Consider the following 57671-nt stretch of genomic DNA (forward strand, 5'->3'; position numbering starts at 1 on the left):
CATTGGGATTTTATTGGCTAGATGTACAGAAAGATCAATCTTTAGGTTTTTATTTCTCCTTAACTTTTCTAAGGCTACAAAATTTTCTAAATAGCTGATTTCTTGATCAAATGGAATGAGCTGTTCATTACATTCATATAGTTGGTATCGAAGTAAATCCGAAAACTTGGCTAAAGCAGTAGAAGCTTCACTAGGCGCTTTATGAATTAAAAAAAATATAGAATTGATAGTGTTGAATAAAAAATGAGGGTTGAACTGATGTTTTAAAAATTTAAGTTCTGTAGTTAATTTTTCGTGTTCTAATAACTGCTGCTTTTGTTGATTTATCAATGAGTTTTTAGCAAGTTTTATACATAATCCAAGTAATAATGTTCCAGAAGTAGCGGGTAAAATTTCTGAAGTAAGCGTATGAAAATAAGTCTCTCCTTTTTCTTCATTAAAAACGCAAAAGTAATCCAAAGGTTCTCCAATGATAAAGGCACTCAAAAAATAGCAGCCAAACATAATGCAACTTATGATTCCTATCCATATTAATAGTGATATAATATATGTTGTTAATTTTCCTTTGTAAAGGTATTTAGGTAATAATACATAAAGATTAAAATACGTGGCCAAAGTATGTACTACTACATAAAACAGAAATATGACATACCTCGGTGAGAAAAACATAGCTTTATAGGCTACGGATAAGCTTAGTTCAACCACACCCCAAGAAAAGAAGTAAAAACTCCAAAATACGAAATGGTAGATTTTATAAGTAAAAAACCAATTTGCCTTTATTTTTTCTAGAGGTAGCATGGTTTTAAGATATAAAAAAGGAATTAATTTATACGATTATTTTATCAAATACCACTTTTTTTTGATCAAATACAACTTCTAAGGTGTAACGGGTTGTTTTTTATATTTAGTTACCAATATATAAGCCAAGATAGCTTGGTTTAGTAGTTTGTCAAAAGCTTGCTTCCACTTATCAAAACTCTTTTGATAATAAGGTTAAATAAGGTTGTTTTACTATTCAATTAACATCTTACTACAATGAACTTAAGTAAAGCAAAAGATAAATCATCAACAGATAAAAAGGGTTATGTGGATATATCTAAGATTAGACTTTATCTTATGAAAGGTCTGTATATACTTACTTTTTTGACACTAGGTTATAGTTCTTGGTCCGAAATCCTATATCCGAGTGAACAATGGGGACCTTATGATGGAGTCACTTATAGTTTTTGGGCGTCTTATGCAGTGCTGATGGGAGTAGGTATAAAATATCCATTAAAAATGCTACCCTTATTGCTACTGCAACTATTCTACAAATCGGTTTTCTTTTTTGGAGTATATATTCCGTTATGGATATCGGGCAGTCTTCCAGAAACTTTTAAAGGTTTTTTAAAACCATTTGCTATAGGAATCCCGATAGATCTTTTAGTGATTCCCTGGATATATGTTTACAAGGCTTATTTCAAAAATCTATTCAAATTCAATTAGACGTGTCACTCCAGAATATCAATTTCATCAATCATATTATTAAAGTTTAAAGTTATGAATACAACTTATATCAATGAAACTAATACCATAAGGTCACAAAAAATGCTAAATATTAGTGCTAGAGTTTGGTTCACTATCGCAGTATTAGGACAATGGATTTTTGCATTTTATGTAACTACGTTTTACGGAACAGCGGCAATTGAAGGTAATTATCAGAAATGGAACGAAGTACTACCGCATGGTTATACAGAAGGAGCTACCATTAGTAATGTTGTAGTGGGTATTCATTTGCTGTTTGCTGTGATTATTATCATAGGTGGGCCACTACAATTTATTGATAAGATTAGAATGAGAGCACGGTCTTTTCATCGGTGGAATGGAAAAATATACCTTGTTACCACATTTATTGCTGGTTTTAGTGGAATTTATATGATCTTGTCCAAAGGTTCTGTTACAGGATGGATTGGTGATATAAGTGTAAGTTTTAATGGGATTCTAATGATGATTTTTGCTGTATTTGCATGGAGAACAGCTTTGCAAAAAAACTTTGTATCTCATAATCGTTGGGTATTACGTTTGTTTCTTGCTGTAAATGGAGTGTGGTTTTTTAGGATAGGGTTGATGTTGTGGTTATTTATCCATGGAAAACCAGTAGGGTTTGATCCAGAAACTTTTAGAGGACCGTTTATTACTTTTTTAGGATTTGGTCAGTATCTTATTCCATTAGGAATCCTTGAAGTATATTTGAAGGTAAAGGATAGAAAAATACCGTTGGAGCAGTGGAGTATGACCATGGTTCTATTTATTTCTATAATAGCTACAGGTATCGGTGTTTTTGCAGCCACGGTCGGTATGTGGTTGCCAAGATTATAATATATTAAGAGTTATATAAATCATGAGTGAAATCATATTGTAATGATTCATTTACTTTGGTAGAAGCAATTACTTTTCCTTTGGAGGAAGATTCAAAATCATAATCGGGAATGGGTAAATTCATTTGCTTACAGATAGTACTGTAGTATTCGGACTTTGCAGGATGATCTGGATAAGATGCATTGAAAATTTGATCCCATTGATCCATTTCAATTATTTTTTGGATAACACCAATACAATCTTCTCTATGGATTAGGTTTACAGGAGCTAATGGATTCTGAATGTTTTTTCTTTTAGATAGCATCGTTGCAGGATGTCTTCTACTATCAAACAAACCTGCGAAACGAAGTATGGTAGCCTTGAAACTAGGATGACTTGTTAGTAGTTTTTCGGTTTCAATAAGTTGTTTTCCAGCATTTTTTGTAGCATTAGGAATAGTATCTGATGTGATTTCTGGAAATCCCTCTTTATCTGTATATACAGAAGTAGAACTTATAAAGAGAACTTTTTCTACTCCTGATGTTATGATATAAGGAATTATATGTTCAATTTTAGTTACAAAATTGCTTTCTGGATTTCTTCTTAGTCCAGGAGGAACATTAATAATTAAGATTTTACTGTTTTCTAAAAATAATGCTTTCTGGTTTTCTGACTTAGTTTCTTTTAATTCAACAATGTAAGGGTCGATACCAGAGTTTTTTAAAATGTCTAATTTGTCGACAGAGGTCGTCGATCCTTTTATACTATATCCATTCGCAATAAGACGATTTGCCAACGGTAATCCTAACCATCCTGTACCTAGAATACTAATCTGCTTATTCATATAATATTTTATAATTCTACGGCTAAGTTAGTGCGGATACTACTAGAATCCATAGTTTTTTCTACATATTCTAATCTTATTGTCTTTTTAATTGTAATAGCATCGTTTAATACAAAAGGTTTAGGGATCATGTTTTCTGATCTTTTCGGTATGGAGAATAGCTCACTTTCTAACAAATCATACGAAGATTCATATAACACGATTTCAGGAACTGAGTCTTTATGAAATTCCATTCTAAGTTCTAATGGCTCATTATCTCTTAGATGATATGTTAATAATCGGTCATCTGTACGTTTTTTAAAGGAGTTATGAATCGTCCCATCTTTGTTTATAATATCTTTTGTGGTTACTCCATTGGCATATAAACTTTGAAACTCAAATGATTCACGCACGAAGAGATCCATCCTGTTTACATCTCGTTGAGGTCGAATACAAATGTCTAAGATTCGTTTTTCTCCTGCAATACTGTCAAAAGATGTTTCTATCTTAGAAGATTTGATATCTTTTAGAGGAGCCTGATTTACATAATTAAATGCACTACTATACTTGCTTTCGATGGTGTTTTTGTTCCAATCTTTAGCTAAGTTTTTGAGGCGATCAATGTAATTCTTGGTCCAAGAGTCGAGTGTATGATCATAAGAGGTCCAATATGCTTTCTGTTGATCCTCGTGTAAAACGTAAATAAGGCTATTTGGCTTTTGTCTTTCCTTTGTAAAGTCCGATTTACAATGTGCTATCCCAATACAAGCTAATGCTGCTAAAAAACTAATAGTTCCTAAAAGACTCTTTTTAGAATAAAACCCGATTACAGGGATGACCAGTGTACATAGAAAAACGGTTAAAATAGAGGAAGCAAAAGCTATTTTTAATCCCAATGCTACGGGAAAAGAAGCAATAAAAGGGGCAATTAAAAAAATAGACGGCAAACTTAATAGTAACATCAAACAAGGAAAAGGCCTCTTTTGGTTAATAAGTACAAACTGACAAACTAAACAAAAGAGCACAGGAATGATAAAGTAACTTGCGCCTTGAAGATAAATACTAGCTCCGGTACAAATAAGTATCCAGAAAAATAAAGGTGCAACCAGTAAACTGGGTAATTCTTCTACCTTATCAAATATGCTATACACTTTAAAGAAGGCTGCTGTCCCTAAGAATACAGTTGCGGCAATATAATAATATCCATTGTACGGAAAACCATGTAAAATATCGTTATATCCAGGATATATAATTAGCGCTACTTTCCAAAGTCCAAAACCTAAGACACCTGCCAATCCTGAAGATATTATAAATGCTAAAAACCCGCTACCCACTTCACTAAAAGAGATACGCTTTTTGGATCTTCCATAAATGATAAAACCAATAAACAAAATGATAGCAACGCCTAATAAAGGGTAGATCCAATCAAAAGGATACTTGATTACTTTGAATATAGGTGTGTTGAAATATAAAAAGTCTTGTTCCGAGGTAAAGTCGTTGATATTGGATTTAGAAAAGTAAGAGAGTAAGGGCATGAGATAACTGCCCTGATGTTGTAGGGTGTTAAGATCAAGGTTTTGCCAAGTGTCATTGGCAGTATGGTAGTCGAAATGGTCATCTATAAAAGCAAAATTGTATCCAGGAGTGTTTCCGTGTTTTCTAAAAACGGTAAGATCTGTATCGTTAGGAAGCGATTTATAAATACTATATGCTAATGAATTAGTAACGGGAAATTGAGGATCTGCTTTGATAAATTCATCAATCATTTTACCATTTTTGCTATTGGTTTCTAGAAGCATATATGAGTTTCCTCCACTTCCTCTAGCTTCAAAATTTAGAACCAAACCTGCATCTTTTGCCCATGGATGTTCCGATACAAATAAATCCGCCCCATTTAGTCCTAGTTCTTCTCCATCCGTAATGCAAATCACAATATCATTTACGGGTATTTGTTTTGTATGTAAAAATGCTCGGATTCCTTCTAAAATAGTGGCTACACCACTTCCAGCATCACTGGCGCCGTACGATGAATGTTGACTGCTGTCATAGTGTGTTAATAAAACCAATGATTTTCCTGAGTTCGAACCCTTGATTTTGGCTACTATGTTCTGAGGCTTACTCATGGTTCCTCTATCACCTATCGAAAAGCCCTCTTGGATTTGTGGGGATAAGCCTAATTTTTTTAACTCTTCAATAATATAGTTTTTTGCTTGATCATGTCCTGAACTTCCAACGTAATGAGGGTTTTGGGAAATGTTCTTTACGTGTTCTAAAGCTCTTAATGTAGAAAATTCTTGTTTTGATGTATCTAAACCCGAAATTGTCTGAGGCATACTACTGTAAAAGGTATACCAAATCGAGAAAAGTATGGATATAAATGTTAATACTGCAAGAATTTTTTTCATCAGTTGTTGCTTGTTTAGTTAGTTGAGTTGTAAATATTTGAAATTTAAATGTTTAAGAGTGTTTTTTTAAGGTTGTAATAATTGAAATCGCTATCATTTTTATCAAATTGATTCTTATCTTCTTCATTTCAGTACTATTTTTTCAAGATTATTCTTGTTTGGTGTTGTTTTTTATGAAAAAATCAATTTTTATTAGAAAATTCATGTTGATAAAGGTAATAAAATAAGATTTTAGAACCTTTAATGTTAAAATGATATTGAATAACTAATGTAAAATGACTATATTTAAGATTCACTAAATCACTATAATTATGGGAATTATAAGTTTTCAGGGCGCGAGAACCAAAGTTAAAAGACAAGACAATACTCCAATTAAGGTATCAGATTACATGACCAGAAATTTGATTACTTTTTCTCCTAAACAATCTGTTTTAGAGGTTATGGAAACCTTGGTAAAAAATAAAATTTCTGGAGGGCCAGTAGTTAATGAACGTAATGAATTGTTAGGTATTATTTCTGAAGGAGACTGTATCAAGCAATTAAATGAGAGTCGTTATTACAATATGCCTATAGATGATGCTCAAGTGGAGCGATTTATGGCTAAAAATGTTGAAACTATTGATGGGAACATTAGTATTTTTGACGCTGCAAATAAATTTTTAGAAACAAAAAGAAGACGATTTCCTATTATTGAAGATGGTAAATTAGTAGGGCAAATTAGTCAGAAAGATGTAATGAAAGCAGCTTTAAAAATGAATAGTCAACATTGGAGGGATTTATAATACTATTTGTTTTTAGGATTTAACGCTTTAACGAGATCAGTAATTATCAGTTTTTCTTCTTGGTTTCCGGAGATATATAAACTTTTGGAAGAATATCGATCAAAGTTGTGGTCGGATTCTTTCCAATTTCCGATACCTAATACTGTTATTTTTTCACCTATTTCGATGATGCCTTCTTTGTATCGAAGACTTTTGTTAAACCCTAAAAATCCGGTACTTTTTCTGCCATGTGTATGTAAATACTTTTCTAAAAACTCGGGAGCATCTTTCCATGTTCCTGAGGTAAATTCTGCATCTTGATTTAAATAGGTGGTTTTATGAGATTTTGGAATTTCGGCCATCACAATAGCTTTATCTCCATTACTTTCAATAATAAAGTTTTGAAATTTCTCTTCTTTAATTATAGTGCGCCAAGAACTGCTTTTTCCATTGCTTCTTTTTTCTTCTATTTGTATTTTATAATACACGCACTTTCTTTGGCTTAATGGTGATAAGAGAGCCTCATCAATTGGAAAAGCTTCTCCCTTAATTTTTATGTATTCACCTTCTTTACATAGTTGAATTCTTTTAAAAGCGTGCTCTTTTAATTTTCGGAGCATTTTATTTTTCTTACTGTATATCTGGGATATAACAATGACAACGATAAAGGCTATTAAAAAAATAAAAATGAAACCACTTTTTCCAATATCTAGCTGTAAAGAATGAAGAAAATACATATTAACTGTTCCTTTTTACTAATGCGTAATATTCGTTTTCTAATGGAAGATATCCTTGATCGTAAACAAAGTAATATACCGTTCCTGCTTTTGTAGTGTATATACTAGTGAAAAATTGAAAATCAAAACCTTTAGAAATTAGTCTTGATTTGGTAGTTTTTGTTTTTTCTTTTGGATTTAGTTCTTCCAGTATTCTATAGTTTTTTCTAAGACGATTATTGATATTTCTTACCAAGTTTTTACTGTCTTTATTGAGTTTATTGTTAAAAGCGTTTCTACAATAATCACTACAGAACTTTTTGTCTGCTCTACCAATAATTTTTTCACCACATTCCGGACAGTCTTTTTGCATGTTCTTTTGTTTACTTGGCAAGATACAATAATCAGATGTAATCGTTTGTACGTGTTTTTGTTATATGTAGAATTTCGCATAAAAAAAGCGGTTTATTATAATAGTAAACCGCTTTTTCAACACTATTAGTTGTTATATTATCGAATAATAATCTTCTTTGTAAATACTTCTTTTGAGTTAGAAGGTGTAACTTCTGAAAGATACATTCCTGCTGTTAGTTTAGAGATATCATATCTGTAGCTGTCAGAGGATAAAACATCATTTTGTATAAAATCTACTTTTCTTCCATTCAAATCATATATTTTGATAGACTCTATACTTCCAGGTTTATAGTTAAAAGTTACTATTTGCGAAGCTGGATTTGGGTATATACCAAATGATATGTCAGAAACATCAGTTACGCTTAATGTAGATCCAGAACAGTTAGGTATTGGATTAGATAAAATAGGTTGTAGATAATCCATTTTCCATTGTACCACAGTTGTCCAATCGTTATCTAAAATACCACCTGTATCTCCAGAATTGGGATTTAACGCCCAAAAAGTGAAATGTAATTTTTCTTCTTTGATATAATCAATGAATTTTTGGAACCAAATTTCATCTATTCCACCTTTAGTTTTAATTCCTAACTCTCCTACTAATAAAGGAGATGTTCCATTCGTATTAAGGAAGTTAAATTGTTCTTCCCAAATACCTGGCATATTATCCGGGAAATCAGGTGCAGAAAACCATTCTTGCTCAAAAACCGTTGGTCCATATTCATGTGGAGAATACATGAGTTTTGCTGGATTCGATAGTCTAACCGGAAAGTCTCTTGCTCCTTGTAAATTTCCTCCCCACCAATACGATGTTACTTCTCCATCTGGTTTTCTATATGCTTCGATCCCTTCTACCATTATTAGTACGTTAGGATTTACTTCTAAGATTGCATTTCCACACTTCTCAGCTGCTAAGCGCCAGTCAAATTCATCATTTGTTCCCCATCTGGCACCTTCTGGATTGTCAATTTTACCGTTAGGTTCATTATTAATATCCATTCCGATAACTGCGTCATAATCTTTGTAACGATCTGCTATGAATACCCAATCATCGATCCATTGTTGTTCAGGAACATTATCGGTATACCATAATTTTTCTACTAGGTATGCATCAGGATTTCGAGAATGACAGTCTAGAATTACCTTCATATCATTTTCTTGGCACCATTGAATAGCTCGATCTAGTAATTGTAGAGGAGTAGTATAACTCGCTTCTTCTTCATTCATGGGAGATACACCACTATAAGGATCAGTTCCGTATGAGTTTATGGTTATCGAAGCACCATCTCTTAGCATCATATTATGCCAAGGAATTCTGAAACAATTAAAACCTAGATCTTTGGCTTGCTGCAATACACTTTTGTGATCTCTAGACCAAATACCATGGAAACTGCTAAGTTGGGTTTCGAATCCAAACCAGTTAACACCTGCTAGGATTACTTCATTTCCATTAGAGTCTAATAATTTGTTCCCGCTTACGCTTAGCCAATTACCTTGACAATTTTCTTGGGAAATAGTGATTCCCGACGACAATACCATTGCCATCAAGAACATGATGTAGTTTTTTTTCATTTTAGTTAAGCTTAGTAATGATTTGTATGACTCCTAACGTTAAGGTATTACAGTTTAGTATTTAGGAAAATCTTTTTAGGTATTCTTCTGATTTTTACTTTAAATATTCGCTTTTCTTTATGTTTTGATATCCGTTTTTGCGATTAGTGTAATTTTCTATAGTAAGTTATTAGACAAATTCCCTAAAGTTATTCGTTTCGAATAAGGTAAAAACTTTAATAAATAATCAAATAGTATCAGTCAGCTGCTGTTTGAATTTAGCATGTGTTAAAAGAAGATATCTTGTGCTAATCTAAAAGTGTTGGCATGTGCATCAATGATGATTTTAATGTCTGGTGAATATCCACCTCCCATAGAGCACATTACTGGAATTTCTAGATCTTTACAGGTCTGTAACACAAATCGATCTCTTTCTTTGCAACCATCCAAAGTGCATCCAAGTTTGCCTAGTTTATCAGAAGCTAAAATGTCTACACCGCATAAATAGTAAATAAAATCAGGTTTTTGCGTTTCAATAAGTTTAGGGAGTGTTTCTTTAAGTGCTTTTAAATATTCACTATCTCCGGTATTGTTGGCTAACGGAATATCTAGATCGGATTGTTCCTTCTTAAATGGATAATTACTAGCTCCATGCATGGAAAAGGTAAAGACCTCTGGATCCTTCTCGAAGATTTCTGCAGTTCCATTACCTTGGTGGACGTCGAGATCAACAATTAGTATTTTCTCTGCTAACTTTTTACTGAGCAATTGTCTCGCACCAATTGCCTGATCATTTAACAAACAAAAAGCTTCTCCACGATCTGTATAAGCGTGATGTGTGCCACCAGCGATATTCATAGCGATACCATTTTGCAAGGCATATTCAGATGCTTTTAACGTGCCATCGGCAATAATAATTTCACGATCTACAAGCTCTTGAGATAAAGGAAAACCAATCTTTCGAACTGCTTTTCGATCTAAAGACAGGTTGGTTAATGCTGTATAATATTCTTTGGTATGTACTGCTAAAATGGGTGTAGAATCTGAAATTTCCGGCGTAAAGAAGTTCTCTTTATTACAAGTGCCTTCATGTAATAATTGCTTCGGTAGTAGCTCGTACTTAATCATCGGAAATCGATGTCCTTCTGGTAATGGATGTTTATAGATTGGATGATATGCTATTTTTAGCATTTGATCAATAAGAATGATAAGTTCGATAAAGAAAAAACGAATATACTATCTTTTTTGTAATCACTAGATTTAAGCTTAAGCATCTCGAAAAATTTTAACGTAATACCATATCTTTATCGGGACAAACTACTCAATCAATGAAAAACGATCCATATTCCGCATTGCGATATAAAGAATTTAGTATTTTTTTAGTTTTGCGTTTTTCTTTGGTCATGGCTTGGACCATGCAATTTATTGTTATTGAATGGCAAGTGTATAGTATTACAAAAGATCCTCTTTCTTTGGGTATCATAGGTCTTATGGAGGTGATTCCAGCAGTATCATTGGCTTTATTTGCCGGCCACATTGTAGATCAAAAAGAAAAAAGAAATTTACTTCGTATCTGTATTCTAGGTTTTTTGTGTATTAGTTTGGGATTGTTTTTTCTTACTAATCCTGAAATTATAAACTCTATGGAACAATCCACTGTATTATTTGGAATATACGTGTTGGTTTTCTGTGGTGGGATTGTTAGGGCTTTTTTAGGGCCAACTATTTTTTCTCTTTTGGCATTATTAGTACCAAAAAAAATATATCCAAATGCCGCAACTTGGAGTAGTTCAACTTGGCAAGTTGGCGCAGTATTGGGACCTGCACTAGCTGGTTTTATGATCAATCTAATTGGCGTAAATTGGTCTATGCTGGTTATTGTAGGTTGGGCCACTTTTGCTTTTATATGCTTGATGAGAATTCCTGTAAAACCAATAATGAACCCAAATATCGGAGAGCCAGTATTACAAAGTTTGAAAGAAGGAATTCGATTTGTTTTTAAGACGAAAGCTATATTAGGAGCACTTACATTAGATATGATCGCTGTTCTTTTTGGTGGTGCAGTAGCTTTATTACCTGTTTTTGCTCAGGATATTCTTAAGGTAGGTCCTCAGGGATTTGGGGTTTTAAGGGCAGCTCCAGCAGTAGGAGCATTTATTATTATGTTTACTACAGCGTATTTTCCAATTAATAAAAATGCAGGAAAGAAGTTGTTACTAGCTGTTTTTGGATTTGGAATCTGTATTATTGTCTTTGGACTTTCTTCGGTTTTTTGGATATCAGTGGTTGCGCTCTTTTTTAGTGGTATAACGGATGGCATATCAATGGTGATACGTCAAACAATATTGCAACTAAAAACACCAGACCATATGAGAGGAAGGGTCTCTTCAGTAAATTCAATATTTGTGGGGTCTTCTAATGAATTAGGAGCTTTTGAAAGCGGAATTACTGCAAAATATATGGGAACTGTAACTGCAGTTGTGTTTGGAGGTAGTATGACATTAATCACTGTGATTCTAACTTCTGTACTCTCTCCAGCGTTTAGAAAACTGGATCTTAGAAAGGATTTGGAAGAATAGTAAAGCCAATTTTAGTTTTCGGAAATCTTGGTAATATATTAAATTTTATTAGATAGGATGCTTTTTTTGCGCTTATGATTTACATCCTAAATATTGTATATTTTTTATCTTCGGTATTGTAGTAACCATAATAAAGCTTTTCTTTATTCCTTACGATATGTACTGCCTTTGGAGATTTTAGTGTTTTTTCAAAATCTTTTAATAAATCATAGTTGTTTAATGGAATTTCTCCTTTCACATGTTCAAAATCTTCACTAAATAAACAATTTATATAAGTAGCTCTATTAGAATACGAGAATGTATAGTTAGTTGAAAAAGAGTTAACCCCGAGAGAACTATTAGAAAAATTTATGTTTTCTAGTCCTCCCTTTTTGGTAATACCTCCAAGAACTATATTGTATTTTTTGTTTACTTTCTGTGCAGATATTCCTAATTTATCAAAAGAAATTTTTCTTAGATATTTGGCGGTTTTTTCAAGTTCTCTATAATCAGAATATGTTCCGTTTTCTACAATGATAGGACCATTTTTAATGGTAATTGAATCGTTTTTTGTTAATGAATACTCTTTAATTAAGGAGTTTGTTTGGAAATTATGAATTTGAAACTTCATTTTTTCTGAAGAGCAAGCCAGCAGAAAAAGATACTTGTCAAGAAGAAAAGTGTTATTCTTTTTAAAGCCTTTTTTTATTGAGGGTTTTTCAAAGAATTTATAGGTTAATTTTAAAGTAGTTAAATCAACGGTGAAAAAATGAGCTACTTTATTATTGCTATCTACTCCAATAGTGATAAAATTATCTTTATGATAAAGTTTTATGTCTTTAACAGTTGTTTCTAAAGGATTGATTCCGTTGTGCCTGATGTTAGAAAAATTACCCGAAAAACCTTCTACAACATTTAACATGCTATACAATGTTCTTTTTTCTTGTGGTCGATAAGGGTTTGGGTGTTCAATCGTTCGTAGAGAGTATGTTTTTTTTGTTGGGGTCAAATTTTTATCTAATGTGTATAAATTTAATGTTGATGTAGATTTAACAACAGTTAGAAAATATAGTTGATTTTTATTAATTATAAAATCAAGAAAAATCTCGTTATTTAATTTTAAGTCTAAGCTTTTTTGAGAAGAAGTGTGATCAGTGATATTAAACTTGATAGTCCCAAAACGGGTTTTGTTTATGTTTGAAAAGAAAATATGATATATGTTGTTTTTTATTTGGTGCCCAACATAGGTTTTGTATTTCGACGGAAATGAATTGATTTTGAACCGTTGTTTTTCTTTGAAATTTTTATCGAATAAAATTGCATCAACTAATTTTTTCTGAAATAGAATTAACATGAATTCACCATTTTCCTCATTTTTTATGATTAATGATTGGTTTTGAAAACCAAAGTTATTGTTAAAAGTGTAATCAGTCTCGAAAACCATCTCCTGAGAAAATACAGAAAAATTACCGTAACAAAATATAGCAAAAAGTATACTGATATATCTGGTTTTACACTTTATGAAGAGAAGGTTTAGCATTATGTATTGTTTTAAGTTTTATAAGGATTTGGAAGAAGAATAAAGCTAGTATTTAGTTTTTAAAAACTATCTAAAGCTAACCAATTTTATGTGGAGATATGTCGGGCACTATTCTTCGAATTTATATAGTTTGAAAATTTTTTCTTTTGGATCAAAATAATTGAAGTGCAAAATCTCGTTATGTATAAAAATATTTATGGCATTGATTTTTTCTGGCAATGTTGTTTCAAAATCATTTAATATATCGTATTTGTTTAAAGGAATGTCACCTTGCGAATGATTAAAATTGGCATCAAATAAGCAGTTAATATATGTTGTTTTTGTAGAGGCATTATATCCTCTGTATCCATAAAAAGTTGGATTAAAGTTGAATGACATAAAGTTACCACCGCCTAGGGTTCCACCAAATCCAAAACCTCCTAGAGCTACGCTACCATGTGAAAATAGTGTGCCGCCAAGCACAATATCGTATGCATGGTCTACCTTGTAAGCAGAAATGCCTACGTTGCCTAAGGAAATATTTCTAAGGAATTTTTTGGTTTTTTCTACAGTACGGAATTTATCTTTTCTGAATAATTGTGAAATGTCAGAACCTTCAATAAAAATAGGTGAGTTTTTAAAATTAATAGAATCTTTTTCTTCTATAAGATATTCTTTAATTAACTGTTCTGTTTTTAAATCTAGTATGGAAAATTTTAATTTGATTTTGGAGCTAGAAATTTGAAATAGTTTATGATCAAAAACATAAGAATTACTTTGATCAAACTCTTCTCCTCTTTGTTCTATTTCATATCTTTTAAGTTTTGTTGCGAAGGTATCAAGGTTGATATGACATAACGTTGTCTCCTTTGAAGAGATGTCAAAACTTATTGTCAATTCATTATCCAAAGGATATAACTTAATCTGGCTTGAAGTAGTTTCTATAATATTAGGATTTCTAGATTCGATTTTAGAAATTCTATATTGTAATGGTATCCCAGCAAATAAATTTGAAACAGTAAGCTGTGAATTTAAGACTTCAATTTTAGGGAATTCTAATTTTTCTAATCTTACAACTCTTTTTGTAGGGTTTAAATCTTTATCAAAAAGATAAATATTTATATCAGATGTGTTTTCTGTAGTGGTTAATAGATGTATTTTATTATTATAGTTTATGCTTTCTATGTAAACTTCATTTTTTATTTTAAAATCTTCAAGAATTTTGATTTCTGAAGAATTGTTTGTGAAGTCAAGCCTTAAAACCGCAAACTTAGAATTTCTATCATTACTATAAAAAATAGAATATATTTTGTTGTTTACATTATAGCCTAAAATTTTACTGTATTTGGATGGTACTGTTCTGGAATATATTTGATTCGATATTTTGTATTTAGAATCTAATAAATAAGAATATAGTAGTTTTTTTTCTTTTAGTAAGAGTACCAGTTCATTTGTGCTTTTATTAGATATAGCGAAGGATTCTTTTTGGCTAAGATATGAAGTTCGAAATGTTTCCGATAACTCCAAGACTTTTTCCTGTGCAATTGATGAAAACACAATGGACCACACACTAATTAATAAAACTAATTTTTTCATCTTCTGGCTACTAGTTAATTATAAATTAGTTACAAAAACGGGATAAATGTTACCTCTCTTAGGTATAAAAAAGACTATTTTGATGATTGTTTAGCTAATCACCGCACCTGGTTTTACGTTTTCTTCTTCAGGGTTTAGAAATACTAATTTTCCGTCAGGTGTCTCTGTCATAAGAATCATACCTTCACTTTCTACACCTCTTAATTTTCTCGGTGCAAGGTTAACTAGAACGGTCACTTTTTTTCCGATGAGATCTTGGGGTTTAAAGTGTTCTGCAATCCCAGAAACGATTGTTCTTGTATTAATCCCTGTATCTACTTTGAGTACCAATAACTTCTTAGCTTTGGGCATCTTTTCAGCTTCTACAATAGTCCCAACACGTAAGTCCATTTTAGTAAAATCTTCAAAAGTAGCGGTGTCTTTTTGTGGTTCTAAAATTTTATTTTCTGCTTCGTTAGCTTTTTTGGTAGCTTCTAGTTTATCCAGTTGCTTTTGAATATCGGCATCATCTATTTTAGAAAATAACAATTCTCCTTTTTCGATTTTATGATCTGCCGCCAATAAAATTTCTTTATCAGCTATTTCATTCCACTGAACTTCTAAATTATTGGATGTTAGTGCGAGCATATTTTTTAGTTTTTGCGAAGTAAATGGCAAAAACGGTTCGGATAAGGTTGCCAATGCGGATGCGATTTGTAGTCCAACATACATAATTGTTTTTACACGTTCAGGATCTGTTTTGATAAGTTTCCATGGCTCTTCGTCTGCAAGATATTTATTTCCTAATCTCGAAACATTTAGTAACTCCTGACTTGCTTCTCTAAATCGATATCTTTCTATAGAGCTTCCAATAACATCGGGATAAGCCTTAAGTGCTGCTAAGGTTTGTAAATCCACTTCCGAAAATTCATTGGGAGTAGGTACAATGCCTTCATAATATTTATTGGTAAGCACCACAATACGATTTACAAAGTTCCCGAAATTGTTTACTAATTCATTATTGTTTTTATCCTGAAAATCTTTCCATGTAAAATCGTTATCCTTAGTTTCTGGCGCATTTGCAGTAAGTACGTAGCGTAATACGTCTTGTTTTCCAGGGAAATCCTCTAAATATTCATGAAGCCAAACTGCCCAATTTTTGGAAGTGGATAACTTATTTCCTTCCAAATTCAGGAATTCATTAGCAGGAACATTTTCGGGTAAGATATAGCTACCTTCCGCTTTAAGCATACTTGGGAAAATAATACAATGAAATACGATATTATCTTTACCAATAAAATGGACAAGCTTTGTGTCTTTGTCTTTCCAATAAGGTTCCCAATCTTTACCTTCTCTTTCTGCCCATTCTTTAGTAGAAGAAATATAACCAATAGGTGCATCAAACCATACATATAGTACTTTTCCTGCTGCACCTTCTACCGGAACCGGAATACCCCAGTCTAAATCACGAGTTACAGCTCTTGGTCTTAGTCCATCGTCTACCCAAGATTTTATCTGACCATATACATTTGTTTTCCAGTCTTTCTTATGACCAACTAAAACCCATTCTTTTAGGAAGTCTTCATATTGATCCAATGGTAAAAACCAGTGTTTGGTTTGTTTTAATGTTGGTTTTGCTCCAGAGATGGTTGACTTTGGGTTAATAAGATCGGTAGCATTAAGAGAGCTTCCACAGTTTTCGCATTGATCTCCATAGGCTTCTTCATGTCCGCATTTTGGGCAAGTACCTATAACAAAACGATCCGCTAAAAATTGATCTGCTTCTGGATCGTATAATTGTTCTGAAGTCTCTTCGATAAATTTACCATCATCATATAGTTTCTTAAAAAACTCAGAAGCTGTTTCGTGATGAATAGGAGCAGAGGTACGAGAATAATTGTCGAAAGTAATACCAAAATCTTCGAAAGACTTTTTGATGATTGCATGATATTTATCTATAATCACTTGTGGAGAAACTCCTTCTTTTTTAGCTCGCATTGGTATAGCAGCACCGTGTTCATCACTACCACAAATAAAGGCTACATCATTCCCTGTTATTCTAAGATATCTTGAGTAAATATCTGCAGGAACGTAAACTCCTGCAAGGTGACCAATATGAATAGGTCCATTAGTATATGGTAATGCGGATGTAATTGTATATCTCTTTGATGTGCTCATAATGCTTGTAAAAATGAGGGACAAAGGTAATAAACGCCTAGGTAAAATAAGAACCCTTTATATAAATAATATGGTTGTTTTATGAATAGTTCGTTCTTAGATATTATATGTGTTTTTTTATTTAAACGAAGAGTATTAGAAATAAAAATCAGCATCTAAAAAGCTAATAGATGCTGATTTCATGTGTTTTGATGAATTTTGTTTAAAAAATAATAACAGGTTTGCTATAGCTTTTTTTGCCTTTTGTGATTCTATAAGCATAAAAACCTTCAGATAGTGTGGTTTTTACAGCCTGTTTTACATTTATAACGTGTTCTCCTTCTAAAAGAATTTCATTTTTTAGATTGGCAATCTTTTGTCCAGAAGAACTATATAAGTCCACATTAGTATGACCAGCTTCGGCATTTGTAATGTGTATATATGATTGATTACCAGTGTAGGTAACGGTATGATTAAAATTGTCGAATGTTGGAATCTCATCACCATCGGTGCCATCTGTTCCTAAACTATTACAACTGAACCCTAAATCAAGGTTACTGTATTGTTGACCAAGTAATACTTCATTTACTAAATTACTATCAACACATAGCCATTCTTTCATGATGGAAGCATATACCTGCCTAAAATCATTGGTGTTATATAGATTACCGTTCTGATTTAAATTGGACAAGTCCGGGTGATCACCAATAAAACCGTTACCTTCTAAACCAGTTCCGAAAAGCATCATAGGAGCAGCCGTACCGTGGTCAGTTCCTCTAGATCCGTTTTCTTTAACTCTACGTCCAAATTCGGAGATTGTCATAGAAAGTACTTTATCATCCCATCCGGCATCTGCAAGATCTTTATAGAAATAGTCCATGGTTTCTGATAATTGAGTAATCAATTCTTCTTGTCTGTTTAATTGATCGTTATGAGTATCGAAACCACCAAGAGTTACAAAATATACTTTAGTCCCTAAATTGCCTTTAATAAGTCGGGAAACAACACTTAATTGCTGAGAAAGACGATTATCCGGATAATTTCCAAAATCGGAGGTTCTTTCATAAGCTTCATTAATAACACCGGCATATGTAAATGTTGTATTAGCAACACCTTTCAGGTACCCAACTTTTTCACCATGTGTACAATCTGGTAGGTTATTAAGGTCATACAATGAACCATTTTGTGCTATTTCAAATAGTTTTTTAGGATCGGCAACAGAAAATGCAAAATTATTTTGAGACCCATTAAAAATAAGATTACCGCTACTTCCAATTTGAATCGCCGCAGGTTTTTCTGGTGGATTAAGTAAGTAATCGGGATATATATTTTCGAAATATCTTGCCATCCATCCAGAAGTTTCTTGATCAGTTACATCTGATGTTGCCCAGATATCTGATCCTGTAAAATGAGATAAAGCACTTTGTTCATATCCAACACCATGAACTATTTTCATCTGACCATTACCCCAAAGTTGTTCGAATTTATTGGCATAATTGGGCATACCGTATTCATCGTTAAGATTGAAAAGCTGGTTTTCCCTAATTCTAATATTTGGTCTTGCGTTAGCATAGGTGTCATATTGATTTAAGGGAATAATAGTATTTAAACCATCATTTCCTCCTTTAAGCCTTACAATAACCAGAACTCTATCCGTTTCAGCATCATTAAGAGCGGCAGACAGAGGGGAAGGTTTAGATACGGATAATGCAGTATTGGCAAATGCAACAGTTCCTCCACCTACAATCCCTAAGGCTTGTAAAAATGAGCGTCGGTTCCATTTTTTATGTTCTTTGGTATTACAACTCCCTGATTGAGGTGTAAAGTTTGTATAATGAGTATCGCACATGATGTTTTTTATTTAAGTTGGAATTCTGGAATTTTTATTAGAAACTGTAAAAGATTGTATACTTGCTTAGGAGCAGTATTCCAATCTAGATCCCAAGTGCCATCTTCAAAATAATTTTCTGGAACTTGATCTTTAAAAATTTCTAATCCTTGAGCGTATTCTGTATCGCTAATAAGTTCTTTGGATAAAAAATTATCCATAATAGATTTAGAGACAAACTCGACATCATTGGAGTTTCCACCTACAATACTTTTACCAATTGCTCTAAATTGTTCTTCATTATGTCTCCAAGCTCTCCAAACGTACCAACCTAGTCTATCCCATCTTAGAGTTATTGTGCTAGAATCAATCCAATCCTTGTCACCTTGCCAGCCTGCAACATCAACAGGCTTTAGTAATTCTTGACCTAGTTCCTGGCAACCTCCCCGTATTTTGTTATTAAATTCGAAATCAGCCGGTAATTCGAAACCTAGATCTTTAAAAAAGTTAATCTGAACATCTACAGGACTTTTGATATGAACGCCATATGATTTTTCATCAAAGAAATGTTCACTTTTAAAAAGTTGTCTGAGTACAGGAGCAATTTCAAAATTGTTATCTAAAAATGTTTGTGCAAGTTGATTCACAATACTTGTGTTCACAACTGGACTTACAAAGTAACGATAGAATTTACCACATATAAATTGTGCTATTTGTTGTGGTCTTTGTTCAAAAAGAATGTTGATAACATCATTATAATCCCAATTTCCAACTTGACCGAATATCGTTTTATCTTCGTTGTCAAATTTATTGGCATCGAATGTGATGGCTCCCCATCGTTGTTCTCTTTTATTCCAACCAGTAAGAGCTCTGGATGTTTCAACAATATCGTTTTGCGTGTATCCATTATCTACGCCTAATGTAAAGAGTTCATAGAGTTCTCTTCCGTAATTTTCATTGGGTTTATTCTTTGTGTTTTCATATCCATTAAGATAGATAAGCATTGCGGAAGAAAGACCAATATCAGAAGTAAATTCTTTAAAATTTCCTATAGAGTGTAATTGCAATAGGTTATAATATTGAAACAAATATGCAGGGCTTTGATAATTAACATCTTCTGTTACAAAATGATTACTCCAAAATAAGGTAAGACGATCTCTAAGGTTATTCTGGAACATATCTGCTACCATTTGATTTTTCCAGTCTCTTCTATAACTGAATGGGTTATCTGGAGTAGCATCAAAATCATCTTTTACCCAATATCCCCATACAGGCGCTGGGGTTGGATTTAAGTTCAAAGCCTCATCGATGAGATTATCAATTAAAGCAGAAGGGGTTTGATTAAGAGCATCATCTACCATTTGCGGAGTTGCTCCAAAACCAAGTCTTCTAAATAAATGATTCACTTTTTGTCTATTCCAAGGATTTGAATTGTTGGGTGAATAGACATTTAATGAAGCAACATTACATGAAGTATTTGTTGTTGTCATAAATAGATTGAGTTAGTTAAGAATTTTGTTCGTTCGATTAAAGCGAGTGATTATTTGGAGTTGTTTTTATTTAAAATTAAAAAACGTTATAAATTACGCAATAACAGTAGTTTTTTTGTTGCTAATCTAGTATTCGTTTAAGTTGAGCTAGTATTTGTGACACGTAATAAAAAAAAGCACTTTTTGGTTCACCAAAAAGTGCTTTTTTTATTGATTTTTTGAACAGTTTTCTGTTTTAAGAGATTAATAATGATTTACTAAACTTTCCAGATCCTGTTTCGATTCTATATACATATTGTCCGGTACTAAGTCTGGTCTCAGAGGAAGCTTTAACATCAATCACATGTTCTCCTTCTAGAAGCATTTCATTTCGTAATGTTGCTACTTTTTGACCAATGATATTGAACAAAGTAATATCCACATGAGTGGTTTCTGGATTATTAATATTGATATAAGTTTGACCACCATCATATGTTACAATATGTGAAAGTGTTTCTCCGTCTCCAGGTATATTAGGGCTTACTCCACCACAAGAGAATCCTAAATCTAGGGATTCGAACTCTGCTCCTAGTAATGCATTATTTACTGTGTCAGGATCGATACACATCCATTCTTTCATGACAGTAGAATAGATTTGTCTGAAATCATTAGTACTCTCTGCATTAAACCCTACACTAGGGCTGTCAGGAAGTGTAGGATGTTCTCCTATAAAACCATTTCCATTAAGTCCCGTTCCAAAAAACATCATAGGAGCAATCGTTCCATGATCAGTACCTAACGAACCATTTTCTACTAATCTTCTTCCGAATTCGGAAATTGTCATCGTTAACACTTTATCATCCCACCCAGATGCTTGAAGATCTGCATAAAAGGCGCTAATTCCTTCAGAAAAAGAATTTAATAATTGCTGATGTCTTTGTATTTGGTTATTATGTGTATCGAAACCACCAAGGGTAACCATATATACTTTGGTGCCTAGATTTCCTTTAATCAAACGAGCTACAATTCTCATTTGTCTTGCAAAATTATCATCTTCTAAGTATCCTCCAAAATCTGTCGATCTATCAAAGGCTGCAGAAATTGCTTCGGCATATGTATAGGTAACATTTGTACTTTCTCTAATAAAATTCAGACGGTCTCCGTAAGTACATTCTGGTGAAGGGTCTAAACTATATCCTTGATTTTCTATGTAAGCCTCTAATCGTCTTGGATCCGAAATTGCAAAAGAAAAGTCATTTTCTGGTCCTCTAAAAATTAGGTTACCTAAACTACCAATTTGGATGGATGGAGGACTTGGAGGTGGATCAGTAATATAATTAGGATATAATCTCTGAAAATATCGTCCCATAAACCCAGAACGTTCTTCTTCTGTTAAATTTGTATTTGCCCAGATATCAGTACCTCTAAAATGTGATAGTGTTTGATCTTCATACCCCACACCATGTGCTACTTTCATCATACCATCACCCCATAAATTTTCCAATTTATTCATAGGCTTAGGCATTGCGTATTCATTTTCTTCTAAATTGATGAATTCGCTGGGAGGGATTTTTATTAAAGGTCGGGCATTTGCATAAATGTCATATTGATTTACTGGAATAATAGTATTATAGCCGTCATTTCCTCCTCCGAGTCTGCATATAATTAAAATATTATCGGTTTCAGCCTGACTTAAAGCTACGGATAGAGGAGAAGGTTTGGAAACAGTAAGGTTTGTATTTGCTAGCATCATTGATCCTCCTCCTACAAGTCCTAATGCTTGTAAAAAAGATCTACGATTCCATTTTTTGTGATCATCTGTATTACAAACGCCTTCTTTAACGTTCGTTTTTATATTGTTGGGGTGGTGTGTATCGCACATAGGTTAATTATTTAAGTTGGAATTCAGGTAATTCATCAATGTGACTTAGTAGCGCATAAAATTGATCAGGAACTCCTGATAAATCTAACGTCCATAAATTAGGAGCAACAGCATCTGAATCATAGTAATTTTCGGGATAAAATTCCTTGAATATGGCTAATGCTTCATCGAACAAAGTTTGATCTTCCAAACCTCTTGGTAAAAAATAATCTAAAATTGCCTTAACTACAACCGTTACTTGTTCTCCTTGCAAGGTGTTATTTACAAATCCATCTGCTAGTGTTCCTATCGGAAGACCGTTTAAGAAGTCACCAAATTGTGTCTGGTTTTGAGCGTAGAAAGTATTGATAATATTTTGAACTCCTTCCCATCTACCAATCAGGTAATCTGGGCTAATCCAATCTTCATCTCCTTGCCAACCTTCTACATCAATTGGATTCAAAACTTCTTGTCCAATAGTAGTAGTTCTTCCAAGTAATGAATTCAGTGAAGCAAGTGAAGGAGGTGATTCAAAATTTAATTGATTAAAATGGGAAACAAATAAATCAATTGGACTTTTTATTATAGCTCCTATCGCTTCTTGATCAAAGAAGTGCTCACTCTTGAATAGCTGACGCAATACAGGAGCAATTTGGAAATTATTGGTAATAAACGTTTGAGCCATTTCTGCAACAATCGCTTCATTACAGGTAGGACTAATGAAATAAGTATATAACTTACCACAGATAAAATTTGCAATAAGTGTTTCTCTTTGGACAAACAGATGCGCAATGACATCATCTGGACTTCCTAAACCATAGTATCCAAAGTTTGCTGATTGACCAAAAATGGTTTTGGTATCGTTACTAAACTGACCAGGATTAAAAGTAATAGGTCCCCAAGGGATATCATTGGTCTCTGTCCAACCAGTAATTGCTTTTGCAGTTTCTAGGATATCACTTTCATCATATCCATTATCAACTCCTAGCGTAAATAACTCGTATAATTCACGTGCATAATTTTCATTAGGTCGATCTCTGGTGTTTTCATCTCCATTTAAATATACTAACATGGCAGAAGAAATTCCTATGTCGTACACGAATTGTCTAAAATCGCCGAGGGCATGAAATTGAAGAAGATTATAATATTGGTATTGGTATGCAGGACTTCTATAGGTTTGGTCCTCTGTTACAAAATGGTTGCTCCAAAATAGAGTCAAGCGATCTCTTAATCCATTTTGTAAGAAATCATAAATCATTTGTCGTTTACCTTCTTCCTGATAAAAATTTATATCGTTGTCTTCATTCAGCATTTCTGCTGCTTCAAACTGATCACGATTCCAGAAGCCCCATTCTGGAGCAGCTGTAGGAACTAGTGCCAAGGCTTCGTCTATTAATGAATCTACTAACGCTGAAGGATCATTTTGATTTAAAGCGTTAATTACCTGTGCTTTAGTAGCTCCGAAGGCGACCCTGCGATATAAATGATTTATTTTACTTACATTCCAAGGGTTCTCTGCTGTAGGAATATAAGGGTCTAACGATGCTAAGTTACATGAAGTATCAGAGATCATAGGCAATAGGTTTAATTAGTGTTAAGGGACGATTTTCACTGTAATATAATAGTTTAGAACGAAAACATTTGTTAATTAGTATGATAAATTGAAATTTTAAGAAATGTTGAAGCCAAATTTTGTAGGAAAAGGAGATAAAATAGCAATTGTTTCCACGGCCAGAAAGATCACTAAAAGAGAGATTAAAGAAGCAATTAATATTTTAAAAGAATGGGATTTGGCACCAGTTATAGGAACTACAATTGATGTAGAAAATAATCAATTTGCAGGAACGGATAAACAAAGGAAAGATGATTTTCAGAAGATGTTAGATGATCCAGAAATTAAAGCTATCTGGTGTGCTCGTGGAGGTTATGGAACAGTACGAATTATTGATTCACTTGATTTTACAAATTTTCGAAAACATCCTAAATGGATCATTGGGTATTCAGATATTACGGTTATTCATTCACATGTTCACAATCTAGGAGTTTCTACAATACATGCTGCAATGCCGGTAGATATTTTTAAAAGTACAGAGCAGGCAAAACAGTCTTTGTACAATGCACTGTTTGGAACTCGTTTTAACTATAGAGTACCTTCGACACCTATTAATAAAATCGGAAAGTCTCGTGGACAATTAGTAGGAGGGAATTTATCTATGCTTTATTCCATCTGCGGATCTTCTTCTTCTTTGGATTGTACTAATAAAATACTCTGCATTGAAGATTTAGATGAATATTTATATCATATCGATAGGATGCTTCAGAATCTAAAGAGGAATGGATATTTTGATAAATTGTCTGGTTTGGTTGTAGGAGGGATGACTAAGATGCATGATAACAATATTCCTTTTGGAAAAAATGTAGAGGAAATTATTTTAGATATTGTGGCAGCTTATGATTTTCCAGTAGTGTTTAATTTTCCTATGGGTCATATAGAAGATAATAGAGCATTGATCTTAGGGGCTGAAGTTTCTTTAGAAGTTTCAGAAGATGAGGTAATTTTAGAATATGTATAATTCATTGGAATGGCAGAACATAATAAACTAGGGAAAGAAGGAGAGAAATTAGCAACGGAATTTTTAGAAAGTAAAGGGTATACTATTCTCAAAAAGAATTTTAGATATCAAAAGGCAGAAATCGATATCATTGCTAAAAAAGATAATGTAGTTATCGCAGTAGAAGTAAAAACAAGAAGTACTCCAGAGTTTGGCGATCCCCAAAATTTTGTAAAACCAAAACAAATACTATCATTAGTAAAAGCAATTGATCACTATGTTATAGAGAATGATCTGGATGTAGAAATTCGTTTTGATATTATTGCCATTATAAAAAATGCTTCAGGAACCCGAATTGAACATCTAGATGATGCATTTTATCATTTTTGAGAAGAAACGATTAAATAAAAATAGATACCATATACGATGAACTTTCGCAAATTTGGAAATTCGAATCTGGAGATCAGTGAAATCTCTTTTGGATGTATGTCTCTTCAAGAAAATTCAGCAGATGATATAAAGTTAATTCAAACCGCTTTTGATAAGGGAATCAACTATTTTGATACTGCCGATTTATATCAAAATGGGGAAAACGAGATACTTCTGGGAAAAGCAGTAAAGAGTTTTCGCGATCAAATCATTATTGGAACTAAAGTAGGAAATAAACTGAGAGAAAATGGAGAAGGTTGGGACTGGAATCCGAGTAAAAGATATATCATTAAAGCAGTTGAATATAGTTTAAAGAGATTACAAACTGATTATATAGATCTTTATCAATTACATGGAGGTACTATCGATGATCCTATTGATGAAACCATTGATGCTTTTGAAACATTGATCGAACAGGGTAAAATAAGGCACTATGGAATTTCATCTATTAGGCCGAATGTTATTAGGTCGTACGTGCAAAGGTCTAATATTACAAGTGTAATGATGCAGTATAGTCTTTTGGATAGAAGACCCGAAGAATCTTGTTTGGAGTTATTGCTGGAAAATAATATCAGCGTTTTGGCAAGAGGCACTTTGGCCAAAGGATTATTGGCAGGGAAATCAATAAAAGAATATTTAGATCATTCAGTTTTGGAAGTGGAACAAAATCTTGAAAAATTAAAAGATGTATCTAATGATAATCTATCCTTAAAAGAAGCTGCGATACAGTTTGTACTTAAACATTCGGCAATAAGCTCATCTGTGATAGGCATTAGAACAAAAAAGCAATTACTAGATTGTTTAGAAACATTAAAATCACCTTTATTTTCTGATGTAACGTATCAGAAATTACTAAATACGATCTCAATACATCGTTATAAGAATCATAGATGAAATTAGCTAAAACAATGGTTAAAGTAGTATGAGTGTACCCAAACGTACTACCTGATTTTAAAATTTGGTTAGTTTTGAAATAAACGAAAAATCTCTGGTATGAATTCTTTTGGAATTATTGATTTGTTACTTTTCTTGGGAATTAGTCAAGGTGTTTTTCTTGCAATTACGCTGTCATTATTACATAATAGAAATAAATCGGCTAACCGAATTTTAGCATTACTATTGCTTATTGCTTCTATTATGTTAATAGGAAGAATATTTTATCCAAAATTTTCTGGAGTACTCTTCTTTAGAATTGCATGTTTTGTAGATACATTGATTTTTATTTTTGGTCCATTATTGTATATCTATATTAGGAGATTGACTTTTTTTGAATCGCCAGTATATCGAATGTCTTTGTATCATTTTATTCCAGCATTTCTTCATCTTACTTTTTTTGGTTGGACACTATTTTATTCTCAGGAAGAAGTATTAAAAATGATAGAGAATGGAGATTTTGGAATGATTTATTTTATTGTCGAAACCTTAGGCTTAGCTAGTAATCTTATGTATACTATTATGTCTTATGGTTTATTACAAATCTATAAAAAAGAGGAAAAAGCAAATCTTTCATATTCTCAAAAAGTCCAAAAATATATTGAGATGTTTTTGATAGGTATTTCTATTTTTATGATTTTATGGGTTATAAGTTATCTGAATAGTTTCTTTATTAGAAGAATAGAATTGGCTTTTGTAAGTTATCATTTAATTTGGGTTTCGATACCTGTTTTTATTTATATAGTTGGTTTCTTTAGTTTAAAACAGCCAGAGGTTTTTAGAATTCCTATACAGAAGAAAAAAAGAGAAATAAAGCAGCGATTGTCGGGAGAAGAGTTAGAGCAGCTCAAGAAATCTTTGGAGGAGTTAATGGTTGCTAAAAAAATATATCTTAATAACGAACTTACGTTGAAAGATCTTTCTCAGGAATTGGGTACTACTACCAATAATGTTTCTTGGTTGTTAAATAATATTCATCAATGTAGTTTTTACGACTATATCAACCAATATAGAGTTCAGGAATTTATTTTAAAAATTCAGAAAGGAGAACATTTTAAACACACGATTTTGGCCTTATCACTAGATTCTGGTTTTAATTCTAAATCTACTTTTAATAAAGCATTTAAAATGGTTAAGAATGATACTCCAAGCAATTATATTAAAAGTTTAAAAACTAGCTAAAAGCGTTTCATAGTATACACTCGGTCGATTTGAGGAGATTTTTGATTCAATTTTGAAGTAAACTTTAAAATTAAATCAAATGAAACGAACAGTTAGTTGTTTTTTTAGTCTTCGAAAATTAAGATATACTCTTATTACTTTATGGGGTCTTCTTGCATTTTTATTGCTTTCTTCATGTATATCAGGAGAAGTACCAAATATTAGTACCTCCGTAGAGACGGTAATAGAAGGTTCCTTTTACGATGGGTTGGCCATTGATCGAAAAGGGAATTTATACGGGTCTGATTTTGTTGGAAATACAGTTTATAAAATGAATCCAGATAGAAAAGTTACCGTATTTGTAGATGGATTAGTTTCTCCAAACGGTATTGGGATTAACAAAAAGAATGAAGTATACGTTTGCGATCATTTTGGAAATACTATTTATCAATATTCTGAAGATGGAGTCCAATTAGATAGTATTCCTGCAATTTCTCCAGCAGGAATCAAAAGAATACCAGGAACAAATGATATGTTATTTGTTGAATATAATACGAATACTATTAACATTTTATCAGAAGATAATATTGTAACCAAACTATATGAAGGAATACCGATAAATGGACCTGCAGGAATAGCATTTGATCGAAGAGGAGACGCATATATAGGAAATTTTAATGATAGAAAGATCTATAAGTATAAAGATGGAGATCTTACTTTTATTGCTGAGTTACCTGCAACAGCTGCAAATGCCAATTTCCTCGGATTTTTGACATATGCACGAGGTTTTCTTTTTGCTACTCAACTTGGAGAACACAAGATCTATAAAATTAATCCTAATAAAGAGAACGAATTTGAGGTATTTGCCGGAAGCATTTTAGGAAATAACGACGGTGATATTTCTGAGGCTACCTTTAATTTCCCAAACGGAATTTTGGCAAGTAGAAATCAGAAGACTTTATATGTTTCTGATGCAGGAACAAGTAATCTTCGAATTATAGAAAGTAGTATTGAATATTAAAATCAATTTAACTATAAAAAAGGGAATTTTCCTCTCTTTTATTTTGTAACTTATACCAGAATTCAAATAATCTTAAAACAAATTATTATGTTAAAATCAATTTTAGCTCAACAAGGAGTGAATCAATTAAACAAGGAACAGCAACAAGTTATCAACGGTGGAGGAGGATTAAATTCCGAATGTCATTCGGATAGTGAATGTGATTATCCACTAATCTGCGCAGGATGCCTATGTAGACCCGTAGGCGGACCATTCTAAGAAAAAAGGCTAATTCAAATATTTTAAAGTCCAGAATATGAAAATATTCTGGACTTATTATTTATATAGTATTTTGATGTATAAATATTTTAGCAATTGCATATACATTTTCGAATAAATCTGCAGATGTTCCATTTTTATTGGCTAGCATTGATATAGATAAATTATACTCTGGAAATAGCATTAGTAATGAAATAGATCCATTAGCAATGCCACCATGATGCCATATATTAATTTGTGTCCCATTTTCGAATATATCTTTGGTGTCATTTCTCCATCCAATAGCATAATTTTGTTCATTCACCTCAGAACTATTAAGTGTTATTGGTGTCGTGAGTAGATCTCTGGTTTGTAGGTCAAAAAGACAATGATTCATAAAAGCGTTTCCTAACTTAACCAAGGCTGTAGGAGATGCTAAGTATCCTCCACCAGCCCATTTATTGCTGTTGTTAACGGGATACACTTCTTTGTACTGTTGATCTTGCACCTCGTAAAATTTTGCCGCATTTTTTAAGGTTTCAGAGGTCTCTTCTTCAATATATTTTGCTTGTAAAGGATCAAAAACAGATTCTTTCATGAATTTTGGGAATACTTTTCCAGTAGCTCCTTCTAGCATAGCACTTACTAATGTATAATTATAGCTGCTATAGCTAAACTGTTCTCCAGGATCAAATAATAACGGATCATCGCTAAATAATCTTACACTTTGTTCTACACTAGAAAACGAGTCGTTGTTATAATATTCCCAAACAGGAAAGCAAAAGCAAACCCCGTAGTTTCGTATTCCCGATGTATGAGAAGCCAATTGTTTTAGCGTAAGTTCTCCAAGATGATTTTTTATATAAGGAACTAGTTGTTTTACTTTTTGATCCAAACGAAGTTTATTTTCTTGAAGAAGAACTCCAATTCCTAAGGAAGTTACAGCTTTTGATGTACTTCCTATTCTGAATTTAGTGTTGAGATCTACCAATGTTTTGTTTTTAATATCTTGATATCCCATCGCATTAGACCAAATTACCTTGTTATTCTGACCGACAGCAATCGATACAGCTGGTGCATTTAATCTTTTATAGATAATTTTTAAAATACTATCAGCTTTTTGTTGCGTAATATTTTTATGTGCGTGTATTGGGTTTAATTCACTTTTGCCAGGAGAATTATTCCAACCTGATGTATATGTAAAAATAGGCTCAAAAAAGAAGTAGCTTAATAGTAATAAGATTATAATTGTTATAGATATGATCGCTTTTTTCATGATAGTTTCTGATTAAAATTGAGATAGGTTTCCCAGTCATTAAGAGTTGTTCTTAATGAAGAAAAAAGAATTCTTAAGAAGTGAGAATATTATTCTAGATGAGTTTCTTCTTGTTTAGCTTTTATCATTTCAGAAATTCTGAACAACAAAATAATTTCTAAGATAATAGTTGGAGTAAGCAAGAAATATCCTAGAATCCCTAATAATACTGTTGCCATACATCCATAAGCAATGATTTCGAAGATTCCTGTAGTTTTGGCTAGCATTCCTAGAGCATTTTGTAATCTAATTACAGAAATTCCAAATAGAACACCGATAATACCAATGGATACGCTATGAGCACCTACTATGTACATGGTGTCAAATTCTCCAAGATATATGGATATGATATCATAACTATAGAAAATGATTGTCATAATAGTTAAGATAAAAGCTATAATTCTTAACAGATAGTTTTTGAAAATTTTGCCGGATAATATAAATCCCCGCATAAACAAAATAAATGAAGCTAGCACTGTTAATTTAAGAATACTATAGATTGCATTAGATACAATCATCGAATTATCAAAGTATCTTGCATAATCAAAAGCAAACTCAACGAAGCCTAATATAAAATAGATGATTCCACTAATCCATGAGATGGTAAGTTGTCTATTTAAGAAAGAAGCTTCTTTACTATCGTCAATGTCTAGTAGAAATAGTTTTTTAAATTCTTTGGTTACCTGAGAATCTCTTGTTTGGATGTCTTCGAGATCATAATCTAAAGCGGACAATATGGTTTTAATAGTGTAACTTCTTGGTGTTACTTCTCCTGCTTCTATGCGTTGAATGGTTCGAACACTAATGTTACATTGTTCTACGAGTTCTTCTTGAGTTAACCCTTTGGATTTTCGTAATTCGGATATTTTTATTCCTAATGCTGGCTGTTTCATGATTTTTAAGTTTTTAGATTCTGTAGAAGTAGTATTCTCTGCAGTAGAATGACTAGAACTTGTTTTCATTTGATACAGCAATATTAGGTGTATGAGATAGTATCTCAAATTTTTACGCTTGACTTTGACCCGACATTAACCTGACATTTCAGTTATAATGCGGTGTTCGAAGATTTTGCTAGGTTTATTTGATTTTGAAATATAGGAATTATTTCGAAGTATTTGTGTTTGTCTTAAGAAGATATTTGTAGCAATCACACAAAATTAAAATGGAAGATAAGTGAACTTAATACAAAAAAGAAATATAGTTTTTAAAAGTATAGAAAATAATTAGGCACAATTTCTCATATTATTTAGGTAGCTTTTTACCTCTATAAACATTGCCTGTTTACTATACATATTGTCTATGTTATTTGAAGAATGATATCCAAAAACATAATTCGCAGAAAATTCTTCGATATCTATCAATTCTGGATGGTTTTTATAATTTTCCAATTCTTCTGCAAATCGTTGTTTTAGATTTTTATAATTTATAGCATATAGTTTATGGGTATCTAATCCATCGATTATCTGATAAACCTTATCATTAATCTTTTTTATTTGCTTCCAAGTTCCTTTTAAAAAACTAAATTCTTCTTTCCTTTTCATAATCTAAGTTGGTTTTTACATTATATTCTGATGTAAAATTACCTAGAAAAGGAACGTACAAATATTTTAAACGATTAGTTAGGCATTACTGTCGACGAATTGCAATTAAGTGTCGTTAAGCTGAAAATTCTTTAGAATCCCTTGCGTTAGATGGAACTTTACTAAGAATTTTGTTCGGTTTTTTGTTTAAATTTTAGAGGTTGCAAAACGTGTAACGCACGATCAATGGTATTAATATTGTCAAACGTTAGTAACAACCTTAATCCGTTTCTCGTATTTTTTTCTTTCATCTTACACTTAGTTGGGTTTTTTTGTACAAATTGAAGTACTTGACTAAATGCAGGGCTTTGGTAGAAACTAGATTGTTGATCGCTTATGAAATATCCAATCAATTTGTTTTGTTTCATGATAACCTTCTCAATTCCGATACTTGTAGCAATCCATTTAATTCGTACCGAATTTAGAAGATCAGTGGCTTGATCTGGTAATTCTCCAAAACGATCTATAAGTCGTTTTTCATAAGCTTGTAGTCCTTCTTCATCTTTGATCTCATTAAGCTCTTTATATAAGTTAAGACGTTCTGTAATATTATTAATATAACTATCAGGAAACAACAATTCGAAGTCTGTATCGATTTGGGTATCTTTTAGATAGACTTTTTCTTTAGAGGTATCTTCATATAATTCTGCGAACTCATTTTCTTTCAGCTCCTCGATAGCTTCATTTAAGATTTTCTGATAGGTGTCAAATCCAATTTCATTAATAAAACCACTTTGCTCTCCGCCCAATAAATCTCCTGCACCTCTAATTTCTAAATCTTTCATAGCGATATTAAATCCACTTCCCAATTCCGAGAATTGCTCTAATGCTGTAATTCTTTTTCTGGCATCGTCGGTCATTGCAGAATACGGAGGTGTAATAAAGTAACAAAAGGCTTTCTTATTACTTCTACCGACACGACCACGCATTTGATGTAAATCAGAAAGCCCAAAATTATTGGCGTTATTGATAAAAATAGTATTGGCATTAGGTACATCCAATCCACTTTCTACAATAGTAGTAGAAATTAATACGTCGAATTCTCCATTCATAAAAGAAAGCATGAGACTTTCTAGTTTTTTTCCATCCATTTGTCCGTGTCCAACAGCCACCTTAGCATCAGGTACTAAACGTTGTACCATTCCGGCTACTTCTTTAATATTTTCTATTCTATTATGAATAAAATATACTTGTCCTCCTCGTTGTATTTCATAACTAACGGCATCTCTGATGCTTTCTTCATTAAACCGAATAACATTGGTCTCTATTGGGTAACGATTTGGTGGAGGAGTAGTAATGGTCGAAAGATCTCTCGCCGCCATTAAACTAAATTGCAATGTTCTTGGAATAGGAGTTGCCGTTAAGGTTAATGTATCTACATTTTCTTTAATAGTTTTTAGTTTATCCTTTACCGATACACCGAACTTCTGTTCTTCATCGATAACTAACAAACCAAGATCTTTAAATTTTACATTTTTATTTACTAATTGATGCGTTCCAATAATGATATCTACTTTACCATTGGCTAAGTCTTCTAAGGTTTCTCTTTTTTGTTTGGCAGTTCTAAAACGATTCACATAATCGACAACAACTGGAAAATCTTTGAGTCGTTCTCTAAAGGTTTTTGCATGCTGAAAAGCAAGGATGGTTGTGGGTACAAGTACTGCGACTTGTTTTCCATTGTCAACAGCTTTAAAAGCAGCTCTTATTGCCACTTCTGTTTTACCAAAACCAACATCCCCACATATCAGACGATCCATAGGCCTCTCACTTTCCATATCAGCTTTTACTGCTTCTGTTGCGGTGCTTTGATCTGGAGTATCTTCATAGATAAAGGAAGCTTCTAATTCATGTTGCAAATAACTATCAGGGGCATACTGAAATCCTTTCTGTAGTTTTCTTTTAGCGTATAATTGAATTAAATTAAATGCAATATGCTTTACTCTAGCTTTTGTTTTTTGTTTTAGCGTTTTCCAAGCTTTAGACCCTAATTTGTAGATCTGTGGAGCTTTGCCATCTTTACCATTAAATTTCGAAATTTTATGAAGGGAATGGATACTAAGATATAGCACATCGCGCTCTCCATAAATGAGTTTGATGGCTTCTTGTTTTTTGCCTTCAACATCTATTTTTTGTAAGCCACCAAATTTTCCAATTCCATGATCAATATGAGTTACATAATCTCCAACTTCGAGATTAGTAAGTTCTTTTAGCGTAATCGCTTGCTTTTTGGCGTATCCACTTTTAAGATTGAATTTGTGATAACGCTCAAAAATCTGATGATCTGTATAACAAATAATTTTTTGATCATGGTCTATAAAACCCTGATATGCAGAAAAAACAACCGTTTCATATTGTTTAACGTCTAAATCAGCATCATCAAAAATGTCATGGAAACGTTTTGCCTGTTGTTCGCTAACACAAAAGATATAGTTTTTATAATCCGCTTCATGATTTTCATTAAGGTTTTCAATTAATAAATTGAATTGCTTATTAAATGAAGGCTGAGGTTTTGTGTTATATTTTATAGCATAATCAGCTTTGGTAAAAGGTCGATTGCCAATTTCTACTAATGTAAAATCTAAAAGTTGTTTTTTAATAACTTCTGATGAGGTAAATAATTCATCCGGAGTTGCATGTTTGATATCTTCTGATAATGTTTTAAAGGCCTCTTTAGCTTTTTCATAATTTTTGTCAATTCTTGAAGATAGTAGATCAATATCTTTGACAAAGATTACTGTTTTAGAAGCTATATATTTTAAGAAACTTTCACGAGTTTCTTGTATGGCTTTATTCTCTACATTGGGAATAATAGTGATTTTCTTAATTTGATCGGTAGACAATTGTGTTTCTACATCAAAAGTTCTAATACTATCTACTTCATCACCAAAAAATTCTATACGATAAGGTTCATCATTACTAAATGAAAAAACATCTACAATTCCACCACGAACCGAAAACTCTCCGGGTTCAGTTACAAAATCGACTCTTTGGAATTGATATTCGAATAACACTTCATTTACAAAATCCAATGACAATGTATCGCCAATCGAAATTTTTAGCGTGTTCTTTTCTAGTTCTTTTCTGGTTACTACTTTTTCGAATAAAGCATCTGGGTATGTAACAATTAGAGCAGGTTTTTTTCTGGAGTTAATTCTATTTAATACTTCGGCTCTAAGCAACACATTCGCATTATCAGTTTCTTCGATCTGATAAGGACGTCGATAACTTCCGGGATAAAAAAGTACATTTTTATCACCTAATAATTGTTCTAAATCATTAAGGTAGTAGGCAGCTTCTTCTTTATCATTAAAAATGCATAAGAAAGGTTTTTCACTTTTGTGAAAAGCATCTTCTATGGTAAAGGATAAAGATGATCCAACAAGACCTTGAATATGTGTTTTACTTTCAGACTGGGCAATAGCAGTTCCCAGTTTCTGCAATTGCGGAGACTGTGCAAAAGTTTGCGAGATAGCTGTTTTACTCACGTAGCAAATATTTTAAAGCAAATATAATAGCTACATAGTTGTATCCAAAAAATATAGCTGATTTATAAGTGAAACTGAGATAACAATTTTTCAAAATCCTTTTCAGAATTATACACATTACAAGATACTCGTATGGCATTTCCTCTGTAGGAAACAAAAATTTGTTCTTTTTTTAGATTAGCTTTTATTTTTTCTAAACTCAAATGCTCCGGAAGATATATGCCAAATAAGTGATGTGCTCTATAGTCGGCATCTTCTATAAAACAATCTAGGGTTCTAAGTTTATCAATAGTTGCTTTTGAAATGTTTTTAGTGTACTCCTGAATATTTTTAGGTTGCCATTGGATCAACTGTTCGATGGCTTTCGTAAGCATTGGAGTTAATATAAAATTGCTAGATTCTCCAACGGAATATCTGGCTGCTTTTTCTTTATACTGATCTTGATAATTAGTCAATCCAGAAAAATCTTCACTATTATGTCTGTTCATCCAATTGTGCTCTATAGGTGTTCCATTGCTAAAAGCATCACTGTAATATGCCATTCCAATGGAATAAGGACCTAATAACCATTTGTATCCCCCACATATTAGGGCATCTGGTTGTATGTCTTCTACAGAAAATGGCAATGCACCAATACTTTGAGTTCCATCAATGACCATCATAGCATTTACAGCGGTTGTTTTTTCTCTAATCGCTTGGAGATCAAACAAAGTGCCATCTGCCCAATGCACATGTGGTAAAGCAATTACAGCTGTGTTTTTCGAAATAGCATCTAAAATAGATTGATTCCATTTTTTGCCACGGCTGTTAAATTCTTTAGGAGGATATACAATTTTTATAAGTGCATTATTCTTTTTAGCTACTTCTTGCCAGATATAAACATTACTAGGAAACTGTTCATCTACCAAAATGATTTCATCTCCTTTTTGTAGTGGAACATTATTCGCAGCATTCGCGATTCCATAAGAGACAGAAGGTATGATAGCAGTATTATTATGGTCTGGTGCATTGATTAACGATGCGAAACGTTTTTTTAAAACTTCTCTTTGACTAAAAAAATCTTCAGGTAAAATTCCATAAGGTTGTGCTTTTCTTTGTACCGCAGAAATACCAGTATCTGTTACCGATTTTAGCTGTGGAGACATATATGCTCCATTGAGATAAGTGATTTCTTCAGAAAGATCAAAAAGATGTTGTTGGTTTTGCATATGAAGTATTATTGATGCACTAAAATAACTTCCTTTTGGGTAATAGCATATATTTTAACTTTTTCTATAGGTTCTAAGATATGAGTGCCAGTAAACTCCCCAAAAGCAGGAAGTATTAATTGATGTTTTGTTTGATAAAAACAAGGCAAACGCAAACGCTGCTTACCTAGACCACCCAGTAGCACTCCTGGATGAATATGCCCGCAAAAATTATAGTAACCGTCACGTTCTTCTGGATGATGACTTAATAAAAAACCATCTATCAGTATTTCTGAAGCTACTTTTATACCAATTTTCTCGTATTTAGATGGTGAAATAATATCATGGTTACCGACAACAAGAACGAATTCTATGGTTGACCTTTGAGAAATCCAGGATTCGAAGACACCCCATTCCTTATTCAGGTAACTATGAAAAAGATCTCCCAGAAAACAGATATGTTTGGGGTTAAATACATTTATAACATGGTCTAGTTGTTCAAAGTTTTTTTGGATTGCATTTTGTGGAACGGCACTACCATGTTTTCTAAAATGAGACACTTTACCGAGATGTAGATCTGCAATCAAAAGCATATTTCTTTCTTCCCAAAATATAACTCCAGAAGGGTGTAAGATGAAAGATTGATGTTGTATTTGTATTTTTTGCAATTTCTAAAGGAATGCTAATAAACTTATTTCTTAGACAACAAAGCTACCATCTTTTTGATACGATCTTCTAATTTTTCGCTAGACATTTTTTCACGAAGTCGATCTGTAATAATTGGAAAAGAAAGAGGAGTTGCTTTTTTACAGGATTTCCAAACGATTTTTTGCTGTTCAATTCTTTCTAATGCTTCTTGTAAACGTCCTTCTTCCAACTGATGTTCGAAGGTTTCTATAAAAGCCTGTTGGTATAGAAGATTGTCTGATTCAAAGTCTCTAAAAACATTAAATAATAATTGAGAACTGGATTGAAGATGCTTGTTTTTGAGCATTTTTTCTGGATACCCTGTAAATACCATCCCAGAGATCACAGCAATATCTCTAAATTTTCTTCTTGCCATTTCTGTAGCATTTAAGCTTTTCTGAAGATCGCTATGCATATATTCTTTGGTAAAAAAATCATTATCGATCACTTGCTGCATATCTATTTCCTGATCAGATAATAACTCAAAACCATAGTCATTAAAAGCTATGGAGAAAGAAATGGGGGATAAGAGGCTAATACGATAGGCTAATAAACTTCCTAAAGCTTCATGAACAAATCTTCCTTCAAAAGGATAAAAAATTGCATGATATCCTTCTTTAGTTTTAAAGGTTTCTATTAAAAACTCTTCAGGACCAGGAATGATACTTTCTTCCTCTTGCTTTTTAAATATGTGAGACAATGCGATTAATTCTGGAGACTTTTTTTCTTCATTAGTAGCTTTGTATAATTCGTTACGAAGCAATTCAGACATTTGAGAAGTGAGTGTCAATCTTCCACCCATCCAGCTTGGGACTTTAGAGGTTCTTTTAGAAGATTTTCGAACCAATACTTTCATTTCCTTTATCCGAACAAGTTCAAGGTTTCTACCAGCAAAGGTAAATACATCACCTGGTTTCAATTTAGAGATAAACCACTCTTCAATACTACCAATATAACCACCTTTAAGGTACTTTACAGTTAAGACTGCATCGCTTACAATAGTTCCAATCTGCAGACGATGACGCATGGCGATTCCTCGATTATTAACTTTAAATAATCCATCTTCCAGAATTTCTACTTTTTTATACTCATCATATTGTTGCAAGCTTTGACTACCGATAGTAATAAAATTAAGAATCCATTTCCAGTCCTCTTCAGAAATTGCCTGATAGCAGAAAGTATTTTTGATTTCTGGGAAAATGGTTTCTGGATGGAAACCATCTGAAACAGCCAGTGTGGTAAGATATTGCACGAGTACATCAAAACTATTCAAATAAGGAATACGATCTTCTACTGTATGTTGTTGAACAGCTTGTTGCAAGGCAGAAGCTTCCACTAGTTCTATAGCATGTGTTGGTAAAAAATAAATCACACTGGTTTTACCAGGTTGATGACCACTACGACCTGCACGTTGTAAAAAGCGAGCTACTCCTTTGGGTCCGCCTATTTGAATAATAGTTTCTACAGGAGCAAAGTCCACCCCTAAATCCAGACTAGAAGTACAAACCACGGCTTTTAGTGATTCATTTCTGATGGCTTGTTCTACCCATAAACGTGTTTCTTTATTGATACTGCCATGATGCATGGCCATTTCTCCCGCAAACTCGGGATATTTTTGTAGAATTTTCTGGAACCATATTTCGCATTGACTCCTTGTGTTGGTAAATAACAAAGTTGTTTTACTCTTTTTAATAATGGGCACTACCTCATCCAATAAGTGAATCCCTAAATGGCCTCTCCAAGGAAAGGTTTCCATTTCTTTAGGAATAATACTCTGAACTTTAATTTTCTTTTTGATATTTGCTTTTACGAGAATCGAATTCTCTAATGCTTCTGATTGATGACCTAATAATACTTCTCTCGCTTGTTCCAGGTTTCCAATAGTAGCTGAAATTCCCCAAATGCGAAGATCTTTTGCAATAGTTTTAAGTCGAGATAAAGCTAATTCAATTTGTACTCCACGCTTGGTTCCTAAGAGTTCGTGCCATTCATCGATAACTATTGCAGTGCAGTTTTTAAAAGTTTTATCATATCCTTTGGAAGCAAGTAACAGTTGAAGACTTTCTGGAGTAGTAATTAGTAAATCCGGCATGGATCTTTTTTGTGCTGCTCTTTCTTTTTGGGAGGTGTCACCGGTGCGAATTCCTACAGTGAGTTGTGTGCCTAAGTCTTCGGCAAATCGTTCTGTGGCTTGCTTTATTTCTTGTGATAATGCTCTTAAGGGAGTAATCCATATAGCTTTTAAACCTTTTTTATGTTTGTTTTTATAATCAGGGTTTTGTTTGATGTAATTGAGAACAATCGGTACCCACAACGCATAAGTTTTTCCACTACCTGTTGGAGCGTTTAACAATCCGTTTTTTCCCTGTAAAAATGCTTTCCAACTTTGTTTTTGGAAAGGAAAAGATTTCCATTGCTGTTGCTGAAACCAGGATTCTGCTATATTAAAGAGTTCCTTTTGTGTCATGAATCCTGTATGTTACTTGGAATTAGTGTTTTTAAATCTTCTAAAGAATTGGCTTCTTCAATTTTTTTGTCTTGTCTCCATCGTAAAATACGAGGAAAACGGGTAGCAACACCACTCTTATGTCTTTTAGACAAAGCAATTCCTTCGAAAGCTATTTCGAAAACTAATTCTGGAGTTACACTTCTTACCGGTCCAAAGCGCTCTAGTGTATTTGCTTTTATAAATTTATCAACTTCTCGAAATTCTGCATCGGTTAATCCAGAGTATGCTTTTGCAAATGTTACGAGTTCCGTTTTGTCATTATTCCATAATCCGAATGTGTAATCCGTAAATAAATTAGATCGCCGCCCATGACCTCTCATGGCATAGGTAAGTACGGCATCTATAGTTAAAGGATCTACTTTCCATTTCCACCAATCGCCTTTTTTACGTCCCACCAAATAAGGAGAATCTTTTCTTTTTAGCATTAATCCTTCTGATCTTACTAATCTAGATCTATCACGTTCTTTTGCTAGTGCTGACCAAGAAGTAAAGGTCATTTTTTCTGATAGATGTAAAGGAATTTTATGCTCTTCTGGTGTTTGTGTACTTAAAATATCATCGTATAAAGATTCTAATAATTCTCTTCTTTTAGAAAAAGGAAGGTTTCGAATATCTTTTCCTTTCCATTCTAATAGATCATACGCTTTTAATATAACAGGCGTTTTTTGCAGTAAATTTTTAGAAATGGTTTTTCTACCGATTCTGGTTTGTAGATCATTAAAAGTTCCAATTTCTCCGTTAGGAAATGGTAAAATTTCACCATCCAGAACGGTTCCATCAGGAATAAAATCTAAGAACTTTTGAAATTCAGGGTATTTGTCAGTAACCAATTCTTCGCCACGACTCCAAACAAAGATTTCTCTATTTCGAATAATAATTTGTGCTCTAATTCCATCCCATTTATGTTCCGCATACCATTCTGAGACATTTCCTAAATCAGAAACTTCATTTTCTACAGCATACGCTAAATAGAAGGGGTAGGGTTTAGAAAGAAAGTCAGATTCCTTTTCTTCTAGTACTAAATCCTGATAGGAAATAGTATTTGGATTCCAATTTCCCATAAGCTTATACGCTAAAATATCTTCATCAATTTGTGTGGCTTTTGATAAAGCTCGTGTCATTAATTTTTGACTAACTCCAATTCGAAAACCACCAGTAATTAGTTTGGTAAATACAAAACGTTCATAGTAATTTAAAACCTTCCAGTTTTCATGAAGGTATGTCTTTTTTTCTTGCTCAGTTTTCTTTTTAAGAGTAATCATTTCTTCAAGAAATTGGGTCAGCGTTTTTGTAGTGCTTTTTGTGGAAGATGGAATTACCAAAGCAATGGTTTCGGCAAGGTCCCCTACAATATGATAAGATTCTTCGAACAACCAAAGTGGAATATTAGCTAGTTCTGAAGCCCATGTTCTTAATAAGGTAGTATTTACAGGCCTAGGAGGTCGCCGATGCGAGAGAATAGCAATCGTCCATACTTTGTCTTTTTCTGGTGCTTGCTCAAAATAGGTGGCTAACGCATTTACTTTTACGTTTGTTTTATTCGTACTGTCTAAAGTTTTGATGAGGTTCGCAAATTGTTTCACTCGAGAACCTCACTTTCTTTTTTGGTATCTATTTCGGCAAGTTCACCTTCGTACTGTGTTTTCTCTGTTCGGGCATCATACCCTAATTCTCTTAGATATTTTGAAAAAATCTCCGTGTATCCGTGTGTGGTAATAATTTTGGTTGCTCCAGTTTCGTTAATGGCGGTTAATAACCCATCCCAATCACAATGATCAGAAAGCACAAACCCCTTGTCTATTGCTCTACGTCGTCTTGCTCCTCTAAAGGTCATCCATCCACTTGCTGATGCAGTAACATAAGGAACCATTTTTCTGATCCAAGTACTACCATGAGCACTTGGTGGAGCAATAACGATATTACCAATAAAATCTTCTTTTTTGGTTTCTCTTGTCACCAAGGTTGTCTCTGGAAAGGAAACCATAGGTCGAATAACATTTGTCATATTTTCTATGGCGCCATGGGTATAAATTTTACCAATTTCTGGATTTAAGTATTTTAAGAGACGTTGTGCTTTTCCCAGAGAATATCCAAAAAGAATGGATGTTTTACCTTCAGATTTATTTTCTGCCCACCAATTATTAATATCGTTAAAAACATCTTTTTGAGAAGCCCATTTAAACGCAGGTAATCCAAAAGTACATTCTGTGATAAAAGTATGGCATTTAATAGGTTCGAAGGGAATTGAGATTCCATCATTTTCTACTTTATAGTCTCCTGTAAACACCCAAATTTCACCTTTGTGCTCCACTCTGATTTGCGAACTGCCAATGATATGACCAGCAGGATGAAAGCTAAACGTTACATTATTGATCACAAAAGTTTCTCCGTATGCTTTTCCAGTAACATTTATATCTCCTAAGCGATGCTTGATAATAGGGATATTCGTATGGTGTGTTATATATTGTTTGTGTCCCCATCTGCTGTGATCTGCATGACCATGAGTAATGATTGCTTTATCTACAGGTTTCCAAGGATCTAAATATACTTTTGCAACAGCACAATAGATTCCTTTTTCTGTAAATTTTAAAAGTGGTCTAGATGGCATAAGGAGTTAGAACTATATTCTTATTGTTTTTTGGAAATTACGGAATACTGGTTTTACAAAAAAGTGTTTAGTGAAATATTAGGAGTTGTTGATGCTCTTTCTTTGGGTCTTATTTTGCAGAATAGTTAGTATAAATTCCTCTGTTCCGCACTTTTTTTGTCTATTTCTCTTTGTATAATGAAAGAATTGTTATCTCATCTTAGTAGGGGTTTAATTGTTTGATATTTAAATTTTTAATATTCGATTTCATAAGTTCCAATTCCATGAATTGGACGCGCGTCTTCTTGCTTATTAATATTTTGTGAAGCTATATTTGATCTCAGGATAGTGAAGAAAGAATTTTAGAAAATAACTTTCAGGAGTACTAAAAATATGAAAGAGATTAGCGATCAAGAAATGCGAGAAGGGATAATAAGTGGAAATGAAATCATCATAAGGAGGTTTTATCAAAAGAACTTTCCCATAGTCAAAAATTATATTCTTCTAAATGGTGGTTGTTTGGAAGACACCGAGGACGTTTTCCAAGATGCGCTGTTATTGTTATATCTAAAATTGAGAAACCCAGAGTTCATGATCAGGCCTCCAATCCAAAATTATTTTTACGGTGTTTGTAGAAATATGTGGTTAAAGACTGTAAATAGAAACAAAAAACTGTTGTTTATGGATCTTTTGAACAATGACTGGAATCATGAAGAATCTACTGTCATAGAGAAGCTTTTTCAGAAAGAACGTAAACAACTGTTTCACGCGTATTTTGCTAATCTACAGGATACAACAAAAAGGTTGTGGCAGCTAATTTTTGAAGGGAAAGATTACCAAGAGATGGCGCGAATTACTGGATGTACCGAGAATTATTTACGGAAAAAGAAGAGTGAAACTAAAAAGAGGATGATCCAAAATATCTCTAAAGATCCTGTTTTTAAAGAATTAGTGAAAATATAAAAAGTACTATAGTAGACATATTCCTTGAGTGTCTTTAACTGTTCAGGGATAAAACATTTTAAATACTTTATACGATGAATAAATTAAGAAAATTAAACGGGGTAAAAACAATTTCTAAAAGCAATCAACAAGCTATTAATGGAGGATTTGGTTGCCCTATTTGTCCTGCAGGGACCTGTTCTCAATTGGACTTCTTCACAGGGAAACATGTAGCTTGCGTTCCTTGCTAAGATTTTTAAACAAGCTTAATAATAAAGCCACTCTTTTTAAAGGAGTGGCTTTGTTTTACTCATATATTATGAATCTATAGGGTTATAAAATTAATCCCATACACCACATATTCTTATACGAGATTTGCACCCATTGGAACCAGAACAGTCATATGTCCAATCAGTAGGACAATTTTCTTCACTATTACAACCATCAGGAAGTAAAGTAGCATCGTTATGCAAGGTTAAGGTGTTTCCTCCTTTTACATCATAAAAATTACGTTTTTCTAATTTGGCAACCTTAATTTTGTGTAAGCTAAGCTTTTTCCCTTTTTTGTTTTTCATATATATGTTCTTTTTGTTTCAGAAATAAAAGTAATTATTATTCTTTTTGAAAAATTTAATTCATAGAATTTACTACTGTATTTTCATGGAAATGACACTTTGTATAAATTGGAAATCAATGATTTATGTGGTTATTTCTTTTTCTAGTTGTTTGATGAAATAAGACGGATACATTCCTGTTTTTTGATAAAAAGCTTTCGAAAAAGCACGATCATTATTATATCCAAGTTCTCTTGCAATTCCCTTAATACTATACAGTCTAAATTTTGGATTTTCTTTCAGTTGTTCGATTACATAGTCTACCCTTAATTCATTGATGTAAACACTAAATCTTTTTTGTTTGTATTGATTAATGATTTTAGACAAGTATTTAGAATTGGTATTTAATTTTTTGGCCAAGTGAGAAATAGTAAGATTACGGGTTAGAAAACCATTTTTGTCTTCAAATTGTGTAAGTCTTTCTAAAACTTCAGAAACAACATTTTCGGGAATACCTAAGGATTTTGAGTCATTGATATTTTTTTCTCTTGCAATTAGTGGTTCTGTTTTTTTGATTTCAAGATTGTTTTCGGGGTGCATTATTGCTTGATACCTTTTTTTGTATTGTACTTTTCTATAATATACTGATAAGAAAAAAATGAAAAGAATAATTACCGCTAATAATGTTATACTATATTTTAGGGATACGATCTTTTCCTTTTCCTGTAGCGTATTTATTAAATGTTGTTTCTCTTTAAGTAATTGAGGAGTATCGTATTTTTTAGTAATTGTTTTGTTCAAGCTTTTGTAATCCCTATCTAATACACTATCCACGGCAAACAATTTATTTATATAATATAGTTGTTTGTTTTTATCATCAATTGATTTATAGTAATTTATAAATAGTTCATATGCTTCACGCATTTCTAAAGATCGGTACTTAGTGTTTTCATAATACCAATCTATTTTTTCTAATGAACTTAACAACATTTTTTCATCACTATGCTCTTTATAAATTTTACTTAAATGTAAATAACCATCTACGATTGCTCCCATATTATGAGATTCTAGTTTCTCAATCATCGGAATTGATTTGTTGATACTATCAATAGAAGCATCATATTCTTTTTTGTAGTATTGATTGATACCTTCGGCCAAAACGAATGAATAGTACACGTTTAGAGTATCTTTAATAGATTCTTTAATGCCGAGGTTAGTATAATAGGAAGCAGAATCAATCTGGTTTAATTTTCTATAAGAATCTGCTAACATTAGAATAGTGATTAAATGCTCTTCCCCTTTAATCTCCCGATGTATTTCATATTTCATTACATCTAGGTATATCTTTTTTGCTTCTTGATACTCTCCTATTTCATCTTTTAATCTACCGATATTATGTTTGACTACATTATATAAATTGGTATTTACGGTATCAACGAATTCTAAAGCTTTTAAATAATCATCCAATGCTTTATTGTAATTACCAATTTCTTTGTAGGAACCTGCTCTGTTTACATATGAAATTACTGGATACAAGTCATGCTTTAAATTAGAACTGTAATGGATAGAGCTATCTAGATAAATAATTCTTTTTGATGGATTATGGATATGATTGAAGGATACTTGAAAATAACCTTTTGCTAATCCTAGATTATCTTTTTTTAGTTTGGCTTTAGCTAATAATATTTCAGCATAAAATGTAACCTTGATAGAGTCTTTTACATTTTTTATTAGAAGATTTTCCAGTTCGTCTAGTGTCTTGTTTTGTACAGAATCAGGTATAGCAGTGTTTTGAGTGTATCCAGTAAGGGTGATGATAAGTATAAAGATCATAAGAATGATCTTTTGTTTTTTGATGTGATGAATTTGCATAGTCCAAAAATATTGAATTCAGTATGGAATCCAATATGCCGTTACTAAAATTGTATTTCTATATAATTATCGAACATCAACGTGTTGAATCCCTTAAATATTTTGTTTACCTTAAAAAAGGATACCTATATATTTTAAAAGGAATTAAGTTTGGTTATATTTGCGGCAAAATAAACAAAATACATAATGTCGATATCTGATTTATTTGATAGTGGGTTTCAAAAGAGAAATCAAGACCATTTTGCTGCTATTGTAAGAGTAGCAATGAGTGATGGAGTTATAACAGACGAAGAGAGAGCGTTCTTAGATAGATTGGCTCGTAACCTTGATATTTCTGAAAATGATTATAAAGAAATTTCTAAGAATTATGCTGCTCATCCTATCAATCCACCAACTAGCTATGATGCAAGATTAGAAAGGTTATTTGATTTAGCGAGAATGGTATATGCAGATAACATCAAAGGAGATGATCAGGTAGTTTTATTAGAAAAATTATGTATCGGATTAGGGTTTAAATCCGATAATGCAAAATACGTTGTGGATAAAGCCTTAACATTAGTAGATCAGGATGTGGATGGAGATACTTTTGCTGAAGAGATTAAAAATATGAACAGATAGTTTTCTTTGTAAACAAGGAAAACAAATCCAACCAAAATGACAAAAGCCGCTTTTATGAAGCGGCTTTTTTAGCTATTTGTTTAACTATTTTATAGAGTAAATCTTCTTGTTCAAAAGGTTTGGCGATAAAATCATCCATTCCAGATCTCAGGCATTTATCTCGTTCTGCTTCGGTAGCTCTGGCAGTAAAACCAATGATTGGCACCTCTGCTATGGCTTTATCGCCATAATTTTTGCGTATCATATGAGTGGCCTTATAGCCATCTATTTTTGATAATTCCAGATCCATAAGAACCAAGTCATAATTTCTTCGTTCCATATAACTAATGGCCTGTTCTCCATTCATAGCAACATCTACAAAGAAACTACCATGATCAATAAGAACTTTCATAATTAAGAATTGGGTAGACTCTTCGTCTTCCACAACTAGAATTCTGAATTTCTTTTTTGATTCGGGTAAACTATATTTTTTCTTTTTCTTTTCTGGCTTAGCTTTTGAAATTTCAAACTTAAATGGTAGTTTAATATCAAAAGTAGTCCCTTTATCCGGTTCGCTAGTTACTTTAATTTCACCATTGAGAAGGTCTACTAAATCTTTTACAATAGCTAGTCCTAATCCTGTTCCCGAAATCTGTTTATCTCTATTAAAACGAGTAAATCTATCAAAGATATTTTCGAGGTCTTCTTCATGTATTCCTAATCCGGTATCTTCAATTTTGAAACTAACACTTAACTTATTGGTTCGTTGAAAGTTTTTAGTCACAGAAAGACTTACTTTACCTTCTTCAGTAAATTTGAAGGCATTATTAAGCACATTATTAATAATCTGGAATACTCTGGTTCGATCTCCAATTAAATACTCCTGAATATTAGGATCAATATACGTTTCAAATGCTAACCCTCGGTCTTCAGCTAATTTCGAATAGGTTTCTTGGAAACCTTCCATGAGATTTACAAACAAAAAGCGCTCTTCTACAATTTTTATTTTACCAGATTCTATTTTAGAAATATCTACCATATCCTCTATTAAAGAGTTAAGGTGTAGACTTTGTCTTTTTATAATTCTTGCTAATTCTTCTTGTTCAAAATTTAAATTAGTCTTTTGCAATACCTCTATAAATCCCAAAATACTGGTTAAAGGAGTTCTGATTTCATGATTGATATTAGCGATAAAACTGTTTTTAAATTTCTCTTTATCAATAAGGAATTTATTTTTGAGCTCTAATTCTTTAGCTCTAAGAACAGATTCATTTTTTTGTTGCGCTATTTTATTTAGCTCATGATATTTAGACGAATAATCGAATAAGAGAATAACTACTTCTTTTGTATTGATTTTGATAGTTACATCGCATATCTTTTCTAGTTTTCCTTCTTCTAAGTGAATACAAGGAAAATTATAGGTGGTTTCTTCTTTTTCAAATATTTCTAAGAATCCTTTTATGATCTCGAAAAAAGGATGTGCATCATAAATAGAAGTACTGACTTTCCAACTAAAAATATTTGCATCGGTTTCCTTAATCACACCATCATGGCCTGTAATTGTGCATTGCATTTGTTGATCAAAAAACAACTTTTCTTCTTGGTAAGTCATAGGGCTATGATGTTATTTCGATAGAAAGATCAGTAAAGAAATTCTGAACATTTTTGTTTGTTTTAGCACTTGTTAAACAATCTACAGTAATGTTTAACTCATCAAATTTCTTTTGGATTTCTTTTTCGCTCACCAGATCCAATTTATTACCAATTGTTTTTATAATCACTTTTGGGTGATTTTTTGCGAGGTATTCTAAATCTTTGGTAAGATCTTTATAGGTGTCTATTCTTGTAAGGTCAAATACGTAAATAAAAGCGTTAGAGCCAAGAAGATATGATTTTCGTGTGTCTTCGATATCGGTATGACCTTCGGTATCCCAAATGATCATCGAAAGTTCTCTGCCATCTGGCATTTCAACAACTTTCTTTTTTATCTGAACTCCTAATGTTACTTTATAATCTTCAGAAAATTCGTTGTCAACAAAACGTCTAAACAACGATGTTTTCCCAACTCCAAAGTGTCCTAAAAGCACTACTTTTTTAGACAATGTCATCTTCAAAATGTTTTTTTAATTTATTTGTAAAAAGCTCATTATTTTCTAGATCCCTTCTGGAAATATGATTCTTAGCAAATTCAATAATTTGATCTTCCAATACTTCTTTAAACATGATGTTGTAGGCACCAGAAATAACAGCTGCTATATAATAAGAATAAAAATTCTGTATATGTATAGTGTATAGTTCGTATTCTATAGTTTCTAAGTTTTGATTACCACCCTGAAAAGCATCCTCAACAAACCCCTTTATTGCGGTAAGCATACCAGCTACCATATCTTTATCAATTGTGCCATCAGAAAGAGGACTATAATCAGCAATAAGTAATCCTGAATCTTTTTCAACGACAAACATTTGGATTAATCTGGGTTTGGCGTAATCCGAAATTGCCAAATCACCGTCACTGATACCTTGTGCTTTAGCTTTAGTTCTTCTAAACCAATTTTTAAAAGAGAAAGCTTGTTTGGTTTTTTTGTTGATGTTGTCGCTTAAGAGTTTCATTTCATGAGCGATGTATCGCTTAATCATCTTTCCTATAATTGGAAATAAAGCTTCTACAACGGCATCCTGAGAATTCTTAATTTCTTCTTTTAGCGTTTGTGTAATCGTTGGACCTAATGTTTTAGGAATTTCTTCAACAAACTCTTCTAATTTGTCATCAATAATAGGATCTACTTTATAGGAAAGTTCTCTTTTTTGGTGAACGATTTTACTAAGTTCTTCAACTTTTTTAGCAATGGAATCTGCATACTCCTTCTCATCCGTAAGAAGAAGTTCTTTAAGAATTTTAAATTTGTCCTGCTCTTCCATAATCTTGGATAGGCAGATTACTTATTGATTTTCTCGCCCATGGCAATCAAAAGATCGCCTAACGTTTTTCTGTCGACTTTTTTATCATCTAACATAGAAACTTTGTCTGCTAAATTATCTTCTAATTCAGTAATTCTAATATTAATATCAGTACTTAAATTATCAATAGCCTGATGTAGCTCTTTTCTTGTATCCTCAATAAAATCCTCTAGTTCTTTCTTTTTAGAAGAAATGTCTTTTTTTACGGCGTCAAATTCAGAGTTATAAGCCGCAATATTTTCTCCAAAAATTAAATTTTTTATTGCTTCTATCTTTGAAGAAGGATCGTTAGCAACCTGTTCCTGGACAGCTTTAGTTTCTTTAGCCATTATCGGTCAATTTATGTTTATTCTATGAGCTAAAAGTAAATTTAATATAAAAACATTAAAAAATACAGTCAATGAGTAATAATGTTAATCATTATTTCCTTTCAACTCCATTAAAAATATAATCCATCTAATCTATAGTCAAAGGGAAGAGTGAGGGGTAGGCCTACAGACAGATATATTTATTATGCAAGAATACTAAAAAAAAAGCAGTATCCAATTTAAATACAGATCATTGTATTATTATTACTATGTAAGATCGGAAGAATATATTATTTCGTACTCTCCTTTTGCATAAAAGATTCTACTTTCTTAACCATGTTTTTGCTTCCGCAGATAAACGGTGTTCTTTCGTGTAATTCGGTAGGTTTAATTTCTAGTATTCTTCTAAATCCATCACTAGCAAATCCACCAGCTTGTTCTGCTAAAAATGCCATAGGATTACATTCGTATAGCAATCGTAGTTTTCCATTAGGAGATTTGGAAGTACTAGGATACATATAAATTCCACCTTTTATCATATTTCTATGAATATCGCTTACTAATGATCCAATATATCTTGATGTATAAGGACGATCATCTTTTTCTTCCTGGCAGTATTTTATATAATCTTTAATTCCTTGAGGGAAATGAATATAGTTTCCTTCATTTACAGAATAAATTCTACCATCCTCGGGAAATGTCATATTAGGATGCGAAAGATAATAGGTTCCTAGAGCTGGGTTTAATGTAAAACCATTTACTCCATTTCCGGTTGTGTATACCAACATTGTGGAGGTTCCGTAAATAATGTATCCTGCGGCTACCTGCAAATTTCCAGGTTGTAAAAAATCTTCAATGGTTACGGGTGTTCCTGTTGGAGTAATTCTGCGATAAATAGAAAAGATAGTTCCTACTGAGACATTAACATCAATATTAGAGCTGCCATCTAAAGGATCCATTAAAACTACATAATTATTCCTATGATCACTTTTTTGACCTTTAATGGTAATGAAATTATCATTTTCCTCAGAGGCAATACCACAAACAATTTCTCTATTGGTTAAGGTGTTAATGAATGTTTCATTGGCAAGTACATCTAATTTTTGTTGATCTTCACCTTGTATATTTGTTTCTCCAACAGCTCCTGTTATGTCTACTAAACCTGCCTTGTTTACTTCGTGATTTACCATTTTTGCAGCAAGGCGAATGGAATTGATCAGTCGTGAAAGTTCACCACTTGCATATGGAAAATCTTTTTGGTTTTCTATAATAAACTCTCCTAAAGTTTGGTTTTTTCTTGTCATGTTAGGTTGTGTTGGATTTGTGCAAAAATATTATTTTTTAGACAACTAAAACGTTTTCGTAGAGCTAATTTGTCAAACTTTAGTGAGTTTTATAAAAACTAAAATTAGTTCTATATAAGATTGTAAAATTATCTAGATTCTAACACATATTTTATAGTTTTGATAAACTTTTGACCTATGGACTATATTATACGAGAAGGAGTGGCAGGAGATATGCCGCAAGTACTTCAATTAATCAAAGAATTAGCCGTTTTTGAAAAAGAACCCGATGCTGTAGAAGTTACAGTAGACGATTTAGTAAAGGAGGGTTTTGGAAATAAACCATTGTTTCATTGTTTTGTTGCTGAAACGGCTGTAGGTGAAATCGTAGGTTTGGCATTGGTATATTTTAGATTTTCTACTTGGAAAGGAAGAACGGTTCATTTAGAAGATTTGATTGTGAGAGAATCTATGAGAGGTTCAGGTATTGGAATGGCTCTTTATAAGAGGGTTATGCAATATGGAAAAGAGAAAGGTGTAAAACGTGTAGAATGGAATGTTTTGGATTGGAATACGCCAGCAGTAAATTTTTATCTAAAAAGTGGGGCTAAGATTTTAGAAGGTTGGCAGGTAGTACAAATGGATGAACAAGGATTACAAGCTTTTGTGTCTAAGAATTAGGCAAAACTGAAGTATCATATACTGGGAAATTAGATAAATCAATGAGGGTTTTTAAATTTGGAGGAGCATCCGTAAAAGACGCTGAAGGAGTGCAAAATCTAATCAAGGTGCTGCAAAAAGTTGGGCATGCGGATACAATTATTATCGTGTCTGCTATGGGTAAGATGACAAACGCTTTGGAAGCAGTGGTAGAGAATTATCTAAACAAAAATTCGGAGTTCGGAGATTCTCTAGAACTCATAAAAACGTATCATTTTCGGATTTTAGAAGATCTTTTTAATAATATTCAACATCCAGTTTTTGAGAAAGTTACTTCTTTAATTTCTGATCTGGAAACTATGTTGAAAAGAAATAAATCCGCACGATATGATTATGTTTATGATCAGACAGTGAGCTATGGAGAATTAATTTCTACTACTATTGTTAGTGAATATTTATCTGAAAAAGGATATGCAAATACGTTACTAGATGCTCGAGATGTAATAAAAACTAATGATCATTACAGAGATGCTACTGTAGATTGGGAGAAAACGCAGCAACTCATTGGAAATAAGGCTATTAAAAAGGGGTTGACAATTACTCAGGGTTTTATTGGTTCGGATAGTAACAATTTTACTACTACATTAGGAAGAGAAGGAAGTGATTATACCGCGGGGATTTTTGCTTATTGCACAAATGCAACAAGTGTAACTATATGGAAAGACGTTCCTGGTGTTTTAAATGGAGATCCAAGGGTTTTTCAGAATACGGAGTTACTTTCCCAAATTTCTTATGAAGAAGCCATTGAATTGGCGTTTTATGGAGCGTCCGTAATTCATCCAAAAACATTGCAGCCATTACAAAGGAAAGAGATACCTTTATTTGTAAAGTCATTTGTTAATCCCAAAAATGAAGGAACATCAGTAAGAAAAGGGCAGAGTTTAGTTCCACATATGCCTTGTTTTATTGTTAAAAAAAATCAGATATTGTTATCACTGTCTTCTTTGGATTTTTCTTTCATTGTAGAAGAAAATATCAGCGAAATATTTAGTCTTTTTCATCAATATCATCTAAAGGTAGATCTCATTCAGAACTCTGCTATAAGTTTCTCTGTTTGTCTAGATGATAAGTTTCATAATTTTGATCAGTTATTAGTGCATTTAAAAGCTAAATTCCGTGTTAGGTACGAAAAGAACGTTTCACTATTTACGATTAGGCATTTTACAAGTAATGCAATTGAGTTTTTAGAAGATAACATGGATATTTTGCTTAAACAAAGTACAAAAGAAACCTATCAAATGGTTGCAAAGCAGTAAGATACTCTATTCAATGATTTTGTTATATTTGTAGTTAGCACAAAACTTATTTAATGGCGGTAGTCACCTCAAAAGAAGTAGCCAAAGGGCTCAAATTGGATAAACTTGGTTTTATTGGCACTTTTGTTGGCTGGATGATTTTAAAAATCACGAGGTTATCAAAAATTAATCGTCAATATGATCAAATTAGTCATTTGAGAGGCGAAGATTTTGTAAATGCTGTATTGGAGATGTATGGGGTTACTTTCGAAATTCCTCCAGAAGATTTAAGAAGGTTGCCAAAAAACGGCGCATTTATTACCCTTTCTAATCACCCGCTTGGTGGATTAGATGGAATTTTGTTGCTAAAATTAATGTTAGAACATCGTTCTGATTATAAAATTATAGCGAATTTTTTACTACATAATTTTATTCCGTTAAAACAATATATCATGCCTGTAAATCCTTTTGAAGGAAGGAAAGAAGCAAAATCTAGTCTTAAAGGAATTAAAGAAGCTATTATACATCTTAAAGAAGGAAAGCCTTTAGGGATTTTTCCGGCTGGAGAAGTTTCTACTATTAAAGAAGGTAAACAGTATGTAGATAAACCTTGGGAATCAGGAGCTATGCGATTGGTAAAAAAGGCAAAAGTTCCCGTAATTCCAATTTATTTTCATGCTAGGAATAGTAGATTGTTTTACCAGTTAGCATCTATGAATGATACCCTTAGAACTGCTAAATTGCCTAGTGAATTATTCTCACAAGAGAATAAGGTAATTAAGGTTAGGATAGGGAATCCTGTTTCTGTAAAAGATCAAGAGGAGTACGATAATATCGAAGATTTTACCACATTTTTACGTAAAAAGACGTATATGTTGGCAAATCCTTATGAGAAGAAGACATTACGAGAATCTATTCCACAAAATCTTAAACTTCCTAAATCTCCTAAGCAAATTGCTTTAGAAGGCAGTATTAGTGCTATAGAATTGGAATTGGAGTATTGTAGAGAAAATGATAAGCGTTTGCTTGCTAGCAAAAATTATGAGGTTTTTCTAGCAAAAACTGAATGTATTCCAAACGTAGTACACGAAATAGGAAGATTAAGAGAAATTACTTTTAGAGAAATAGGTGAAGGAACAAATCAATCTATAGATTTAGATCCATTTGATGATTACTATCACCACATGTTCTTATGGGATAATAGTGCCAAAAAGTTAGCGGGTGCCTATAGAATGGGAATGGGTACAGAAATTTATTCTAAGTATGGGATAGATGGATTTTATCTGCAAGATCTTTTTAGGTTTGAACCAGAGCTACATAAAATGATGAGCCAATCTATAGAAATGGGTAGGGCTTTTATTATCAAAGAATATCAGCAAAGACCAATGCCATTGTTTTTACTTTGGAAAGGTATTGTTCATTGTACGCTTAGATTTCCTGAGCACAAATATCTAATAGGCGGCGTGAGTATTAGTAACAAGTTTAGTAGCTTCTCTAAATCACTAATGATAGAGTTTATGAAATCTCATTATTATGATCCGTACGTTGCTCAGTATGTTAGACCAAAGAAAGAGTTTAAGGTAAAACTAAAAGACGCTGATAAAGATTTTGTTTTTGATGAGAGTAGAAGCGATCTGAATAAGTTTGATAAAATTATTGATGAAATAGAGCCTGGAAGTCTTCGTATACCAGTTCTGATAAAGAAATATATCAAGCAGAATGCAAAAGTAGTAGCATTTAATGTGGATCCTCTTTTTAATAATGCTGTAGATGGTCTAATGTATATCAGAATTGCAGATCTTCCTGATAGTACAGTTAAACCAGTGATGGAAGAATTTCAAGCAGAACTGGAGCAGAAGTACTTTAAAAATGCTGATAAGTAATATTATTGTCGATGGTTTTGTGTATTTGATCGTAATATTCCCTTTTTTTAATAACCTATTTCTTTCAGTTCCTGAGATATTTTCCTAATTTGAAGGTTAAAATATCTAACTGTGGTAGTACAATACATTTATTTTGCAATTGCGCTGTTGGGCGTTATACTTTTCCTATTTCTGAATAAAAAGTTTTTCAAATGGCTACAGAGCAAAATAAGTAAATTAGAAAACAATATTTTCTTCGGAAGAACAAAATTCTCGCAGTTTTTTAGATTCATTACCCCTAGGAGAGAAAGGCATATATTAACTTTCATTCTTAGGCTACTTAAGATTACTGTTGTTTTAATCTTCTTTGTTTTCTATCTCCCTTTCTTATTTAGTTTGGTACCACAAACTAAAGAATATGCGGATGTAGTACTTGGATATATAAAGAAACCATTGATATTTTTATATGATGGTTTGATTGGATTTATACCCAATCTCTTTTTTATAATTGTAATTTTTTTAGTTACTAAATATCTAATAAGATTCTTAAAATACGTAACTACAGAATTAGAGAAGGAAGCAGTTAGATTAGATGGTTTTCATGCAGATTGGGCAAGACCTACGTTTAATCTATTACGTGTTTTTATTATTGCTTTTGCATTGATTATCGTTTTTCCTTATATCCCAGGTTCTGATTCTCCAGCTTTTAAGGGGTTATCTATTTTCTTTGGAATATTATTTTCTTTAGGATCTACATCAGCTATCTCTAATATTGTTGCTGGCGTTGTAATTACGTATATGAGACCTTTTAAAGTAGGAGATAGGGTGGAAATTGGGAATACTATTGGTGATGTCACGGAAAGAAGTTTATTAGTAACCAGAATTAGAACAATTAAGAATTTAGATGTTACCATTCCTAATTCTTCCATTCTTGGAAATCATATTATCAATTTCACAAAAAATGCATCAGAAGATGTGGGTGTTATTTTACATACTTCGGTAACCATAGGATATGATGTACCAAGTGATGATGTAATTGAAGCTCTTAAAAAAGGAGCAAAGAGTACAGATAGCGTATTATCGGAACCTGTACCCTTTGTGTTGATTAAAAGTTTGGATGACTTTTATGTACATTATGAATTAAATGTTTACACAAAAAATCCAGAAAAGTCATCTAAGATTTATTCTGTATTACATGAAAATATCAAAAATGAACTGCATCAGGCAGGAATTGAGATTTTATCTCCTCACTATCATGCTGTAAGAGATGGAAATTCTCTGATGGTACCTCCTTCCAATATTCCTGAGAATTATGCCAAACCAGGTTTCAAAATTGATCGATAAGTCGTTGATGTATATTTAGGAAGTCTGTAAAACATTTTTAGCTACAAAATCTTCACAATACTCCCTAATCTGATTTCTGGTTTTTGTAAAAGCAGCATGAATTTCTTCTTCTGTTCCTTCTACTTTTGATGGATCAAAGAAGTTATAATGTAAACGTTCAGCTTTTCCTGGAAAGAATGGACATCTTTCCTTAGCGTTGTCACAAACTGTAAGTATATAATCAAATTTAATATCTAAATATTCATCTAGGTTGTTTGATGTATGATTTGATATATCAATATTATCTTCTTTCATAATAGCAATAGCTCTTGGATTAACTCCATGAGTTTCTACTCCTGCACTATACACTGTTGCGTTATCTTTTACAAAGTGTTTTAGATACCCTTCTGCCATTTGACTTCTACAAGAGTTTCCTGTACATAAAACTAAAATATTCATTTTGTGGTGTTTTGCGGTTATATAATTTTTTTACTTCTTCTTTCTAAAATGATATTATCATACCAAATGTGATTTAATTTAGCTACTTTTTCTCTATACCCAATGATTCTAAAACCTACATTGGTGTGTAGCTTAATGCTAGCATTATTTTTACTAAAGATACCGGCTTGTAATGTCCAAAACCCTTCTTTTTCGCTTTCGGTAATCAAATTGGTCAAAAGTAACTTTCCAATACCTAAATTTCGATGTTTTGATGTTATATAAATGCTAACTTCTGCAACACCTTTATAAACTTCTCTTTTAGACGTAGGTGCTAGTGCCGCCCAACCGACCGTTTCGGTATTTAGAACAGCTTTTAGCCTACAAGAATTAATATGTGATGTATCCCATTGTTCCCATGTTGGAACAGTAGTCTCGAAAGTTGCAATTCCGGTGTCAATACCTTCTTTATAGATTGTAGCGATATTAGGCCAATCTTGTTTGGTAAAATTAGTTATTTCGACTTCGATACTCATTATATCTAGCAACACCCACTTCCAGGTGCACAAGCATTTGCGGTAGCGCTTGTTTCGGGAATGCCACAAGTTTCTTTTGCTTTGCAATCTGTAGGTTGTACTGATAATCTGATGATTAATTTTCCTTCTTGAGCACTAAAACCAGTAATGTGTAAATGAGCGGTATGAAACATAGTATTACCGTATTCAATTTTTACAACCGCATCCATATCATAAGTTGATATTTTTCCCACTTTTTGGAGAATGCCTAACGCTTTATAGGTGGTTAGATAATCTGTTTTTCCTAGTTCTAATGGACTTTCCCATAACTGAATGATGGTTTCTTTCCAAGAATCCTTTCCGGCACCACAGTCTACAGAATCAATAGTAACATGCTTAACTTCGGTAACGTGATAGTTTGCACCTACTAACATTCCTGGTGCATATTCGAAAAGTAACGACTTCTCCTGATGTTCTCCCAATAGAGAGATAAATTCTGATGTATTCATAATATATTTTTTAGTTTAACAACAATTCTGTTTGGTGGTGTTAAAAAATGAGTTCAAATTTTGTTGTAATGCATTCCAATTATCAATATCAATACAATAACACATGCTTTTTCCTTCGATCTCTCCTTTTAATAATCCAATACTTTTTAATTCCTTCAAATGTTGGGATATGGTAGCTTGAGCTAAACCTATTTCTTCTACTAAATCATTGCATATACAAGCATCTTGTTTACTGATGTATTGCAGTATGGCAATTCTTGCTGGATGTCCAAGTATTTTAAAAAGTTGAGCCAATTCATTTTGCCTTCGATCAAATATTTGCGTTTTAGTAATACCCATATTTAAATTATAATATCGCAATATTACGATAATAAAATAAAATTAAAAAGCCAAAAGTGTTTTTTTTGGCTTTTATCTTATATCTAGAACCAAGGTTTTTTTCCTGCTTGGTACGTTTGATAAAATTCATTATCAGATTTTGTAAGATAAATGATACCTTCTATTATCCCAATAACAGTACCAATTCCACAAGCAAATCCTAATATCAATTGAATAATACCTTCTTTAGTATATCCTAAGACAAATTTATGAATACCTAAACCTCCTAGAAGTATGGCTAAAATACCTGCTAGAACTTTTTTATTGTCACCAGTTACTTCATTAAAAGTTTCTTTGGCTTCTTTTGCAAATTCATTTGCCGTTTCCTTAGCATCCTCTGCGAAATCACTTATTGCATCTTTTGCGTCATCTGCAAAATCACCTGCTTTTTCGGATGCTTTTTTAGCAGCATCTTTTGCGCTATCAAAAGCTTCTTCAGCCCCTTTTTTTAGATCGTCACCAAGGTTTTTGTTTTCTTCGCTCATAAATAATAGTTATATAATTGATTAGTGAGTAGAAA

General features: G+C 32.6%; 51 protein-coding genes (1 of these 51 running past the window's edge). 16 read left to right on the forward strand and 35 right to left on the reverse strand.

What is annotated here, in order from left to right; translation table 11 throughout:
* Window positions 1-798, reverse strand: partial view of a sensor histidine kinase gene (locus tag ABD077_RS05325; protein WP_343911194.1) — the 5' portion only. The gene continues 351 nt to the left of window position 1, outside the view; 798 of the gene's 1149 nt are visible here — the first part of the coding sequence; it begins with the start codon at window positions 796-798; its stop codon lies off the left edge, out of view.
* A gap of 237 nt (window positions 799-1035) precedes the next feature.
* Between ABD077_RS05325 and ABD077_RS05330 the strand changes: the two genes are divergently transcribed.
* Both ABD077_RS05330 and ABD077_RS05335 read left to right on the forward strand, forming a co-directional pair.
* On the forward strand, window positions 1036-1485 hold the full coding sequence (locus ABD077_RS05330; protein WP_343911196.1) for a hypothetical protein: 450 nt from the start codon (window positions 1036-1038) through the stop codon (window positions 1483-1485).
* Between the two features lie 54 nt (window positions 1486-1539).
* Window positions 1540-2358, forward strand: a complete 819-nt coding sequence (locus ABD077_RS05335; RefSeq protein WP_343911198.1) for a DUF2306 domain-containing protein — start codon at window positions 1540-1542, stop codon at window positions 2356-2358.
* Window positions 2359-2362: 4 nt separating this feature from the next.
* Here ABD077_RS05335 and ABD077_RS05340 read toward each other — a convergent pair whose 3' ends face one another.
* Window positions 2363-3181: a Rossmann-fold NAD(P)-binding domain-containing protein gene (locus ABD077_RS05340; protein WP_343911200.1), complete on the reverse strand. Its 819-nt coding sequence runs from the start codon at window positions 3179-3181 to the stop codon at window positions 2363-2365.
* An 8-nt stretch (window positions 3182-3189) separates the two neighbouring features.
* Window positions 3190-5565, reverse strand: a complete 2376-nt coding sequence (locus tag ABD077_RS05345) for a M28 family peptidase (protein ID WP_343911202.1) — start codon at window positions 5563-5565, stop codon at window positions 3190-3192.
* Between the two features lie 311 nt (window positions 5566-5876).
* Here ABD077_RS05345 and ABD077_RS05350 point away from each other — a divergent pair, with 311 nt between their 5' ends.
* A complete protein-coding gene (locus tag ABD077_RS05350) occupies window positions 5877-6347 on the forward strand; it encodes a CBS domain-containing protein (protein WP_299604373.1) in 471 nt (156 codons plus the stop codon).
* A gap of 2 nt (window positions 6348-6349) precedes the next feature.
* On the opposite strand, the gene ABD077_RS05355 is transcribed toward ABD077_RS05350, so the two are convergent.
* From ABD077_RS05355 to ABD077_RS05370, 4 genes are all read right to left on the reverse strand, one after another.
* Window positions 6350-6946 carry a hypothetical protein gene (locus ABD077_RS05355; RefSeq protein WP_343911204.1) on the reverse strand — a complete coding sequence of 199 codons (597 nt, stop codon included), beginning with the start codon at window positions 6944-6946 and terminating at the stop codon, window positions 6350-6352.
* A gap of 118 nt (window positions 6947-7064) precedes the next feature.
* Window positions 7065-7415 carry a hypothetical protein gene (locus ABD077_RS05360; RefSeq protein WP_343911206.1) on the reverse strand — a complete coding sequence of 117 codons (351 nt, stop codon included), beginning with the start codon at window positions 7413-7415 and terminating at the stop codon, window positions 7065-7067.
* Between the two features lie 137 nt (window positions 7416-7552).
* Window positions 7553-9025 (reverse strand): cellulase family glycosylhydrolase, encoded by a 1473-nt coding sequence (locus ABD077_RS05365; protein WP_343911208.1) that lies wholly within the window; start codon window positions 9023-9025, stop codon window positions 7553-7555.
* A 267-nt stretch (window positions 9026-9292) separates the two neighbouring features.
* A complete protein-coding gene (locus ABD077_RS05370) occupies window positions 9293-10195 on the reverse strand; it encodes a histone deacetylase family protein (RefSeq protein ID WP_343911210.1) in 903 nt (300 codons plus the stop codon).
* A gap of 137 nt (window positions 10196-10332) precedes the next feature.
* Here ABD077_RS05370 and ABD077_RS05375 point away from each other — a divergent pair, with 137 nt between their 5' ends.
* Window positions 10333-11583 (forward strand): MFS transporter, encoded by a 1251-nt coding sequence (locus ABD077_RS05375; RefSeq protein WP_343911212.1) that lies wholly within the window; start codon window positions 10333-10335, stop codon window positions 11581-11583.
* A 79-nt stretch (window positions 11584-11662) separates the two neighbouring features.
* Here ABD077_RS05375 and ABD077_RS05380 read toward each other — a convergent pair whose 3' ends face one another.
* The 7 genes from ABD077_RS05380 to ABD077_RS05410 all read right to left on the reverse strand — a co-directional run bounded on the left by ABD077_RS05380 (window position 11663) and on the right by ABD077_RS05410 (window position 23544).
* Window positions 11663-12571 carry a hypothetical protein gene (locus tag ABD077_RS05380; protein ID WP_343911214.1) on the reverse strand — a complete coding sequence of 303 codons (909 nt, stop codon included), beginning with the start codon at window positions 12569-12571 and terminating at the stop codon, window positions 11663-11665.
* Window positions 12572-13210: 639 nt separating this feature from the next.
* Window positions 13211-14677: a hypothetical protein gene (locus tag ABD077_RS05385; RefSeq protein ID WP_343911216.1), complete on the reverse strand. Its 1467-nt coding sequence runs from the start codon at window positions 14675-14677 to the stop codon at window positions 13211-13213.
* A 90-nt stretch (window positions 14678-14767) separates the two neighbouring features.
* Window positions 14768-16834: a methionine--tRNA ligase gene (metG, locus tag ABD077_RS05390; protein ID WP_343911218.1), complete on the reverse strand. Its 2067-nt coding sequence runs from the start codon at window positions 16832-16834 to the stop codon at window positions 14768-14770.
* Between the two features lie 202 nt (window positions 16835-17036).
* Window positions 17037-18662, reverse strand: a complete 1626-nt coding sequence (locus ABD077_RS05395; RefSeq protein ID WP_343911220.1) for a DUF1501 domain-containing protein — start codon at window positions 18660-18662, stop codon at window positions 17037-17039.
* A gap of 8 nt (window positions 18663-18670) precedes the next feature.
* Entirely contained in the window at window positions 18671-20131 is a 1461-nt protein-coding gene (locus ABD077_RS05400; RefSeq protein WP_343911222.1) for a DUF1800 domain-containing protein, read from the reverse strand.
* A 235-nt stretch (window positions 20132-20366) separates the two neighbouring features.
* Window positions 20367-21992, reverse strand: a complete 1626-nt coding sequence (locus ABD077_RS05405) for a DUF1501 domain-containing protein (RefSeq protein WP_343911224.1) — start codon at window positions 21990-21992, stop codon at window positions 20367-20369.
* Window positions 21993-21999: 7 nt separating this feature from the next.
* The gene (locus ABD077_RS05410; protein WP_343911226.1) at window positions 22000-23544 is read right to left on the reverse strand and encodes a DUF1800 domain-containing protein; all 1545 of its coding nucleotides are present in this window, start codon (window positions 23542-23544) and stop codon (window positions 22000-22002) included.
* Between the two features lie 103 nt (window positions 23545-23647).
* Here ABD077_RS05410 and ABD077_RS05415 point away from each other — a divergent pair, with 103 nt between their 5' ends.
* The 6 genes from ABD077_RS05415 (at window position 23648) to ABD077_RS05440 (ending at window position 28325) form a co-directional block, all read left to right on the forward strand.
* Entirely contained in the window at window positions 23648-24544 is an 897-nt protein-coding gene (locus tag ABD077_RS05415; protein WP_343911228.1) for a S66 peptidase family protein, read from the forward strand.
* Window positions 24545-24553: 9 nt separating this feature from the next.
* Window positions 24554-24913: a YraN family protein gene (locus ABD077_RS05420; RefSeq protein WP_343911230.1), complete on the forward strand. Its 360-nt coding sequence runs from the start codon at window positions 24554-24556 to the stop codon at window positions 24911-24913.
* A gap of 36 nt (window positions 24914-24949) precedes the next feature.
* Complete coding sequence (locus ABD077_RS05425) at window positions 24950-25846, forward strand: aldo/keto reductase (protein WP_343911232.1); 897 nt, start codon at window positions 24950-24952, stop codon at window positions 25844-25846.
* A gap of 99 nt (window positions 25847-25945) precedes the next feature.
* Window positions 25946-27067: a helix-turn-helix domain-containing protein gene (locus ABD077_RS05430; RefSeq protein WP_343911234.1), complete on the forward strand. Its 1122-nt coding sequence runs from the start codon at window positions 25946-25948 to the stop codon at window positions 27065-27067.
* A 79-nt stretch (window positions 27068-27146) separates the two neighbouring features.
* Window positions 27147-28067, forward strand: a complete 921-nt coding sequence (locus ABD077_RS05435; protein ID WP_343911236.1) for an NHL repeat-containing protein — start codon at window positions 27147-27149, stop codon at window positions 28065-28067.
* A gap of 87 nt (window positions 28068-28154) precedes the next feature.
* On the forward strand, window positions 28155-28325 hold the full coding sequence (locus tag ABD077_RS05440) for a hypothetical protein (RefSeq protein WP_343911238.1): 171 nt from the start codon (window positions 28155-28157) through the stop codon (window positions 28323-28325).
* A gap of 61 nt (window positions 28326-28386) precedes the next feature.
* Here ABD077_RS05440 and ABD077_RS05445 read toward each other — a convergent pair whose 3' ends face one another.
* From ABD077_RS05445 to ABD077_RS05485, 9 genes are all read right to left on the reverse strand, one after another.
* The gene (locus ABD077_RS05445) at window positions 28387-29580 is read right to left on the reverse strand and encodes a serine hydrolase domain-containing protein (RefSeq protein WP_343911240.1); all 1194 of its coding nucleotides are present in this window, start codon (window positions 29578-29580) and stop codon (window positions 28387-28389) included.
* A gap of 89 nt (window positions 29581-29669) precedes the next feature.
* A complete protein-coding gene (locus tag ABD077_RS05450; RefSeq protein WP_343911242.1) occupies window positions 29670-30581 on the reverse strand; it encodes a helix-turn-helix domain-containing protein in 912 nt (303 codons plus the stop codon).
* Window positions 30582-30842: 261 nt separating this feature from the next.
* Window positions 30843-31160, reverse strand: coding sequence for a hypothetical protein (locus tag ABD077_RS05455; protein WP_343911244.1), 318 nt, complete (start codon window positions 31158-31160; stop codon window positions 30843-30845).
* A 161-nt stretch (window positions 31161-31321) separates the two neighbouring features.
* Entirely contained in the window at window positions 31322-34687 is a 3366-nt protein-coding gene (gene mfd, locus ABD077_RS05460; protein ID WP_343911246.1) for a transcription-repair coupling factor, read from the reverse strand.
* Window positions 34688-34749: 62 nt separating this feature from the next.
* Window positions 34750-35895, reverse strand: a complete 1146-nt coding sequence (locus tag ABD077_RS05465; protein WP_343911248.1) for an aminotransferase class V-fold PLP-dependent enzyme — start codon at window positions 35893-35895, stop codon at window positions 34750-34752.
* Between the two features lie 8 nt (window positions 35896-35903).
* Window positions 35904-36542 (reverse strand): ligase-associated DNA damage response endonuclease PdeM, encoded by a 639-nt coding sequence (gene pdeM / locus ABD077_RS05470; RefSeq protein WP_343911250.1) that lies wholly within the window; start codon window positions 36540-36542, stop codon window positions 35904-35906.
* A 23-nt stretch (window positions 36543-36565) separates the two neighbouring features.
* The gene (locus ABD077_RS05475) at window positions 36566-39028 is read right to left on the reverse strand and encodes a ligase-associated DNA damage response DEXH box helicase (RefSeq protein WP_343911252.1); all 2463 of its coding nucleotides are present in this window, start codon (window positions 39026-39028) and stop codon (window positions 36566-36568) included.
* The gene (locus ABD077_RS05480; protein WP_343911254.1) at window positions 39025-40653 is read right to left on the reverse strand and encodes an ATP-dependent DNA ligase; all 1629 of its coding nucleotides are present in this window, start codon (window positions 40651-40653) and stop codon (window positions 39025-39027) included. Before ABD077_RS05480 ends, ABD077_RS05475 begins: the two co-directional genes overlap by 4 nt.
* Window positions 40650-41678 carry a ligase-associated DNA damage response exonuclease gene (locus tag ABD077_RS05485; RefSeq protein ID WP_343911256.1) on the reverse strand — a complete coding sequence of 343 codons (1029 nt, stop codon included), beginning with the start codon at window positions 41676-41678 and terminating at the stop codon, window positions 40650-40652. Before ABD077_RS05485 ends, ABD077_RS05480 begins: the two co-directional genes overlap by 4 nt.
* Before the next feature lie 372 nt (window positions 41679-42050).
* On the opposite strand from ABD077_RS05485, the gene ABD077_RS05490 reads away from it, so the two are divergent.
* Window positions 42051-42620 (forward strand): RNA polymerase sigma factor, encoded by a 570-nt coding sequence (locus ABD077_RS05490; RefSeq protein WP_343911258.1) that lies wholly within the window; start codon window positions 42051-42053, stop codon window positions 42618-42620.
* Window positions 42621-42940: 320 nt separating this feature from the next.
* Here the strand turns inward: ABD077_RS05490 and ABD077_RS05495 are convergent, their stop codons facing one another.
* Both ABD077_RS05495 and ABD077_RS05500 read right to left on the reverse strand, forming a co-directional pair.
* Window positions 42941-43174, reverse strand: a complete 234-nt coding sequence (locus ABD077_RS05495; protein ID WP_343911260.1) for a class I lanthipeptide — start codon at window positions 43172-43174, stop codon at window positions 42941-42943.
* A 123-nt stretch (window positions 43175-43297) separates the two neighbouring features.
* Entirely contained in the window at window positions 43298-44986 is a 1689-nt protein-coding gene (locus tag ABD077_RS05500) for a helix-turn-helix domain-containing protein (protein ID WP_343911262.1), read from the reverse strand.
* Between the two features lie 225 nt (window positions 44987-45211).
* Between ABD077_RS05500 and ABD077_RS05505 the strand changes: the two genes are divergently transcribed.
* Window positions 45212-45643 (forward strand): tellurite resistance TerB family protein, encoded by a 432-nt coding sequence (locus tag ABD077_RS05505; RefSeq protein ID WP_299894478.1) that lies wholly within the window; start codon window positions 45212-45214, stop codon window positions 45641-45643.
* 52 nt (window positions 45644-45695) lie between these two features.
* Here the strand turns inward: ABD077_RS05505 and ABD077_RS05510 are convergent, their stop codons facing one another.
* The 5 genes from ABD077_RS05510 to fbp all read right to left on the reverse strand — a co-directional run bounded on the left by ABD077_RS05510 (window position 45696) and on the right by fbp (window position 50192).
* Window positions 45696-47234 carry an ATP-binding response regulator gene (locus tag ABD077_RS05510; protein WP_343911265.1) on the reverse strand — a complete coding sequence of 513 codons (1539 nt, stop codon included), beginning with the start codon at window positions 47232-47234 and terminating at the stop codon, window positions 45696-45698.
* A 4-nt stretch (window positions 47235-47238) separates the two neighbouring features.
* Entirely contained in the window at window positions 47239-47730 is a 492-nt protein-coding gene (locus ABD077_RS05515; RefSeq protein ID WP_299604300.1) for a Rab family GTPase, read from the reverse strand.
* On the reverse strand, window positions 47717-48541 hold the full coding sequence (locus ABD077_RS05520) for a cell envelope biogenesis protein OmpA (RefSeq protein WP_343911268.1): 825 nt from the start codon (window positions 48539-48541) through the stop codon (window positions 47717-47719). The genes ABD077_RS05515 and ABD077_RS05520 overlap by 14 nt, the downstream gene beginning before the upstream one ends.
* 17 nt (window positions 48542-48558) lie before the next feature.
* Window positions 48559-48909, reverse strand: coding sequence for a fructose 1,6-bisphosphatase (locus ABD077_RS05525; protein WP_299604297.1), 351 nt, complete (start codon window positions 48907-48909; stop codon window positions 48559-48561).
* Between the two features lie 269 nt (window positions 48910-49178).
* Window positions 49179-50192, reverse strand: coding sequence for a class 1 fructose-bisphosphatase (fbp, locus tag ABD077_RS05530; protein WP_343911270.1), 1014 nt, complete (start codon window positions 50190-50192; stop codon window positions 49179-49181).
* Between the two features lie 177 nt (window positions 50193-50369).
* On the opposite strand from fbp, the gene ABD077_RS05535 reads away from it, so the two are divergent.
* From ABD077_RS05535 to ABD077_RS05550, 4 genes are all read left to right on the forward strand, one after another.
* Window positions 50370-50852 carry a GNAT family N-acetyltransferase gene (locus tag ABD077_RS05535; protein WP_343911272.1) on the forward strand — a complete coding sequence of 161 codons (483 nt, stop codon included), beginning with the start codon at window positions 50370-50372 and terminating at the stop codon, window positions 50850-50852.
* 41 nt (window positions 50853-50893) lie between these two features.
* Window positions 50894-52147 (forward strand): aspartate kinase, encoded by a 1254-nt coding sequence (locus ABD077_RS05540; RefSeq protein ID WP_343911274.1) that lies wholly within the window; start codon window positions 50894-50896, stop codon window positions 52145-52147.
* Between the two features lie 53 nt (window positions 52148-52200).
* Window positions 52201-54009, forward strand: a complete 1809-nt coding sequence (locus ABD077_RS05545) for a GNAT family N-acyltransferase (RefSeq protein ID WP_343911276.1) — start codon at window positions 52201-52203, stop codon at window positions 54007-54009.
* A gap of 375 nt (window positions 54010-54384) precedes the next feature.
* Window positions 54385-55332 carry a mechanosensitive ion channel family protein gene (locus tag ABD077_RS05550; protein ID WP_343911278.1) on the forward strand — a complete coding sequence of 316 codons (948 nt, stop codon included), beginning with the start codon at window positions 54385-54387 and terminating at the stop codon, window positions 55330-55332.
* A gap of 15 nt (window positions 55333-55347) precedes the next feature.
* On the opposite strand, the gene ABD077_RS05555 is transcribed toward ABD077_RS05550, so the two are convergent.
* The 5 genes from ABD077_RS05555 to ABD077_RS05575 form a co-directional block, all read right to left on the reverse strand.
* Window positions 55348-55770, reverse strand: a complete 423-nt coding sequence (locus tag ABD077_RS05555; protein ID WP_343911280.1) for an arsenate reductase ArsC — start codon at window positions 55768-55770, stop codon at window positions 55348-55350.
* Between the two features lie 17 nt (window positions 55771-55787).
* Window positions 55788-56285, reverse strand: coding sequence for a GNAT family N-acetyltransferase (locus ABD077_RS05560; protein WP_343911282.1), 498 nt, complete (start codon window positions 56283-56285; stop codon window positions 55788-55790).
* Between the two features lie 5 nt (window positions 56286-56290).
* Window positions 56291-56773 carry a DUF6428 family protein gene (locus ABD077_RS05565; RefSeq protein ID WP_343911284.1) on the reverse strand — a complete coding sequence of 161 codons (483 nt, stop codon included), beginning with the start codon at window positions 56771-56773 and terminating at the stop codon, window positions 56291-56293.
* A 15-nt stretch (window positions 56774-56788) separates the two neighbouring features.
* Window positions 56789-57112 (reverse strand): ArsR/SmtB family transcription factor, encoded by a 324-nt coding sequence (locus ABD077_RS05570; protein WP_343911286.1) that lies wholly within the window; start codon window positions 57110-57112, stop codon window positions 56789-56791.
* Window positions 57113-57195: 83 nt separating this feature from the next.
* Window positions 57196-57636 (reverse strand): NINE protein, encoded by a 441-nt coding sequence (locus ABD077_RS05575; protein ID WP_343911288.1) that lies wholly within the window; start codon window positions 57634-57636, stop codon window positions 57196-57198.
* Window positions 57637-57671 lie beyond the last annotated feature (35 nt).

It is taken from the genome of Aquimarina litoralis (assembly GCF_039523995.1).
GTDB lineage: Bacteria > Bacteroidota > Bacteroidia > Flavobacteriales > Flavobacteriaceae > Aquimarina > Aquimarina litoralis.

Excerpts from the sequence above, each read along its gene's own strand:
- ABD077_RS05330 (WP_343911196.1), top strand. The coding sequence starts at position 1,036 with ATGAACTTAAGTAAAGCAAAAGATAAATCATCAACAGATAAAAAGGGT.
- ABD077_RS05335 (WP_343911198.1), top strand. The coding sequence starts at position 1,540 with ATGAATACAACTTATATCAATGAAACTAATACCATAAGGTCACAAAAA.
- ABD077_RS05340 (WP_343911200.1), bottom strand. The coding sequence starts at position 3,181 with ATGAATAAGCAGATTAGTATTCTAGGTACAGGATGGTTAGGATTACCG.
- ABD077_RS05345 (WP_343911202.1), bottom strand. The coding sequence starts at position 5,565 with ATGAAAAAAATTCTTGCAGTATTAACATTTATATCCATACTTTTCTCG.
- ABD077_RS05350 (WP_299604373.1), top strand. The coding sequence starts at position 5,877 with ATGGGAATTATAAGTTTTCAGGGCGCGAGAACCAAAGTTAAAAGACAA.
- ABD077_RS05355 (WP_343911204.1), bottom strand. The coding sequence starts at position 6,946 with ATGCTCCGAAAATTAAAAGAGCACGCTTTTAAAAGAATTCAACTATGT.
- ABD077_RS05360 (WP_343911206.1), bottom strand. The coding sequence starts at position 7,415 with ATGCAAAAAGACTGTCCGGAATGTGGTGAAAAAATTATTGGTAGAGCA.
- ABD077_RS05365 (WP_343911208.1), bottom strand. The coding sequence starts at position 9,025 with ATGAAAAAAAACTACATCATGTTCTTGATGGCAATGGTATTGTCGTCG.
- ABD077_RS05370 (WP_343911210.1), bottom strand. The coding sequence starts at position 10,195 with ATGCTAAAAATAGCATATCATCCAATCTATAAACATCCATTACCAGAA.
- ABD077_RS05375 (WP_343911212.1), top strand. The coding sequence starts at position 10,333 with ATGAAAAACGATCCATATTCCGCATTGCGATATAAAGAATTTAGTATT.
- ABD077_RS05385 (WP_343911216.1), bottom strand. The coding sequence starts at position 14,677 with ATGAAAAAATTAGTTTTATTAATTAGTGTGTGGTCCATTGTGTTTTCA.
- metG (WP_343911218.1), bottom strand. The coding sequence starts at position 16,834 with ATGAGCACATCAAAGAGATATACAATTACATCCGCATTACCATATACT.
- ABD077_RS05395 (WP_343911220.1), bottom strand. The coding sequence starts at position 18,662 with ATGTGCGATACTCATTATACAAACTTTACACCTCAATCAGGGAGTTGT.
- ABD077_RS05400 (WP_343911222.1), bottom strand. The coding sequence starts at position 20,131 with ATGACAACAACAAATACTTCATGTAATGTTGCTTCATTAAATGTCTAT.
- ABD077_RS05405 (WP_343911224.1), bottom strand. The coding sequence starts at position 21,992 with ATGTGCGATACACACCACCCCAACAATATAAAAACGAACGTTAAAGAA.
- ABD077_RS05410 (WP_343911226.1), bottom strand. The coding sequence starts at position 23,544 with ATGATCTCTGATACTTCATGTAACTTAGCATCGTTAGACCCTTATATT.
- ABD077_RS05415 (WP_343911228.1), top strand. The coding sequence starts at position 23,648 with ATGTTGAAGCCAAATTTTGTAGGAAAAGGAGATAAAATAGCAATTGTT.
- ABD077_RS05420 (WP_343911230.1), top strand. The coding sequence starts at position 24,554 with ATGGCAGAACATAATAAACTAGGGAAAGAAGGAGAGAAATTAGCAACG.
- ABD077_RS05425 (WP_343911232.1), top strand. The coding sequence starts at position 24,950 with ATGAACTTTCGCAAATTTGGAAATTCGAATCTGGAGATCAGTGAAATC.
- ABD077_RS05430 (WP_343911234.1), top strand. The coding sequence starts at position 25,946 with ATGAATTCTTTTGGAATTATTGATTTGTTACTTTTCTTGGGAATTAGT.
- ABD077_RS05435 (WP_343911236.1), top strand. The coding sequence starts at position 27,147 with ATGAAACGAACAGTTAGTTGTTTTTTTAGTCTTCGAAAATTAAGATAT.
- ABD077_RS05440 (WP_343911238.1), top strand. The coding sequence starts at position 28,155 with ATGTTAAAATCAATTTTAGCTCAACAAGGAGTGAATCAATTAAACAAG.
- ABD077_RS05445 (WP_343911240.1), bottom strand. The coding sequence starts at position 29,580 with ATGAAAAAAGCGATCATATCTATAACAATTATAATCTTATTACTATTA.
- ABD077_RS05450 (WP_343911242.1), bottom strand. The coding sequence starts at position 30,581 with ATGAAAACAAGTTCTAGTCATTCTACTGCAGAGAATACTACTTCTACA.
- ABD077_RS05455 (WP_343911244.1), bottom strand. The coding sequence starts at position 31,160 with ATGAAAAGGAAAGAAGAATTTAGTTTTTTAAAAGGAACTTGGAAGCAA.
- ABD077_RS05465 (WP_343911248.1), bottom strand. The coding sequence starts at position 35,895 with ATGCAAAACCAACAACATCTTTTTGATCTTTCTGAAGAAATCACTTAT.
- ABD077_RS05475 (WP_343911252.1), bottom strand. The coding sequence starts at position 39,028 with ATGACACAAAAGGAACTCTTTAATATAGCAGAATCCTGGTTTCAGCAA.
- ABD077_RS05485 (WP_343911256.1), bottom strand. The coding sequence starts at position 41,678 with ATGCCATCTAGACCACTTTTAAAATTTACAGAAAAAGGAATCTATTGT.
- ABD077_RS05490 (WP_343911258.1), top strand. The coding sequence starts at position 42,051 with ATGAAAGAGATTAGCGATCAAGAAATGCGAGAAGGGATAATAAGTGGA.
- ABD077_RS05495 (WP_343911260.1), bottom strand. The coding sequence starts at position 43,174 with ATGAAAAACAAAAAAGGGAAAAAGCTTAGCTTACACAAAATTAAGGTT.
- ABD077_RS05500 (WP_343911262.1), bottom strand. The coding sequence starts at position 44,986 with ATGATCTTTATACTTATCATCACCCTTACTGGATACACTCAAAACACT.
- ABD077_RS05505 (WP_299894478.1), top strand. The coding sequence starts at position 45,212 with ATGTCGATATCTGATTTATTTGATAGTGGGTTTCAAAAGAGAAATCAA.
- ABD077_RS05510 (WP_343911265.1), bottom strand. The coding sequence starts at position 47,234 with ATGACTTACCAAGAAGAAAAGTTGTTTTTTGATCAACAAATGCAATGC.
- ABD077_RS05515 (WP_299604300.1), bottom strand. The coding sequence starts at position 47,730 with ATGACATTGTCTAAAAAAGTAGTGCTTTTAGGACACTTTGGAGTTGGG.
- ABD077_RS05520 (WP_343911268.1), bottom strand. The coding sequence starts at position 48,541 with ATGGAAGAGCAGGACAAATTTAAAATTCTTAAAGAACTTCTTCTTACG.
- ABD077_RS05525 (WP_299604297.1), bottom strand. The coding sequence starts at position 48,909 with ATGGCTAAAGAAACTAAAGCTGTCCAGGAACAGGTTGCTAACGATCCT.
- fbp (WP_343911270.1), bottom strand. The coding sequence starts at position 50,192 with ATGACAAGAAAAAACCAAACTTTAGGAGAGTTTATTATAGAAAACCAA.
- ABD077_RS05535 (WP_343911272.1), top strand. The coding sequence starts at position 50,370 with ATGGACTATATTATACGAGAAGGAGTGGCAGGAGATATGCCGCAAGTA.
- ABD077_RS05540 (WP_343911274.1), top strand. The coding sequence starts at position 50,894 with ATGAGGGTTTTTAAATTTGGAGGAGCATCCGTAAAAGACGCTGAAGGA.
- ABD077_RS05545 (WP_343911276.1), top strand. The coding sequence starts at position 52,201 with ATGGCGGTAGTCACCTCAAAAGAAGTAGCCAAAGGGCTCAAATTGGAT.
- ABD077_RS05555 (WP_343911280.1), bottom strand. The coding sequence starts at position 55,770 with ATGAATATTTTAGTTTTATGTACAGGAAACTCTTGTAGAAGTCAAATG.
- ABD077_RS05560 (WP_343911282.1), bottom strand. The coding sequence starts at position 56,285 with ATGAGTATCGAAGTCGAAATAACTAATTTTACCAAACAAGATTGGCCT.
- ABD077_RS05565 (WP_343911284.1), bottom strand. The coding sequence starts at position 56,773 with ATGAATACATCAGAATTTATCTCTCTATTGGGAGAACATCAGGAGAAG.
- ABD077_RS05570 (WP_343911286.1), bottom strand. The coding sequence starts at position 57,112 with ATGGGTATTACTAAAACGCAAATATTTGATCGAAGGCAAAATGAATTG.
- ABD077_RS05575 (WP_343911288.1), bottom strand. The coding sequence starts at position 57,636 with ATGAGCGAAGAAAACAAAAACCTTGGTGACGATCTAAAAAAAGGGGCT.